Origin of the sequence: Vreelandella arcis, assembly GCF_900103865.1 — a bacterium.
GTDB classification, from domain to species: domain Bacteria; phylum Pseudomonadota; class Gammaproteobacteria; order Pseudomonadales; family Halomonadaceae; genus Vreelandella; species Vreelandella arcis.
This window is the reverse complement of the sequence record NZ_FNII01000003.1, coordinates 1-57671: the sequence shown is the minus strand read 5'-3', so window position 1 is coordinate 57671 and position 57671 is coordinate 1. Positions and strand designations below refer to the sequence as shown.

Annotated in this window: 29 protein-coding genes and 1 pseudogene (1 of these 30 running past the window's edge); 12 read left to right on the top strand and 18 right to left on the bottom strand. The window is 57.0% G+C overall.

The features are described from left to right. Positions 1-995, top strand: partial view of a cation-transporting P-type ATPase gene (locus BLR97_RS03965; RefSeq protein ID WP_089702731.1) — the 3' end only. The gene continues 1771 nt to the left of window position 1, outside the view; the window shows 995 of its 2766 coding nt (coding positions 1772-2766); its start codon lies off the left edge, out of view; its stop codon occupies positions 993-995. 7 nt (positions 996-1002) lie between these two features. Here the strand turns inward: BLR97_RS03965 and BLR97_RS03960 are convergent, their stop codons facing one another. After that, complete coding sequence (locus tag BLR97_RS03960; protein WP_089702729.1) at positions 1003-1869, bottom strand: MBL fold metallo-hydrolase; 867 nt, start codon at positions 1867-1869, stop codon at positions 1003-1005. Positions 1870-2557: 688 nt separating this feature from the next. Between BLR97_RS03960 and BLR97_RS20140 the strand changes: the two are divergent. Both BLR97_RS20140 and BLR97_RS19905 read left to right on the top strand, forming a co-directional pair. Further along, a pseudogene (locus tag BLR97_RS20140) lies at positions 2558-2773 on the top strand (cyclic nucleotide-binding domain-containing protein); the annotation flags it as partial. A 66-nt stretch (positions 2774-2839) separates the two neighbouring features. Beyond that, a complete protein-coding gene (locus tag BLR97_RS19905; protein ID WP_244511200.1) occupies positions 2840-3127 on the top strand; it encodes a helix-turn-helix domain-containing protein in 288 nt (95 codons plus the stop codon). Between the two features lie 116 nt (positions 3128-3243). Here BLR97_RS19905 and BLR97_RS03950 read toward each other — a convergent pair whose 3' ends face one another. Then, entirely contained in the window at positions 3244-3747 is a 504-nt protein-coding gene (locus BLR97_RS03950; protein WP_089702726.1) for a hypothetical protein, read from the bottom strand. Positions 3748-4286: 539 nt separating this feature from the next. Between BLR97_RS03950 and BLR97_RS03945 the strand changes: the two genes are divergently transcribed. The 3 genes from BLR97_RS03945 (at position 4287) to BLR97_RS03935 (ending at position 6903) form a co-directional block, all read left to right on the top strand. Continuing rightward, positions 4287-4649 carry a hypothetical protein gene (locus BLR97_RS03945; RefSeq protein WP_089702724.1) on the top strand — a complete coding sequence of 121 codons (363 nt, stop codon included), beginning with the start codon at positions 4287-4289 and terminating at the stop codon, positions 4647-4649. Between the two features lie 112 nt (positions 4650-4761). Next, the gene (locus BLR97_RS03940) at positions 4762-6489 is read left to right on the top strand and encodes a PHA/PHB synthase family protein (RefSeq protein ID WP_089702722.1); all 1728 of its coding nucleotides are present in this window, start codon (positions 4762-4764) and stop codon (positions 6487-6489) included. A 93-nt stretch (positions 6490-6582) separates the two neighbouring features. Then, positions 6583-6903: a TraR/DksA family transcriptional regulator gene (locus tag BLR97_RS03935; RefSeq protein WP_089702721.1), complete on the top strand. Its 321-nt coding sequence runs from the start codon at positions 6583-6585 to the stop codon at positions 6901-6903. Positions 6904-6926: 23 nt separating this feature from the next. Here the strand turns inward: BLR97_RS03935 and BLR97_RS03930 are convergent, their stop codons facing one another. From BLR97_RS03930 to BLR97_RS03920, 3 genes are all read right to left on the bottom strand, one after another. After that, the gene (locus BLR97_RS03930) at positions 6927-7616 is read right to left on the bottom strand and encodes a VIT1/CCC1 transporter family protein (protein ID WP_089702719.1); all 690 of its coding nucleotides are present in this window, start codon (positions 7614-7616) and stop codon (positions 6927-6929) included. A gap of 67 nt (positions 7617-7683) precedes the next feature. After that, complete coding sequence (locus BLR97_RS03925; protein WP_089702717.1) at positions 7684-7995, bottom strand: chaperone modulator CbpM; 312 nt, start codon at positions 7993-7995, stop codon at positions 7684-7686. 3 nt (positions 7996-7998) lie between these two features. Continuing rightward, positions 7999-8940, bottom strand: coding sequence for a DnaJ C-terminal domain-containing protein (locus BLR97_RS03920; RefSeq protein ID WP_089702715.1), 942 nt, complete (start codon positions 8938-8940; stop codon positions 7999-8001). A gap of 451 nt (positions 8941-9391) precedes the next feature. On the opposite strand from BLR97_RS03920, the gene BLR97_RS03915 reads away from it, so the two are divergent. Beyond that, entirely contained in the window at positions 9392-10282 is an 891-nt protein-coding gene (locus tag BLR97_RS03915; RefSeq protein ID WP_089702712.1) for a bile acid:sodium symporter family protein, read from the top strand. Between the two features lie 46 nt (positions 10283-10328). Here the strand turns inward: BLR97_RS03915 and BLR97_RS03910 are convergent, their stop codons facing one another. The 10 genes from BLR97_RS03910 to BLR97_RS03865 all read right to left on the bottom strand — a co-directional run bounded on the left by BLR97_RS03910 (position 10329) and on the right by BLR97_RS03865 (position 49882). Then, positions 10329-11060 (bottom strand): efflux RND transporter periplasmic adaptor subunit, encoded by a 732-nt coding sequence (locus tag BLR97_RS03910; protein WP_089703204.1) that lies wholly within the window; start codon positions 11058-11060, stop codon positions 10329-10331. A gap of 58 nt (positions 11061-11118) precedes the next feature. Further along, on the bottom strand, positions 11119-13083 hold the full coding sequence (locus BLR97_RS03905) for a preprotein translocase subunit SecA (RefSeq protein WP_089702710.1): 1965 nt from the start codon (positions 13081-13083) through the stop codon (positions 11119-11121). Positions 13084-13086: 3 nt separating this feature from the next. Continuing rightward, positions 13087-15237, bottom strand: a complete 2151-nt coding sequence (locus BLR97_RS03900; RefSeq protein ID WP_089702709.1) for an HlyD family efflux transporter periplasmic adaptor subunit — start codon at positions 15235-15237, stop codon at positions 13087-13089. A 4-nt stretch (positions 15238-15241) separates the two neighbouring features. Further along, complete coding sequence (locus tag BLR97_RS03895; RefSeq protein ID WP_089702707.1) at positions 15242-17116, bottom strand: GAF domain-containing protein; 1875 nt, start codon at positions 17114-17116, stop codon at positions 15242-15244. Continuing rightward, positions 17113-43977 (bottom strand): calcium-binding protein, encoded by a 26865-nt coding sequence (locus BLR97_RS03890; protein WP_170832974.1) that lies wholly within the window; start codon positions 43975-43977, stop codon positions 17113-17115. The genes BLR97_RS03895 and BLR97_RS03890 overlap by 4 nt, the downstream gene beginning before the upstream one ends. 55 nt (positions 43978-44032) lie before the next feature. Beyond that, entirely contained in the window at positions 44033-44875 is an 843-nt protein-coding gene (locus tag BLR97_RS03885; protein WP_089702703.1) for a SapC family protein, read from the bottom strand. A 25-nt stretch (positions 44876-44900) separates the two neighbouring features. Next, a complete protein-coding gene (locus tag BLR97_RS03880; RefSeq protein WP_089702701.1) occupies positions 44901-45848 on the bottom strand; it encodes a hypothetical protein in 948 nt (315 codons plus the stop codon). Continuing rightward, entirely contained in the window at positions 45823-47211 is a 1389-nt protein-coding gene (locus tag BLR97_RS03875) for a TolC family outer membrane protein (RefSeq protein WP_089702700.1), read from the bottom strand. The genes BLR97_RS03880 and BLR97_RS03875 overlap by 26 nt, the downstream gene beginning before the upstream one ends. Positions 47212-47634: 423 nt before the next feature. After that, entirely contained in the window at positions 47635-48459 is an 825-nt protein-coding gene (locus BLR97_RS03870; protein ID WP_422821902.1) for a helix-turn-helix domain-containing protein, read from the bottom strand. A gap of 514 nt (positions 48460-48973) precedes the next feature. After that, entirely contained in the window at positions 48974-49882 is a 909-nt protein-coding gene (locus tag BLR97_RS03865) for an MBL fold metallo-hydrolase (protein ID WP_089702696.1), read from the bottom strand. A gap of 186 nt (positions 49883-50068) precedes the next feature. Between BLR97_RS03865 and BLR97_RS03860 the strand changes: the two genes are divergently transcribed. The 5 genes from BLR97_RS03860 (at position 50069) to BLR97_RS03840 (ending at position 54666) form a co-directional block, all read left to right on the top strand. Beyond that, positions 50069-51343, top strand: coding sequence for an O-acetylhomoserine aminocarboxypropyltransferase/cysteine synthase family protein (locus BLR97_RS03860; RefSeq protein WP_089702695.1), 1275 nt, complete (start codon positions 50069-50071; stop codon positions 51341-51343). 176 nt (positions 51344-51519) lie between these two features. Then, positions 51520-52440, top strand: coding sequence for a beta-keto acid cleavage family enzyme (locus tag BLR97_RS03855; protein ID WP_089702693.1), 921 nt, complete (start codon positions 51520-51522; stop codon positions 52438-52440). Further along, positions 52437-53393, top strand: coding sequence for an L-carnitine dehydrogenase (locus tag BLR97_RS03850; RefSeq protein WP_089702691.1), 957 nt, complete (start codon positions 52437-52439; stop codon positions 53391-53393). The genes BLR97_RS03855 and BLR97_RS03850 overlap by 4 nt, the downstream gene beginning before the upstream one ends. Next, entirely contained in the window at positions 53393-53848 is a 456-nt protein-coding gene (locus BLR97_RS03845) for a thioesterase family protein (RefSeq protein ID WP_089702689.1), read from the top strand. Before BLR97_RS03850 ends, BLR97_RS03845 begins: the two co-directional genes overlap by 1 nt. After that, entirely contained in the window at positions 53848-54666 is an 819-nt protein-coding gene (locus BLR97_RS03840) for an alpha/beta hydrolase fold domain-containing protein (RefSeq protein WP_089702687.1), read from the top strand. The genes BLR97_RS03845 and BLR97_RS03840 overlap by 1 nt, the downstream gene beginning before the upstream one ends. A 7-nt stretch (positions 54667-54673) precedes the next feature. Here BLR97_RS03840 and BLR97_RS03835 read toward each other — a convergent pair whose 3' ends face one another. The 3 genes from BLR97_RS03835 to BLR97_RS19780 all read right to left on the bottom strand — a co-directional run. Further along, on the bottom strand, positions 54674-55621 hold the full coding sequence (locus tag BLR97_RS03835; RefSeq protein ID WP_089702685.1) for an ABC transporter substrate-binding protein: 948 nt from the start codon (positions 55619-55621) through the stop codon (positions 54674-54676). A gap of 117 nt (positions 55622-55738) precedes the next feature. After that, positions 55739-56698 (bottom strand): GlxA family transcriptional regulator, encoded by a 960-nt coding sequence (locus BLR97_RS03830; protein ID WP_089702683.1) that lies wholly within the window; start codon positions 56696-56698, stop codon positions 55739-55741. A gap of 757 nt (positions 56699-57455) precedes the next feature. Continuing rightward, positions 57456-57671 (bottom strand): hypothetical protein (locus tag BLR97_RS19780; protein WP_211605046.1); only part of this gene is annotated, 216 nt, incomplete at its 5' end.

Genomic DNA, 57671 nt, shown 5'->3' with positions numbered 1-57671 from the left:
CCATCAGCGGACGCGAGATCGAGGCGATGTCGGATGCCGAGCTTGAAGCCATCATTCTCGAAGTGGACGTCTTCGCGCGCGCCGCCCCAGAGCACAAACTACGCCTGGTGAAGGCGATGCAAGCGCGAGGCGGCATCTGCGCCATGACGGGCGACGGGGTCAACGACGGCCCGGCACTCAAACGCGCCGACGTCGGCGTGGCAATGGGCATCCAGGGCACCGAGGCTGCCAAGGAAGCCGCTGAGATGGTGCTGGCCGACGACAACTTCGCCACCATCGTCGGGGCCATCCGCGAGGGTCGCAAAGTTTACGATAATATCCGTAAGACCATTACCTTCCTGCTGCCGACCAACGGCGGCCAGGGCTTGGCAATCATGCTCGCCGTGCTGGCCGGCACTACCCTACCGGTGACGCCACTGCAGGCGCTTTGGGTCAACATGGTCGTGGCAGTGACACTGGGCCTGGCACTGGCCTTCGAGGGAGCCGAAAAAGACATTATGATCCGTCCGCCACGGGATCCCGACGCCTCGCTGCTTGACCTCTTCCTGCTCTGGCGGGTGGTTTTTGTCTCCCTGCTACTACTGCTGGGCGTATTTGGCATGTTCGGCTGGATACTTCACCACGGGGGCAGTGAGATGCTCGCCCGTACCGGTGCGGTCAATATGCTGGTGATGGGTAGCGCCGCCTACCTGATCAACAGTCGCTTCCTGCTACGCAGTACCCTCACCAGGGCGGGACTCTTCGGCAGCCGCCCAGTTTGGGTCTCCATCGGCACCATCGTGCTGCTGCAACTAGGCTGGACGTACCTGCCCTTTATGCAGGTGATCTTCGCCAGCGAAGGACTCACCCTCGGTCACTGGGGCGTTATCCTAATCAGTAGCTTAGCGATTTACCTAGTCGTGGAGTTGGAAAAACGTGTGCTACGTGCGCGTGGGGTGAGCGGCTACCCATCGGCAAAGCAAGGCCAAGACCAGCCCGGACTGGAGCACTCATAAACGACACTCAGAACTTGTTGATAGGTACTTTAAGATAGACTTGACCGTTATCCTCGGCTGGCGGCATGTGGCCGGCGCGCATATTAACCTGCACCGACGGCAGGATCAGCTTGGGCATGTTCAGCGTGGCGTCGCGCTCGGTGCGCAACGTCACGAATTCGTCCTCACTGACGCCCTCATGGACATGCACGTTGTTCTCACGCTGCTTAGCCACGCTGGTCTCGTGCTGGTAAGTATCGCGATCGGGTGCCTTGTAGTCATGGCAAAGGAACAAACGCGTCTCGCTTGGCAAGGCCAACACCTTTTGGATCGAGCGGTATAGGGTGCGCGCATCGCCGCCTGGGAAATCGCAGCGTGCGGTACCGTAGTCCGGCATGAACAGGGTGTCTCCCACGAAGGCGGCATCGCCGATGACGTAGGTTAGGCAGGCCGGCGTGTGCCCCGGCGTGTGCAGCACCCGCCCTTCCATACCGCCGATACTGAAGGTATTGCCCTCCTCGAAGAGCCGGTCAAACTGGCTACCATCACGAGCAAACTCGGTGCCGGCATTAAAGGCCTTGCCGAAGATCTCTTGCACCTCGATGATCTTGGCGCCGATACCCGTCTTGCCACCCAGCGTATCTTGCAGGTAGGGCGCCGCAGATAAATGGTCAGCATGCACATGGGTTTCAAGTATCCATTCCACGCTAAGCCCCTCGGCCTTGATGAAGGCAATGATCTCATCGGCAGAACGCACGTCCGTTCGCCCTGCGGCGTAGTCGAAGTCCAGAACCGAATCGAGGATCGCGCAGGCTTTGCTGTTGGGATCCTGCACTACATAGCTGAAGGTATTGGTTGGCTCATCGAAGAAGTGGGTCACAATGGGGCTGGACATGGAAATTACCTCCTTAGGGGATCTTTAGCCTTTGCCTGCATGATTTCATGGGTCTTAGCGGCCATAACACAGAGCACCATTCTGGAAAACGGTGGTATTAAGGTTTTTCATAATTTATACATCTAACATCATAACCTTATACCCATACAACGAGCATAGTTGTCTTGCCGCCTAAGGACACGAGTAAAGCAGTCCCAGTTTGATCCATATCAATCTATTTTTTTAGTCGTTGTGCAGAGACGAAAAACTTGAGGCTGCCTATGCCGGACAGGCGACCAATGGCAAGCCTTCACAGGCTGAAACAGATGGTAGCGCTTAACGGTGGCCTGCGAATTTAACAGTAGCCTGTCAAAGGTGGCGACTGTTTCATTGCGTTATCAATGATGCGGTATAGACTTATCTAAATAGCTTAAAAAATGTTAAGTAAAACAACACCGTCTGCTACCAAAACAATGACCATTTTTTTAAATAATTAGCCAATATTCAGATTGTTATAGGCATTGAAACTAGCCCCCAAGAGTTGCAGTTTTATTTTTGCAATACTTGGGCTATGGAGGAAAGCGGATATGGCTATGTCACTCACGACCGAAAATCAACAAACTCGACAAGGTAAGAAACTTCCTTTTTCGTCATTTTCGTACACCGAGGCATTGAGACGCCTTTCTAATCCCATGTTTACCTTGCGAAAAAAACTACGTTGATCAACCAAGGCGACCCTTTTGAAGGATTATATATTGTCCACTGCGGTATGTTAAAACAGAGTTACCAGCGTAGGTATGATGAACTAATTACCCATTTCTTCCTACCCGGCGATGTAATTGGGCTGGATGCCATCGGGTATAGATGCTATGCCGGCACCGTCGCCACTGTCGAGACATCCGGCTTGCGGCTAATACCATTCCGATGTATTGAAGACCTATCCAGTCCTGAAGCGAGGCTTAAAGAATTGATCTGCTGTTTGAGCGAAGCCATGCACGATGAGCACACACGATTATGGCAGATTTTAAACCAACCATCTGACGTTAAAGTGGCTGGCTTTTTTATTACTATGTCATATAAATTTCGTAATCAAGGTTGTTCTCCTCATTCTTTCCGGCTACCGATGTCAAGACAAGAAATCGCTAATTACTTATGTATGGCGTCCGAGACTGCCTGCCGAATCATCAAGCGCTTCCAGAAACAAGGTTTATTATCAGCCAGAGGGCACGAATACTGCATTCTTGATCCTGAAGGTTTAACAAGTATTGCCGAACAATGAAATGAAGACAGTGCTTGATAATGCAGATAACTTTTTGGATTTATAGGGGAAAATTCCTGCTATGGACTTCCCCCTAGCTTAGCGTTCTTATTAGTATTGATTAATTTTTTAATTTCTCATATGGCCAAGCAGGCTTCAGAAAAGCCTGTTTTCCACTGCTGTCGGCACTCTTGAAGTACGCGATACTCATTTTGTTTCTGAGTCAAAATGCTGAAAAATGGTTGATGCAGCTCTGGGGTGGCATTCGTTTCCAGAAGCCAGCCAAAAAACGTGTATGTCTCTTTCGCGGCTTCCGCCGCTAGATCTAGAAGCTGCCGCCCCATGGGTTCATCGACAACAAAAAAATGCTGTTTGTATTTACTGAAGAACGGATGAGGTTCCCGTGACGGATGCTCACTAACGCAGGCACCTAGCTCTATCCGTTTAGCGGCATCTTCCAAGCTGCAAAGGCGGTGCACACACTCCAAGGCTATCGCACTCATCAACCTGCTCACTGGTGGATCAATTGGGAGAAACCTAAGTGCCAGCCATCGGTAACGACCCAACTCAAGCGCTTCATGCGAATAAGCTAAATCAAGTTGCTCTTGTGGCAAAAGGGTAAGTTCTTTTAGTTTTTCCATGGCATGCTTACCTCGCTATCAATAAGAGGATATTAACTAGATGTTCAGTTACTATCCTAGAGCGAAATAGAGCTTTTCTTCCATGACCTCCATCAACTTTTACGCCAAAAACAAAATGAAAAACAACCTCAAAATAAGCTAAAAATATTTAGTTAAAATCCTTAGCTTTTAAGCATCACCTCTCTTCAAAAAAAGCTTTCTAAAAAACAAAAGACTCAATTAATAAAAACTTGATCTGCAGCAGATTTATATCAACGGTAATTGAAAACTACATTAAAAAAATAACTTCCATCAAACAATAAATTAGCTAACTAACAACAACCCTTAAAAACTTTTAAGCATTACAAAATGCAGCAAGACAGAACCAAATAATTGATACAAGCCCGTATTAAAGAGCCCATGCTTGCGTATTACTCAGGCCCATACAGAAGTCTTTTATCGTCACAAAATTGATGCCGATCAAATCACAGGCTTTTAAAAATCCGCAGTCAAATAGAGGACGGCTATACTGATTTACCTTCAACAGGAGGAGCCAAAAAATGACAACCCTACAGCTTCCCAAGTCCAAGTCGCCTCCGCCAGTAGCCGACGATAGCTTGCTCGATATCTGGTATCAGCCTTGGGTGGAAACCACTAACTCAGCGGTCAAGCTTCAACGCATTTGGCTAGAAACAGTCAACGACGCCTTGCGTCACGAGCTTGATTTCATTTCGACGGTGGCGCCCTTCTACATCAAGCTTACGCACTGCATGACCGGCCTCGAGGGGCCGCAAACCCCAACAACAATGGCATCTTGCTATCATAGAATTGCAGGCGACATGTCAGAGGCCACCTATAACCGTATGCGCAGGGTATCTGAACTCAGTGACGATTTTCGAGAACGCATTTGGTTCGAACTCTGAGGCCCTGAGTCGAATAACGCAATCCTTATCAACCGCGAGATAAGCGGAGCGTGATACGGGACACAGAAAAGTTATAGGATCTTTAATCTTTAAGCTTTGAGGGTTAGCGCCCATGCTGCTCGACGAAACTCAACGCGACAGCCTGGACAGGCTTGTGCGTTCCTCGCTGGCTAAGCTGACGCTGGGAATCTCTCCCGCATCGGTCATGCTGATTTACTTCGATTGGCTGTCCAGCCTGGCTCTCTCACCCGGTTCCCAGGCCCACCTAATGCAGAAAGCCGTAAAGAAGCAACTGCGTTTGGTGCAATGGACAAGCCATTCGGCCTTCAACCCCGAGGCTGCTCCCTGTATAACGCCTTTGCCTCAAGACCACCGTTTTCGAGACCCTGCTTGGCGCTACTTCCCTTACAATGTGCTTTACCAAAGTTTTCTCCTGCAACAGCAGTGGTGGTATAACGCCACCACTGGCCTGCGGGGGCTGTCGCCTCACCATGAACAGGCGCTAGAGTTTGGAGCCCGTCAGTGGCTCGATGTGTTTTCTCCCTCTAACTATGTGCTGACCAACCCCGTCGTGCTTGAGAAGACCTTGACCACCGGCGGGGCCAACTTGCTCCGGGGCATGGAGAACTGGTGGGAAGATGCTCAGAATCAATGGCTAGGCAAAAAACCGGCCTGGATCGAAGACTATGTATTGGGACGTGACGTTGCGGTCACGCCAGGCAAGGTCGTGTATCGAAACCACTTGATCGAGTTAATCCAATACGCGCCAACCACTAAAGACATCCACGCTGAGCCGTTACTAATCGTACCGGCGTGGATTATGAAGTATTACATCCTCGACCTGTCGCCAAATAATTCGCTGGTCAAATACCTGGTTGACAAGGGACATACCGTCTTCATGATCTCCTGGCGCAACCCGACGGAAGAGGATCGCGACCTTGGGATGGACGATTACCGTCGCCAAGGCATCCTGGACAGTCTCGATGTCATCAATCACCTCATCCCCAACCAGAAGGTCCATACCATCGGCTATTGCCTGGGGGGTACGCTATTGGCCATAACCGCCTCGGCCATGGCTCGCGATGGAGACGACCGGCTGGCGTCATTAACTCTTTTCGCCGCTCAGACCGATTTCCGCGAGGCTGGTGAACTGATGCTGTTCATTGACGAAAAGCAACTCGCTTTTCTAGAAGACCTTATGTGGTCCCAAGGGGTTCTGGATACCAAGCAAATGGCAGGGGCGTTCCAGATCCTACGCTCCAATGACCTGGTGTGGTCGCGAATCGTTAACGAATACTTGCTGGCTACACGACAACCCATGAATGATCTAATGGCCTGGAACGCGGACGCGACCCGCATGCCTTACCGCATGCATTCCGAATACCTACGCCAGCTCTTTTTGAACAATGATTTTGCCGAAGGCCGTTTGCGAGTGGGTGATCGTCCAGTGACTTTAAGCGATATACAGGTGCCGATCTTCTGTGTTGGCACCGAATGGGATCATGTCGCCCCCTGGCGCTCCACCTACAAGCTGCACCTACTTTCCGATGCGCCAGAAGTCACCTTCCTGCTCACCAACGGCGGCCACAACGCGGGCATCGTCAGCCCACCCGAGCATCCCCGTCGACATTACCGCATGGCAACTACGCGCGAAGGCGACCCTTACATCGATCCAGAAACCTGGTTAGAAAAAACGCCCACTCAGGCTGGCTCTTGGTGGCCCGCCTGGCAGGAATGGTTAGCGGAGCGCTCAAGGCATCAAGCCCCTGCGCCAACCATTGGCTCAACCGATTACCCACCGCTTGAGGACGCGCCGGGAAGCTATGTAAAACAAGTGTGAGCTATTGAGCTGCATCAAAAACAATGCGCCTTACATGCCACTTAATAACACTATTCTTTGATTCGAATAGACAACATAAAATGGATGACAACCATGCAAGACAGAAAAGCTACGTTGGAAAGCCTGAAGACTGAACTCCTGGCCCGCGTACAACGCTACGAAGATCATCAGCACCGTATCAACGGCGCTCTGGACAAGGATCTTGATGAGCAGGCACTAGAAGTCCACAACGACGAAGTGGTCGCCAAGCTGGAAGATGAAGCCGAGGAAGAACTGGCCCAGATCGAGCGCGCCCTGGCACGCATCGATGCTCGGGTTGGTGACCGTTGCGAGGAGTGTGGGAATACGATCACTTCCGGTCGTCTTGAAGCCTTGCCCTACACGACCCATTGCAGAGATTGCGCCGACCTCTAGAAAGCATTACTCAATTGCTTCCTTTATGCCACCACGCCGAACAAGCGGCCTATGGCGCTTGTTAAGGCCATTGCGAGCGCACCCCAGAACATCACGCGCACTGCGGCTTTTAGGATTGGTGCTCCTCCAACGCGAGCAGCAATAGCGCCCAAGAGCGCCAGAAAAAACAACGAGAACAACGCCACCAGCATGATCAAGTGTGAGTGCGGCGCCCACCAAGCGACCAACAATGGCAACAGAGCACCAATAGTAAAAGTGGAGGCCGATGAAAGTGCCGCCTGGAGTGGTTTTGCTTGGCTGTTGTCGGTTATCCCAATGTCATCTCTCGCGTGAGCGCCTAGAGCATCGTTTGTCATCAGTTGCTGGGCGACTTGACCTGCTAACTCAGCTGTTAGACCACGAGCTTCGTAGATAGCGGCAAGCTCTTCCTCCTCGTCCTTGTAACCCTCAGCCAACGATTTACGCTCGATTTCAAGATCGGCGTTTTCGGTATCGGCCTGAGAGCTTACCGAAACATACTCTCCAGCAGCCATCGACATGGCACCGGCCACCAGTCCCGCAATGCCAGCTAGCATGATATCGCTCTGGGTTGTATTGGCCGCCGCGACACCAAGAATAAGGCTGCTGGTCGAGACTATACCGTCGTTCGCCCCCAGCACTGCGGCGCGCAGCCAACCCGTCCGATGAGACCGGTGGGGCTCTATATGTGTCATGGGTTATTGTCCTCGCCGACAACCGCCATTCCCTAGGCTTGTTGGGGGCTTTATCGTGCGTGCAGTACTAGTCAGTAGCCAGTCCCGCAGCCCGCAATCGATCCCTTAGGCGCTGGTTCTCCTCGATCAAGTCCGTCGCCAGGGCGGCAAGTTCGGGCGCGGCTTCGAAGTCACGCTCCAACTGGCACATCCGTCGGGCGCGGGTCAGATCACGACTAGTGAAGCGCCAACTCGCCACATAAGGCGAACCATCGGCCAACAGGCCACTTTCAATGCGCTCGACGACCCAATCTATTTCTACCGAGCAGGCGCGCGCCAAATCCTCAAGGGTTAGAGTCGCCTCGTCGATCAGTTCGCCGCTAATGATACGCTGCGCCATGTCCTAGCCTCCCTTCCGTTGGCGCGGATCGAAAGCAAGTTCTTGCGCCATGGTTTGATACAGCTCGCGTGCCTTGTCGGTATCGGCTGGGGGCAGCACCACCTCAAGTTCCACATAAAGATCCCCCGGCTCCTGCCCTGGGATACCTCGCCCCTTCAGGCGCAATCGTCGACCCGTCTGTGACCCCGCCGGCACCTTGAGTTTCACCACCCCTGAGGGAGTCGGGGTTTCGATGCTGGCCCCAAGAGCAGCCTCCCAAGGCGTCACCGGCACCTTTTGATACACATCCCGTCCCTCGACCCGATAACGCGAATCCGATGTGAAGTGGATCTCCAAGTACAGGTCACCTGCCGGGCCACCCCCGACACCGGGACTGCCTTGTCCAGAGAGGCGAATATGTTGGCCCGCCTTAATGCCCTTGGGTATGCGTACGCTAAGCGAGTGTTCCCGGGAAATTACGCGGCCTTGCGGATCGACCTGTGGCACTTGCAGGGTAATCGTCCGGCTGGCACCGTGGAAAGCATCCGTCAGGTCGATGTTGATCTTGGCATGACGATCCTCTCCGCGCATCTGATAGCGGCGACCGCCTCCCCCTGCCCGGCCGCCTTGACCAAACAGGTTGGCAAAGAAGTCACTGAACTCACCCAGATCAGCCTCTTCGAAGCCACGACCACTGAATTCGAAGCCCGAATCCCAGTCAGGGGGTGGCTGGAAATCTTGCCCCGACCGATACTGCTGTGCAAGCTGATCATAGGCGAGACGTTTCTCTGGATCCGACAGTACCGCCTTGGCCTCATTAACCTCTTGCATACGCTGTTCGGCTTCGGGCTCCTTGCTGACATCGGGATGAAACTTACGCGCCAGCTTGCGATAGGCCTTCTTGATCTCCTCGGCCGTTGCGGTTTTCGTCACCCCGAGCACTTGGTAGTAATCCTTGAATTCCACTTATGAAAGCTCCGGCAGAGGGCAAGACCATTCAGAAGCGCGAAGACAAATGTGCCACATCTGAAAAGAACCAACGGTTTAACTCAAGTCTAGTAGAAAATAGCGGAGATGGATGGAGTGCTGGTAGTGAAGGGAAACGCTGATAAGCCAACCATCCTCAACTTCGACGACGCCCTGCTGGACATGAACAAAGAGAGTCATTTTGACCATCACAAGATCGCCTTAAAAACTTGATACGCGTCATCAAATCTCTACTTAATATGGCTTAGTTGTTATATCTACTTACGCAAGTGGCTTACTCTACCTAGAGTTTTTAACTAAAGTTACTACCTATCGTTTAGCAGATGCTATATCAATTGCGTCTTATAGGCGTTTAACAACGTTGACTGTTTGGTCTCTCACGCCTGAACGACGCTAACCCCTTGTTGAAGGCGTTTTAAAAGGAATTCGAATGTCTCCCGATTGGTTGTCGCAGGTTCTACTTCCCTGGGTATTGGCCAGCGTGATGATGGCCATGGGTCTGAATTTAGCAAACAGCGATTTTGCCCATACTTGGCGCCACCCTCGCCGTATTTTGCTCGGTGCTAGCCTACAAATTTTAGCACTGCCATTGCTGGCCTGGGGATTAGTCGTGTTACTCCCCCTTTCACCGCTCGCCGCTGCGGGGTTGCTTTTGGTCTCGCTGGTTCCCGGGGGAGCGACCTCCAATACGTTCAGTTACTTGGTGCAGGGCGATCTGGCTTTGTCCGTCAGCTTGACCTCCATCGCCGCCGTGCTGGCTCCTTTCACCCTGCCGCTGATCATGGGTTGGAACCTGGAATTTTTAAGCATCAGTAGCCCTGAACTGAGACTGCCTTACTGGCATACCGTCGGCCAGCTTCTGCTTGTCACCCTAGTACCAGTGCTCACCGGCATGCTGCTGAGGCCTTTGCTTGGTACAGCGATACTCGAATGGGTATTGCCCAAGGTCAAGGTGCTGACCGGCATAGCAATGATTGGCCTCGTGGCAGCGCTTTTTGTCAGCCATGCACAGCGCCTGCCCTCACTATTTAGCATCGAGACGCTGGCAGTGCTGCTGATGTGCGTGTTGAGCATGGCGTTGGGGCATCAGCTAGCGAAACGCTTACACCTCCCTCATGCCAGCGTTCGGGCCATCACTGTAGAAGTCGGCGTGCAAAATGCCGGCGTGGCGATGATGGTCGCTTTTACCATTCTGCAACAGCCGGGTATCGGCCTGGTACCGCTGCTTTACGGCCTATTGATGAACGTGCCGGTTTTCCTGTGGATGTTCGCCTGCCTATGGCGTGACCGTCAGTTGGCAGCCGCAACGCATATAACTTAGCAGCGGTTTGACACGATCATTATCAACGCTGGCTATCGTGGTGCGCTTAGGTGGCAAGGCGACAGTTGATACCCGCCGGGTATTCGTTATTGGGATTATCGAGGCGCAAACGAATGCCAAAGGTTCCGCTGGAAGGATCGATAACGCTATCGATGCGTTCGATTTCAGCGCTAACGGTTTTTTCGACGGGGGCCGCCAAATAAATATCGAGGGCGTCTCCGATAGCATACTGATTGAAGGCTTCCAGCGGCATAACAAGGTCGATGCGTAGCGGGTCAAGTTGAACCAGCTCGAGGATGGGGGTGTTGTCAATAAACTCGCCCTCCTCGCTTTCTAAGCTGGCGATCACACCATCGAAAGGGGCTTCTCCCACCATTTCATTAAGTTGGGCTCGGGCTTGATTGGCTTGCAGGCGGGCGAGCGAGAGTTCAGTTCTGATTTGATCCCGTTCGCTTTCACTGAGTATGCCTTTTTCGATCAGCCGTTGATTGCGTTGCAGAGTACGTAGCGCATATTGGGCGCGGGTGTTTTCGAGTTCGAGATTGGCTTCTTCCACGTCGCGCTTGAGCGTATAGAGTGTATCGCCTTCCGCCACCTTATCACCGCTGTCGATGCGGATTTCATCAATCATACCCGGAACTTCACTCGACATAGTCGCGCTGCGCCCAGGGTCAACAAGGCAACTAGTGGCGTCGATATTAGTGCCCTCCTGAGCCATTGCAAGAGTGGGCAGGCCAATAAGCGCCAGAGTAAGCAGGTGGTTTGCACGATGAAACATGGCTAATGCCCTTTTGATAGTGGTGAATTGACCCATGACACAGTCATTATTATGTGTGCTATTCGCCTCGCCCGCTGAAACCTAGCCGATCAGCTTCGTTCCAGTCGGCGTCAAGAAGTCGAGCACGTTCGCGAGCATGTCGTTTTTCGCGTTCATGCTGGGCGTGTTTCAGACGTTTATGCAAGTGGCCTAAATGACGTTGCCAACCCTGAAGCTCATCAAGTAGTGAGTTCTGATCACAAATGACCCATTCCACGCTGCCAGGGTCACCCTGGCGGGCACAACGACCGGCAATCTGACGGTCGACGCGGGAAGCATCGTGCAGCCCAGCAATAATAACGTGTAAGCCACCTGCATCACGGGCAGCAGGTTCTAGCGCAATGTCGGTACCACGGCCTGCCATACTGGTAGCGACGGTGATGGCACCACTACGGCCAGCCGCCGCGATAATATCGGCCTCTTCGGCGTCCTGTCGGGCGTTGAGCACGGCATGCTCGAGGCCACACTGGGTAAGCGCTGACGAAAGTGCCTCGGAATCGGCCAAGCTGACGGTGGCGACCAGTACCGACCGCCCCCGAGTGGTGAGTTCTTGCGCCCGCTGAGCGACCCATTCCCAACGCTGGTCGGCGTCCTTGAACGTGGTGACGCCCAGGTCGCGACGCTGCGATGGCCGGTGGGGTGGGATGCTCACCACACGCAGGCGGTAGGTTCGCCACAGTTCGCTACGCACTTCGTGGGCGGTGCCGGTCATCCCCGCCAGATGCTGATAACGCCGAAAAAAACGTTGATAGGTGAGCCTTGCCAGGGTGCGATTAGGGTCGCTCGGCTCGCACCCTTCAAGGCGTTCAATCATCTGTTGCAGCCCGCGCTCCCAACGGCGGTCGGCCAGAACGCGGCCGCTATGCTCATCAATGATTTGCACCTGGCCGTCGCGCACCAGATAGTGGCGATCGCGTTGGAATTGGTGACGGGCCACTAGGGCTTGCTGGAGCAACCATTCACGTCGAGCCCGCCCTAACCAACCACTACGTTGGCCATGCGCTTCCAAACGCTGTTCGGCCTGCTCGGCGAGCGCGCTCTTACCCGCTTCAGTCAGGTGGAGCTGGCTTTTCTCACGCACGAAGTGCTCATCTTCCTGAAACGTCCCTGCCAGTTCCAACACCTCGTCAATCAAAGCGATATCCACCGGGTCGGTGGCGTCTCGGCCAGAGAGGATTAGCGGCGTGCGGGCTTCGTCGAGCATGACACTGTCGGCTTCATCGACGATGGCGAAGTGGAGTCCTCTTAGCAATAGCCGGCGGTCATCCAGCGATCCCTTGAGCCTTGCTGCGTGGGCCAGTAATGGCGTGCGATCCTGATGAAGTTCTCGACCGTCGCGCAGGTAATCGAATACCAATTCTTTGTTGGTACAGTAGGTAATGTCGGCAGCGTAGGCGGACCGGCGCTGCGGCGGCGTCATGTCATGCACAATAGCGCCTACGCTCAGTCCCAATCGATGGTAGATGGGGTGCATGCGCTCAGCGTCGCGGCTTGCCAGGTAATCATTGACGGTGATGACGTGAACCGGCACCCCCGCGAGTGCTGCCGTGGCGGCCGGCAGCGTAGCGGTCAACGTTTTGCCTTCGCCGGTAGGCATTTCGGCGATGAGTCCTTCCAGCAGCGCCAGCCCACCCATCAGTTGCACGTCGTGGTGCGCCATCCCCAGTTCCCGCCAGGCAACTTCGCGAACCGTGGCAAACGTCTCACGGCTAAGACGCTTGGTCAGCCCGCTGGCCAACAGCCGCTGTCGCAGCGAGAGAATATGAGCATTAAGGGCGGCGTCCTCAAGACCGGCGAGAATTTCAGCATGGCGATGAATTGATGGCAGTGCAGCTTGGAGCGACCACCGCTGACAGAATCCCGGCAGGCGTAATGGCGCTCGCACCGCACGCCACAGCTTGTCCAATGCAGTGGGGGGCTCGACGTGGCGTTCGGGGCGATCGAGTGTATCCACGGGACTACGAGGGATCGATGACACCGCCATGGTTCACCTATTGAACAGGGAGAGGAAATTACGGCGAATATCACGCCACCAGCGATAGCCAATCGGTTCTGGCGAATGCGCTATGCGCACGTAAACACGACTCTCCAAAAAGAGCGGCAAGTCACTATCGATCAAGCGCTGGGCATCAAAGTCGGCCAGATAATGGCGACGAAAAGCCACCAACGGCTCTTCAGCCTCCGGATCGAGCGCAATATCCCCACCTCCTTGCTGGGTCAGGATCTCACTCGGCACTTGGTGGGTAGTACGTGGCGATATCCACTCAAGCGACGACTCAACCTTCGTGTCCTGTCCAGGCAGTCGTAGGCTAACGTTAACGGCGTCGCTGCTGACATCTTCGCGTCGATGCGCCGGCAACATGGCGCGAACACGCAGATCGCTATCGCGCACAACTACCGCGACCGGCGTGCCCCGCTGCATGAAGGCACCCACTGGCGGTCGGCCTTCTGGCATGATCAGACGACCCTCGCGCGGGCTGGTTACCAGCGTGGCCGCCGCCCTCAACCTAGCATCTGCCAAGCGTTGCTCCACCAATGCCAAGTTCTCGCGTTCCAGGGCAATATTTTGTGCTTCACGCACGCTGGCCTGAAGACGTAGCGCCGCTTCATGCCGCTGGGCTTCAAGTCCGCGAACTTGGGAGGCGAGCGCCGGCGATTCAAGTCGCATCAAGACATCACCACGCGAGACATGCTCACCATCCTCGACGAGAATCTCGGCGAGCCGACCGGTCGCACCAAGACGAACATGGGTCGGCTCACCGCTGTCCACGACCCCCTGGACGCCGGTGGCATACGGCACAGGGACTGCAAACAGCAGCAGCCCACCGATGGTGATGACGCTCAGCAGCCAAGCCCAAGCTCGCCCGCGTGAGCCTTCTAAACGGGATTCGACGGTCATGGTCTTCAGTAGTTTGAGAGTAGGCAGGATCAGCGTCATGAATACCGACCAAAGGGCAAGCAGAACGCCAATGAAGAAGTACTTGGTGGCGACGAACATAGTGATCGCCACCATGATGACCAACCGGTAACAAAACGAGGTCACCGAGTAGCAAACCAGCCATAATGCTTCACGAAGGGAGTCAGCCTGGCCAGTGACATCACGTCGCCCAAGAAAATAGCGCTTGATGGCATAACCGAGCTGCTGATTGGCACGCTGACCGAGGTTGGGGATCTCCAACCAATCAGCCAACACGTAGTAGGCGTCGAAACGCAACAGTGGATTGCCGTTGAACAGCAGTGTCGAGATCCCGGCAATCAACATGACGTTGAACATCAGCGAACGCAATACGCCCGGTTCCGCCATGGCCCACACCAACATCGCCAGCGCGGCCAGAAACAGTTCCACCAGTATACCGGCGGCCCCGACCAGCATTCGCTGGCCCTTGTCCGGGCAGGCTGCCGCCGCACTGGCATCCACATAGGGCACGGGGAAAAATACCAGCAGCATAACGCCAACCTCGTGCACCTCTCCGCCGGCGTCCTTCGTGGTCCAGGCGTGGCCAAGCTCGTGAAGGGACTTGATGAGCGGATAGACCAAGGCCATCAGCAATAGGTTATTGATGCCCAATACACGGTCGGCAAGATTATGGGTAAGTGCCTCCCAGTGAATACCGGCGATTACCAGCGCCAAGGTGATCGCCGTCAGCCAGAGCACTGCCCCGAACGGGCTGATCAATGGCTTGACCAGTGGATAGGTCGCATTGATAAAACGTTCCGGATCGAGCAGCGGAATGCGGATGCCCAACGGAGAACGAAGCATTTGCTGCCATTTGCTGCGCTGAAACTTCTGCTGACGGCGCGATAGCTCGTCGATGTCGATATCACCCTGCCCGGCTAACACGTTGGCGTTATGCAACTGACCAATGAGCCCTATCAGTTCCTGCTGGGTGGGCATAGCGTCACCCAAAGAGCGGCTGACCTGCTCCCAAATATTACCCAGGGTTTGTCTGCCATCCAGCCGTCCGATGACCTGGTAGGCTTCGGGGGTAAAGCGATGGACTTGGCCGGTGAGGGTGTCGTGGAGCACGTACCAGGGCTGCCCCCGATACTCGTGACGGTGCACGCTCGCATGCCGCCGCAACCGCAGCTTAAGATCGGTTACCCGGTGCCAGTCCTGGCTGTATAGTGCTCCGGCCATGGCGTTATCCCCACCACTTCCAGAGAGTGAGACGCAGCCAATCGACCAGTTCACGCGTCCAGATAGTGACCAGCCGCGCTTCATCCATTTCAATACGAGCAACGCCTTCCATGCCCGGCCGCAGCTCAATGGGTGATTCCGCTAGCTCGGCCTCAACGACAAACCGATTACTGCCTTCGATAACGCGGGTTTCGGGTGTAATCCGGGTAATCTCAAAGTTCAACGGTGTATCGGTCATCGCCGACAGCACCAATTCACCTTGCTGCCCTTCCCTGATGTCGTCAATCCGCGCTTCGTCGACGGCCAGCTCCAACCGGTAATTACCCTCCGGGGCCACCCGAAAAAGCTCCTCGCCTTGATCCACGGCACTCCCCAAACGTTGGGTCAGGTCACCACTGACAACGACACCATCATAGGGGGCACGCAGGTTGGCCCGGGACAACCTAGACTGGATGAGTTCCAGTTCCGCCTGGGCTTGTTCGCGCTGAGCATCAACCACATTAAGTGAGGCATTTTCACCCTCGGCACGTAATCGTTGGGCTTCGCTGGCGAGCTTGGCCAGCTCGCTCTGGGACTGCAATTGCTGGAGGCGAAGGTCGCGGGTATCCATGGTCGCCAGGATCTGGTCTTGCTCAACGCGGTCACCGGCGCGCGCGCGGGCGTCATCGATATACCCCTGAAAAGGCGTGGCAATCACCCGTTGTACGGCGCTCTTGAGTTCGGCATCAGCGGCTTCATGCTCGGTGCCCGTCGCAAAATAAGCAAATGATGCTACCCCGACCAGCACAATCGCCGCGAGCTTGTAACCAAGATGCCCCGCTCCCAGCAGCCGAGCACACTGCTCCCCCATCGACGCCACCATTTTGACCAGTAGAGCGCGGTCGTTACGCCGTTTTTCTTCCAAGGCCCGTGTACACAGCGCCATCAAGCTCTGCAGCGCGCCGATCTCCTCGTCATCGAAAGGATGTTCACGCTCAATGGTTAACGCCCCGAGCGGCTTACCGCCATCCAGGCAGGGTAATGTCAGCGCGCAGGGTACGTCGGTGATTTGGCAGAGCGAACCATGGGCGCGGTTGACCGGGGCCGACGAAGACGCCGGTATCGAGGCATCATCACCGTCATGGTCGACTGGCCAGACAACCGCCCGGCGCTGATCAAGGGCTTCGTCCATGGCCGACTCCGTCGCACGGATGCGGTTCATTTTGCGATTGAAGCGAGCACTGTGTGAAATCTGGCGCATACGCGTGCGGCTGCCCCGCCGCCAGCCCAGGCTCACCCGCTCTGCATGCAGCGTCGCTGACAGTCGCGTGGTCAATTGCATGGCGGCGGCATTAAAGCTGGGTTGCTCAAGTACCGAGGCCAGCAGGGTGAGATGTTCACCAAGACGTGATTGCTGAGAAAGCGTCGATGCATAGTGTCGGGCGAGAATATCCCGCTCCAGCCCGGCAACGGCATCTTCTAATTGCTGCATCAATGGCACCAAATCTGCCTGATTCGGTGCCTCATCCACAGCCCCTTTTCGCACGACACGCAGCGCTACCGCCCCGACGAGAGCATCTTCCGGACGCTGAGAGAGATCGCGCACTGGATAGCCGAGCGACATCCCGCCAGCATCCAGCGCGCTAACAAGGCCTCGACCGGCTTCTCGCACCTGATCGGCGATATCCAGCAGCACGACCCCATCGGCATTCGCCGGCCATAGCGCCACCGGCAGCCAGCTTGGCGAATGGTGCCAAAGCACGATCCCCTCGGCGATCTGCACATTGGCGTGTGAAGACATCAGCCGTTCGCCATGGCGTGCCAGCCAGACCTGGATATCGACGCTATCAGAAGCGGCGGTATCGGCCGAGGAATCAACGCTTCTGGACGAAGACGTCATTGTGTCTCCTTGTCATCTTCTCCCTCACTCAGACGTTGCCAGTCGCGGGCCGCACATTCACGGCGCAGTGCATTGAGTCGCGAAGCATTGTACGACTGACCCGACGTACCGGCCTTGGCGACAGCCCAACCCGTGGTAGCGGTCAGCGCGGCCAGAAGCTCGTCGGGAACTTCCAGCCCACTCTGCTCGATGAGTTCCACCTGAGCCTCAGCGGCTTCAATGGACTCATCGCTAGCTCCCTCATCCTCTACCGCTTCTTCGCCATTGGCCGCCGGAGCGGTCTCTACCGGTTGCGATTCGACATCACCGGTCGCCGGTGGATTTTGCTGAAGCATTCTTTCAGCCTCGCCTCCACTTGAGACATTGGCGGCCACCTGCGAAGCGATGCTGCCCCGCAAGGAGCTTCCTTCACGTTGCTGCCACTCGCTGATCAAGCGCTCCATGCGTTCGATGGCGGCATTGCCGGTCGTCGCATTACCGCCGTCGCCGCCACGGAAGCTCATGTCGACGGTTTCTCCATCCTCAAGCAGCAGCCAGGCACGGCTGTCATCGCCGCTATCACCCGGCTCGCTCGCACTGACATCGGATCGGCTGTATAGGCTCTGCTGGGCGTGGCGCAACAGGTCGAGACGGCCCTGCGCCAGCGTGACTAGCGAGATGACCTGCTCACTTTCGCTCGAGCCAGAAAGCGCAATGCGGAAGCGGCCGTAGTCGCCGACCACCGAATCCTCTGCAAACGAAGCCGAGAAGCCATCACCGCCGGCCCCGCCGATGGCAATATCGCCGTCCGGGCCGGTGTAGATCTCATCGTTGCCGCCTTGACCGATGTTGGTCGCTTCTACCGTGAGTAGTGCTGGTTCACGGGTCACCCGGCCGAAATCACCCAACAGGATGTCCTCGCCGGCTCCCCCATAGAGCTGATCACCCGCGGCGCCGCCGAATAGGATATCGCGATCACGCCCACCAAACAGCTGATCCGAACCACCCAGCGATGGATCACCGGTCTCGGCCACCACATAGCGGCCTGCCGCATTGCTTAAGATACGCCCGTCATCGCCGATGGCGATGGACTCACCGCCAGCGTTACGGGTTATATCTCCGCCCATGCCGGCAATCACCTGATCATTGCCTGAACCGGTGACGATGACATCACCAGCACCGGTGGATGACGAGGTATCGCGGCTTTCGACCAGAGAACGAACCCCAGCGGCAGCCTTGATTCGGCCGTTGTCGCCCAACACGGTATTGTCGCCGCCGGACAGAGTGATGGCATCACTGCCATATCCGCCGATTACCCAGTCGTCGCCACTGCCACTATTGATAGTGTCATTGCCCCCGGTGGCAAACGTATGGGATACGAGGCTTACGATTCGACTTTGTCCATCGAACACCATCTCGGCATGATCACCAGCCAATAGATCTCGGCCATTGCCGCTGATAATCCGGTCGTCACCCTCGCCAGCGATGATACGGTTATTACCGTTACCAACGGTGATGCGATCTGCTCCGCCGGCTCCAGATTGCTCAGAGAGTATGCGCTGTTGCGTGCCGTCGGAACGCCATTCAAGACGACCCACATCGCCTAGAATCACACTGCCCTGATCACCGCCTTGCAGGGTGTCTGCACCGCCACCGAGCACCGCCCGGATCAGCCCCGCATTGACCGTGACATTGTCATCACCGCCGATATCGTTAGCGGTGCTGGCCGCAAGTATCAGAACACCTTGCTCAGTCCATTCCAGCTCGACGTTGTCGCCGAATAAGGCGTGGGAGCTGGTCTCTGCCGCATCCTCAATCGTCAGGTCGTCATCACCGACACCGCCGATCCAGGTCACGCTACCGGCATTGACCGTGACGCTGTCGTCACCGCCAATATCGGTGGCAATGCTGGCCGCGCGGGTCAGTACACCCTCGTCGGTCCAATTCAACTGAACGTTATCGCCGAACAGTTCATGGGTGCTGGACTGCGCGGCATCCTCAATCGTCAGGTCGTCATTGCCAGCACCGCCGATCCAGATCACGTCGCCAGCATTGACCGTAGCGCTGTCGTTACCGCCGTTCTGTGGTGCGATGCTGTTGGCTTGAATCAAGACGCCATCGGCATTCCAGCGCAGTTCAGCGTGATCGCCCAACAGCGTCGAGCTGATAGCGCCTGGCCCAGTGCTGAGCTGGTCGTCGCCTTCACCGCCTACCAAACGGTTGCGGCCATCACCGCCATTAAGCGCATCACCGGCGCCAGACGCGATGGTTAGCGAATCGAGCCTACGGAGTACGCCATCGGTGTAATGCAATGCCGCATAGTCGCCGACCAACGTATCGTTACCGCTCTGCGCGCTGGCGCTCAGCGTTCCACCATGTAGCAGATCACCGCCGCCACCGCCCAGCAGCACGTCGTCGCCCTGGCCGCCAGCCAGCGTGTCGCTGCCATCGTGGCCTTCGTCACGCACGGTAATGCGATCCAGGTCAGCAAAGGCGTTGGCGCTGGCGAAGTGAACATCGCCCTGATCGCCGATCAGCACATCATTGCCCAGGCCACCTTCGAGCGTATCCGCAGCCGAGCCGCCAATCAGGATGTTGTGACCATCGGCCACCGAGAGATGGTTGTCGCCGAGGGAGTCGGGATCGGTGGAGCGCACCGCGATGACTCGCTGGCTGTTCATCAGCCGCAGGCCGTCGACGCCATCACCACCTTCCAGTTCGATCTCGCCATGATCGCCAAGCAGAATGTCATTCCCGCTGCCGCCGATCAGGCGATCATCGCCGGTGACCAGACGATCACCGGTAGGCACATCGACATCCTCGGTGGCGTTATACAGGCTGAGCACTTGATCAACCGTTTGGCGCTCGGCGACCTGGTCGATGCGGATATCCATAGCGATATCCAGGCTGCCGTCACCGTAAAGGTGATTGTTGCCGCCGGCACTGGCATCGAGAATGTCATCACCACCACCGCCGAACAGCTGGTCGTTACCGGTGCCGCCGATCAGCGTATCGTTACCCTGACCGCCCACCAGTACCACCCCGCCGGTGGCGTCTGAGGTATCCAAGGTATTGTTGCCATAGACATTGAAACGCTGCGCGTCGTCGGTCAGGCCGTTGCCAACGGCCTTATAGGGCCCGCCGTTGCGTGCCGTGTCACCGAAGATGACCAATGGCATTTGCGCTTGGTAACCGCCTTTTACGGTGATGGTATCGCCGCCGCGTTCGCCATCCACGAAGCGGTTGCCACCCCCGTGGATAACGGTCAGCGGCATCTCGCGAAGAATGCTAAAGGTGCCGTCGCTCAGCCCCGATTCGCTGGGCGTCATCGCTAACCGCAGGCCCTTATCATCCTGAGTAAAGCCTTGGATGACATGGCGTTCACCGTTGATGCGGATGGCATCGCCACGGCGGAAGCCATCCTCGTACCAGTCACCACCATCCTGACGCTCGAGGAGGGTGCTCTCGCCATTCTCGCTGCTTATCACCTTGATCTCGCCATTGAACTTGATGGGATCGGCATCAACCTCTACCTGGTCGTTACCGCTTCCCAAACGCAGCTCGACGACCTCGAAGCCGTGATACTCAATACCGCGCGGTGTTTTGACCGTGTCGTTATAGCCGTCACTCTGTTCCAGAATACCTTCGCCCATTCCCAGCCCGGTGATGCGCTCGGCCGTCAGCTTGCCTTGCAGATCAGCGACACTCGCATCAGCGGCGAGGATAAGTTCGTCGGTATCGGTCATCGCGACATCACCGGCGTTCGCACGGGACGGATCCTCACTGAGCTCACCCGTGTCTTCATTGGGCAGCATAATGGCATCTTCCAGCGAACGGTCGGTATCGCTGACACCGCCTTCGATAATCAGTGGCCCCTGGAGGCGATCCAGCACATGCCCTTGTGCCTTAAAGGACTTGTCGTTTTCGCTCCCCTCGGCGGGCACATAATGGGGGTCGAAAGCCACCTCAATGCTGACCTCGTCGTCCCAATTGTCTGCCGTAAAGGTAACGGATGGCACGGCGACCTTCGTCAACGTCAGTGGATCAGTGCCGAGATCCTTGTGATCGGCGGTCAGGTGAAGTTCGTTGCCCTCATCGGAGAGGTGGTTGACCTTGAGCTGACCGTCGATGCCTTGCAGCGACAGCTGCATGCCGACCCGTACGCCCAGATCACGCCAGTTGTCATCGCCTTCCAGCACCAAACGCGCACCTGCGTCTTCGGGATCAAGCACGCTAACGTTCCAACTGCCTTCGGCCACTGTGCGCAGATCAATACGATCGTCATTCAGATCGAAGTCACTGAAACCATCGCTGTTGAGATCGACCGTGACATCATCGCCAGGTGCCTGGGTCAGGCGCAGCGTGTAAGTGTCGGTGCTACCGTCGACCCCCACCCGGGTGTCATCGCCGGTCTCCTGCACCACCACGCCGGCACTGTCGTTGTCATAGACGCTGACGCGGACATTACCCGGCTGGCTGTCGGCATACACTGAATCGCTCTGATCCGAGCTGATCGTAAACTCGATGCGGGTATCCAGCCGGTTTTCGACGGCGCTGTCGTTTTTGGCGCTCACCACGACGCTCTGTTGCTCGTCCCAGTTGTCCGCATTGAAGGTCAGCGTATTTTGGTTGACATCAAGTTGCTCATCATCGAAATCAAGCGTCACCGTCACCGTTTCGCCCTCTTCCGGCGGCGTGGTCAACGAGAACTCGAAGCTGTCGACCTGCTGGGTCGCGTCGTCGCCTTCGATCACAGTGAGGTTATCGCCTGCGTAATCGATGAAGAGATCCCCCTGATCACTGTCGTAGACGGTAATCATGGCGTTGGCGATGGGCTGTGTTTCGACATCAGCCAGCGCGTCAGGAATGTCTTGACCGCCCGGCATGACGACATTGGCCATGTGGCTGATGGTGATGTCGCGGGTGCCCTCGACCACACCATCTTCGGGGGCCTGCACATAAATCGCCTGCGCGGCCGTCCAGCCAGTGTCCTTGTCGAAGACGAAGTCAAGCGTCTGGGCGCGACGATAGTCGCCATCTTCGTTGGTAGCGATATTGACCGTTTCCGGGTTATTGCCGTCACGCGCTGCCCGGGTACGATCCTGGCTCGACGACAGCGCCGCTGAAACGGTCAAACTGATCATGGCGCCGTCAGTAATATCCATATCATCGCTAAGCGCCAGATCGATCAGGTACTGGCCGATCTCACCGCCTTCCAGGATAGCCGTCCCGCCGCTCTGATCGATCGATACCGCCCCTCTGGAGCCGTCCGTTACCGTTACCGACGTACCGTCTGCCAGCAGATTGTTGTAGGCTTCGTCGCCACTCACGACACCATGGCTGATCAGGCTGCTACGCCCTTCGGCGTCAGCCGACACGACCCGCCCGGTGACATCGCCACCCAGGCGGAAGCTGTCGCTACCCAGACCACCGACCAGTCTCGTGGTGACATCGAAGGCCGTCGACAGCACATAGAAAGTGTCGTCACCTTCCAGCGCATCGACATTGACCTCCTGGATACTATCGAAGCCGATATTAAGGCCCGCGCCGAAAACGCCTTTCTCGGTCACCACAAAGTTGTCGGCTGCTTCGGTGCCCAGCACGGTCAGGGTGTTGTAACCGCTACCGCCATCGATATCCACCGGGGCGTTGATGTTGTACTCGATATGGTCGTCATCACCACCACCACGAACTTGGATGTCGTCCTCGATAAGGAAGGCGCGCACCACGAAGTTATCGTTGCCGGCTTCGCCTTCCATGCGCAGCAGACCCTTGTTGCTGTATACCGTGAACTCATCCTCGCCGTCACCGCCGTAAATCACCATCGATTCGCGGTTACCGGTGCTGAGGAAGCCCTGGGTGGTTAGCGTGGTCGCGATTTCATCGCCCTCACGTACCCCGGAGTTTTGATACACACCATCGACGAGCTCATCGGGATCACTGGGGTCTTCGGCAAAGACCTGCCCGACTTGGAAGCGATCGTTGCCGTCGCCGCCGTCAAGGGTCATCAAGGTCGAGGTATCGTCGACGATAAAGGCGTCGTCACCAGCATGGCCATTGATGCGCACACGGCCGTTGAGGCTGTCGTCGTAATCAATTCGCTCGACAGCGTCGCCTTCCACACCGTCTTCAGCGTTACCGGCCATACGCGCGATGAAGTTCTGGCGAATCAGGAACAAATCGCCGAGACCACCATCTTTTTCTCCGTTGTAGCCGCGCCCTTCAATGGTCAGATCGTCGACGCCGTTATTGACGGCACCGCTGTCACTCACCGTGATGCGGTAGTTACCGTTATCGCCAGTGCCGGCTTGATCGCGGGTAATAATACGGACTCTGTCGGTATCAGCCCCGCCATCGATCGTCAAGCGCGCGTCGCGGTCATTGAGCTCGACGACCTCGATATAGTCCTCGCCGGCATTGCCTTTAACGAGCATCTCGCCAAGCAGTTTATTGTCGCCGGCGGGCCGGAAGACCAGATCATCGTCCCCGCTATTGCCCTCGACCACGGTCATGCCAGCATCAAGCGTACCGGTCACCGCGAGTGAATCATTGCCGCTGCCCAGAGCAATATTGATGCTAGCCGCGTTGAGCGAGCCGGTGATGTCGACATCATCGTTGCCGCTGTCAAGGCGGATGTCGATGCTATCCGCGTCGAGCGAGCCGGTGATATCGACCTCGTCGTTGCCTGCCCCCAGCTCACCCGTGATGGAGTGGGTGTCCGACAGCGTTCCATTAACGACCAGGGTGTCGTCACCTTGCCCGGCCTCCAGTCCGATATCATCGGCGTCGAAACGGCCACCGAGGGTCAGCACGTTGTCGCCATCACCGGCGTGAAGGCGGATTTTTTCAGCGCTGATGTGCGTGCCGTCTTGCACCTCGACGTCGTGGCGCTTGTCACTCAGCGTGATATCGAACGCGTTACCCGCCGTCAGCGTGCCGCGCAGGATAGTGTTGGCAATAACATCATCAAGGTTCGACTCGTCGCCCACCGAGGAGGCAAGTTCGACCTCCATGAGAATGTCGCGACCGGCCTCAATGGTTACATCGTGACCGTTAATGATCACGCCATCGGCGGCCAGAATCGCCACGTCGTCGGCCGCTTTCACCGTTACGCCGTCAGTGAAGGTCACGGTGTCGCCATTGTCTTGGCTGTCGTGGGTATTTTCCCGGGCCCGCAGTGTGACGCTGGAGTCGGACGTGATATCGCTATCGACGATCAACGGGCTATGGGTGGTCAACTCGATATCCCCAGCGGCCTTCAGGCCGCTGCCCATAACGTGCATCTCACCGGTGTTATCGAGGAACACACTGCCTGCGGTGGAACGACCCTCCAACGCGCCGATCTTCGCGGTAATCACGTCGTTGCGCTCGCCAATGTTGTTTTTGGCAATAAGGTGGACGTTTGCCGACAGCAGGTTGAAGTCCTCGTCGGCGTCAAGCGCATTACGAATCGCGCCCAGCGCCGTGATAAAGGCCAGGTTGTTGCCGCTAGCGGTGCCCCCGCCCGCCGAGACGGTGCCCAAGCCCAGCGAGTCGCTCTTCTCGGTAAGATACAGCGAGTCATTGCTGTCGATGTCCAGGCGGCCACGGGTATCGGTGATCAAGTCCTGCTCAATGCTACCCACACCGCCCACGGTGGTGACCAGTAACAGGTCGGAAGCCGACACGTTGGGCGCCAATGAAGTGGCATCGCCGTTGGTGCTGAGAATCGATGACAGCGCCGCCAGGCGAACGTCACCGTCCGCCTGGACGTGCCCTACCTTGAGATCCGTGTCCGGCGAGTCGAGGCTGATATCGCCGTTGGCGGTAGCGTCTAGCTGGTCGCGGGCTTCAACCTCAAGGGCATCGCCTGCAGCCAGGTCACCGATGCCACCCGCCGCCGTCAGCGAGATGGAGTCGGCCAGCACCTTGAGCAGATCGTGGGAGAGACCATCGAGGATATCGCCAGCGGAATCGAGCACCACGTCACCGGCTTCCGAATACAGGGACGCCACCGTGATATCACGCCCGTCGGCGGTATTCAGATAGATGCTGTCAAAGGCACGGGCCGTCACCAGGCCGTCGCCATCGTCACCCAGGCGCAGCTCGATCGGGTTGTCCTGCATGCCGATGCCGCCCGTGGCTGCCTCGAGAATGGCGTCCGATGCCTCGATGACCGCCCCATCGGCGACGATGCTGCCGCCCACTTTGATGCGCAGGTCATCACCAGCACGGATATGGCTCAATACCAGGTCTCCTTCCGAGCCCAGGTACAGGGCCCGGTCGGCGTCCACGCTAATGCCGGACGACACATCACGCTGGGCCACATTCACATCATCGCGCTGATCGATAACGATATGCGTGAGCTCGACATCGTCGCTAGCGCCCATGGGATCCTGCAGCACCTTGCCGATCTGAATAGACTGCTGCGTTTCGGCCTGCACATCGGCCTCGGTGGACATCACCAGTTTATTGCCGTCAATCGACTTAACGGTCAGGTAACGACCATTCTCGGTGTAGTTGAGCGTTTCTGCGCCGTTGAGATACAGCGTATCGCCCTCGGCGAAGCCACTGTCAGTCAAATCACTTTCATCGCTGAAGATGGCCGTCAGGTGCTTACTGCCGTCAGACTGGCTTGCGACCTGGAAATCCACATCGGCCTCGACCAGCCCACCTTGGATATAGGTGATGTCGTTGCGTTCCGCAGCAGAAAGCTTCGCCCGCTGTTCGTTGTTGAGGCCCTGGAAGGCTTTCTCGCCGCCATCCATGGCAATCACTTCGTAACCATCCACGGAGCCAACGCTGCCCGCATGGGTGACGATGTTGATCGCCCCACCAACGTCGATATTGGGCTCCTCGATCTCCACCTGGGTATCGGTGGTCTCCTTGAGCAGTCCCTCGCCCACCAGGCTCAGCAACTGTTCCTCAGTCCAAACCTTGATGTCGGCCTTCAATGCGTCCTTCTCGGCCTGACTAACGCTAACATTATGATCAGAGAGATAAACATCTGTCTCATCAGCATAACTACTGTGCAGCTCATGGAAGCGTTCAGTCCGGGTCGTTTCAATCGCGTCTATTTCATCATTGCTAGCCCCTTGATTAAGCAATGCCTGGCGCTTCTCGTCATCGAAACGGAGTTCGACATCCGCGTCGTAGTCGACCCAGCGACGGTACGTCACCTCGTCATTGTTAGACAGTGATAGCGCCGAACGCTTGATCACGTAGCCATCACTGTCGATAAGTGGGCGAAGGACATCCGCCAATGCTGCGTCAACCCCATCCAGATCCAGGGCACTTGCCTTCTTCAAGTCATCGCGTTCCAATCCCTCGTAATTTGCTGTATCGGTATACAGACGATGCTCGGCGCCCTGATCACCTTCGGGGGTCAGATCGACTGCCCGAACGATCTCACCGTCCTGATCGACTTCGACGAGAACCGAGTACTCTCCCACTTCGCGGAGTTGGTACTGCTTGCCGTGTTCTATGTCCCCAAGATGATCATCGGAAAGACCCAGACGCTCCTGCCAGTAGCCGTGATACTCACCGCTACGACGGTTCTCAAGACGATCAATGGCTTCATTCTCACGATTGTCAGTGGTCAGCGACAGCGCCGACCAGACGCCATTCCTGAGTTCGTCGTAGGTTCGTTCGTCCCGCTCGGCGGTGGCGTTAACATCCAGCAGATCGCCCGTATTCACGTGTATCGTGACATCCGTAGCGGTCTTGATGCTGTCGACGCGCAAGTCACCATCGACCTCTTCGATAAAGATATCGCCGCCACCTTCGCCGTTATCGATAACCAGCACGTCGTTGGCGCGCTGCAGCTCGGTGGCATCGACGTCACGAGCGCTGGTATCCAGGCGCAGGCGCAGATTCTCGCTGCCGATATCACGGGTGGCGCTGAGGGTAATCGCCTGACCGCTAATGTGGGTGGTGTTGCCATTTTGCCCCTGCAGGGATCCACTAACCGTGATGTCAACATCCCCGCTGCTGGCCTTGACCTGGTCTAGCGTCAGCGACCCGGTGCTGTTGAGCAGAATATCCCCTTCGTCGCTTACGGCCTGCAGGGCACCGCTGAACCCAGTGCCTTGCGCCGGGTCGTGCAACTCAACGGTGATGGGTGAGGCGTCACCGGAGGGAACGTGACCGATACCGTCGCCGGCGTCCAGCGTGATGTCCGCTCCGCTTACCGAGGGTGTATCGTCGGCACCGTTGATGATGCGCCCATCGCTTGTCAGGCTGACGCTGCCATTCGCTCCCGCCATCACGTCGCCATCCAGGACGATGTCGCCGACGGAATCGACTTTGATACGACCCTGTTCATCGCCAAAGAAGCTGATACCCACGGCGTTATCCGCCGCGATGTCATGGCTATAGCGAACCGACTCGATGTTTCGGCGGGTCAACGTCACCTCGTAGGTCTTGGTGCCGTACCAGGTCGAGCTCACTTCCTTAAGCCCCGACGTGTAGTAATAGCCTTCATCGACGTACTCGTCGTCGCTCAGTTTGATGGCGTCGTCTTCGCCCTCGGCGCCGACATAGCGAACACCATCACCCGGTTTGTCAGGGAAATTCTGTCTATTCGTCGAAGCGCTGTCGAACACATAGTCATTCTTGCTGCCATCACCCTGATAGATATAGCCCTTGTCGCTATCGCCTTCTGGAAGCATTTGCTTCTCGAGGATTTGGGTAGACTCGCCGTAGTCATCGGGGGGGTCTTTTGCCAAGACATCGCTGTCTAACCATTCCGAGGTTCTGAGGGTGTAGGTCTTGCGGGACTCATCGACCTGCATGACCTCAAAGGCATAGCGAGTATTCGCTTTGGGCAGGAAGTTGAGATCCATGTCCAGCATCTCAGCAAGGGTGTGGGTCGACTCGTCACCATCCTGATCCAGCAGGAAGGTACCGTTCGCCTGCCGAGAGACATGCACTTCGCTGATAATGTCACCCGAATCACGCTCGCGATCAATCAGCGTGAGGTTGCCATCCCCCTGTTTCTCGACGTTGAGGTCGCCCAGCGAGAGCGCGTAGTCGGTCTGGTTGTCAACGTCGATCGACCCATAGCCGGCCATCACCTCGATTTGCCCCGCCCCCGTATTGATCAGGCGACCATCGATGGTGACATTGCCCCCGCCCACCACCGCATCGGTGAGCTCGATCTGCATGGTTTCGGGATTAAAGCCGATATCCACGCCGCTGCGCCGAGAGGCGTCTACCAGCCGGAAAGCACTGCTTTCACCCCGCGCCAGGTTGCGGCGGATAATGTCGGCATCGTCGTGGGTAATGTCGATATCGAATTCGTCAACACCGCTCTTGATTTTGCCATTGAGGTTGATCAGATCGGCTTCGATATTGATGTTGCGCGCCACGGTGAGCTGGCCGCGAGTGTTGTCTTTCAAGGCCGCAAACATATCGTCTGTGCGGTCATTAGCTTTGATGCGCTCGTTGATCTTTTCTAAAAAGCCCGTCATCCAATCGGGCATCCATTCCTCAATATCGATGATTTCAACGCCGGCATTGGCCGTCCACCCCTGGGTGAATGCCTTGATGGTTTTGTAGGGCTGCTCGCCCAGGGTGGCACGACTGACACCGCTGATATTGATGCTGTCATCGGCCGCCAAATCAAGGGAACCCAGTACCATGGAGGCGCCGTCACCATCGAGGATCGACTCGGCGTCATTGTTCAGCTCGAAATCCTTACCGGCCAGAATCAGGGCATCGGCCAACGGCGCATAGATATTGCCCTGGACCTTGATGCTGGACAGGGTGGCGTCACGGTCGAATTTGCTGGTAACCAGCTCGAAGTTTTCACCAACCCCCAGCGCCTCGCGAATCTGAGCGCCGTACGCCTCGCTTGGCACGTTGGCATAAGTGTTGACGATGGTAACCGTCGGCGTAGGCGCTGATGCCGGGTCGCCCTGGTAATCCAGATCCAGCGTTTGCTCGGGCAGCTCGACGTTATCGTTATTGGCGTCGGCGATGGTGTCATTGTCGACCATTTCCACGCCGTTGAAGTAAAGCCCACCCAGGGTTTCAGGGATGGTGATGTCGTTGACCACGATCCAGCCCGGTGTTTTGTTGACCACCGTGACGTTAGAACCTTTGGGCGATGTGAGTTTGCCCTCCCCGACCAGGCGGTCGGCCCGCACGTCAATGCGCCCGGCGGTGGCGTCGATATCGTCGAGGACGATTTCGATGATCTCGGGATTTTTCAGGACGGTTTCCCCGTCGACCTCCTCGAACCAACCCTTGTCGATGAGTTTCTGCTCGATGCGCTCAACCTCGGCGCGGAACGCATTGACCACCTTAGCGGAACCAACGCCCAGGTAGGTTTCCAGCCGTTCGCGGGCCTCTTTGAGGTCATCGAACAGGTTGGTTTCGACACCTCCGGGGCGCAGGCTAAAGCCGATGTCGTCAAAACCGTTCACGGCCTTGAACAGCTCATCCAAGGTGAGCGTGTCATTCTCAATATCGGCCAGTGAAACGTCGTCGGCAAAACCAATCACCAATCGCTGATTGCGATCAAGCCCGGTTTCCAACTCGCCGTGAATGGTCACGGTGCCGTTGGCAACCGCTTCTGACGTGCCGCCGGTATTCTCGGTGCCACCCCCGCCCAGGAGGGCATCGATCGCCCCCACGGCGGCATTCACCCAGTTGACCGCCTTGGCCCGGGCCAGCATGGCGGCGCCGTCATAATCCTCCGCCAGCAGATTGATATCGCCCCGGGTTCGCACCTCAGACCCGGCCCCCACGGTAATCTCGTTGCTGCGCAGCAGGTCACTGGTGGCATTGACATCATCAATCGGCAGCGCACTGGCCGAGAAGGTGTCGACCGTGGCCACCACGCGGTAGGCGTCGCTGATCTGGTCGCTGTTGCGCCCGGCCATCAGCCAGGCGGTGTCCAGCGCCGTGACGCTCGACCCGTCGAGCTGCACCAGGTTGCGCGGTGAAATGCTCACCGTCGAAGTGCCGACGCTGACCGAGACCCCGGCATAGGAATCGATGTAGATGACCGCTGCCAGGTTGGCCGTGGTATTGGCCGCCAGGAAAAGGTCGCCCTGGGCGGTAACCGTGCTGTTGTCGTTAAGCAGCACGGTGGCCTTGACGTTATCGGCATCGATCTCGGTGGACATGCCACCGCCGGTGAGCAGGCCACCGGCAATCAGGCTGCCCTGGTCGCGCACGTCGATGCTGTTGACGGCGCGCAGGTGAATATCGCCGCTGCCGATGTCCTTCCATGCGTTAAGGCTAGCCCCGTTGCCCACCTCGACTCGGGTATCGGTTTCAACCGTCATCAGCGTGCCGGCACCACCACCGGCGGCGAGGCCGTAGACCTCGCCATCGCTGTTGTAGTCACCGGCGCCTGCTACCGCTGTTTTGAGCACGTTGGCGGTGGCTTTAGCGCTGATCTCACCCGCCAACAGGCTTGCGTTATCGCCGATTAACACCTGGGTGTCCGGTGCCAGGTGATAATCCGCATTGGCACCGGCGCCGGCGATTACCCCGCCGGCAACGGCGCGCAGGGTGCCGTCGACGTCCAGCGTCTGGGTTGCCGCCAGGGAGAGCGTGGCGTCGCTGTCAAACACCTTGACGCTGGCCCCAGTGCCAACCTTGGTGTGCACGCTCCCTTGGCTAACGATATCCACTTCCACCCCGGCGCCAGCGCCCAAGCCACCGGCAATCGCTTCGGTGTGCAGGCGGGTGACCTGCTCGGTCAACGCAAGCACAGAGACTGGAGAACCGACGCTGTCATCAGCCGCATCGGCACCATTGACCTCGACCACGGCACCCGCATCGATGCGCGCCTCGGTGGTAGTGCGCTGATCAAGGCTGGCCAGCGCCATACCCACGACGACACCGCCGCCGGCATAACTGCCCAGGTCGCCCACCAGGCGGCTCTCCTGGCGGGCTTCGACGCCAAGCTGTACCGTCGGCGCCGGCAGGTCGTCGAGGGTCAGTGAATCAGCCGGGTTCTCGGGCTCATTCACGTCATCCCAGAGATCGTCATCGGCATAGATATAATCTTCGCTGAGCTGTTCCTTCAGCGCTTTCAGGCGCTGCTGCTGATAAGCCGGCAGGGCCATCAGCGTGACCGAGGCAGAGGCCCCGATGGAGGCAATGGCACGCGTCGTATCCGTGAGGTTCAGGAAGGAGGCATCCACGCCCAGCACGGCACCGCTGACACCGGTGGCTTCAGCGTTTACCGTATCGCCGCCATCAGGCCGCCTCAGCGCCGCTTCAACCCGCAGCTGTTCGGCGGTCAGCGAAAGCCCCTCAGCGCTGCCATCCGGCGTACCCAGCCAGGCCTCGATATCGCTATCCAGGGTGATATAGGAGCCGGAAACCCCAACGGCACCACCCCCGCCGGAGACGCCAATGACCTCGGCGTTGATGTCCGGGGTCTGATAGGCTTCGATGGCCACGCGGCCAGCCAGGGTACTGGTGTCCTCGGCCAGGTAAGCGGTAACGGCATTCTCCAGGGTGATTTGCAATTCGATGCCGGCACCGGCGGCCACACCCACACCCACGGCCACTGTCTTGACATCGATATTATCGTTGGAGGTTGCCGACACCGTGATGTCATCGATAATCGACGACAACTCGCCGGGCGTACCGGCGCTTCCCATATCACCGATATTACCCAGAACGGCATTCTCACCAATGTAGGCCTGGGTGCCACCGGTTATCTCGACGATACTCACGGAGATACCCGCAGCGATGCTGCCAATGGCCCCGCCCGCCACTTCAAGCGTGTAGTTACGCTCGGCATGGGCGGTGATCTCCAAACGGCTCGCTTGGGACACCGTCACGCCATCTTCCAGGTAGGCAAGTTGCTGGGTGTCATCGAATAGCGTTGCGCTTTGCCCGGCGATACTAGCGCCTAGGCTGAAGGTACCGCCATAAGCCCCTTGATCGACGTTGCCGGTAAACTCACTGGCCACCGACACCTCGTCGCCAGCTATCTCGGAACCCCGGCCGATGGTCGCAGAGACCGCCGTGGAGTTGTCGAACACGGAAATCGACGCGCCGACGGCTGCCACCCCAATATCGACGCTACCCGCACCGGTAATGATGCCGGTATCCAGAATATCGTCGGCGTCGATGGTAATATCGCCATCTGCCTCCAGGGTGACGTTTCGCCCAACCGTTGCGGCGGCATCGCCGATGGTTTGGCCTGCCTCGGCCTCTCCGGCATCCGGCAACTCAGGCGCCACTTCCAAGTCAGTCAGTGCCTGATTGGTGGCATCACGGCTGCCCTGTGAGCCTGCATCGGATTTTTCGATTTCCGTATCATATTCGCCCTCTTCGTAATCATCATCCGGTTCGACCTCATCGGCAAACTTATAACTACTGGCATTGCCAAAGGTGTCGCCGATGAGCTCACCGACGTCTCCGAACTCGCTGCGGCTGCTTTCCCTGAGCCCTTGACCGAGGCTAAGTACCGAGACGGAACCACTGAAAGAGCCTCCCATCGACAGCGCAAACGCCATGACATTCGAGGTGAGATCGCGCTTGATATCCGCTTCCACAGTGATATCACCGCCTGCGTTGACCGTGGTGTTGTCACCCAGGGTGGCATGCGCGGTTTCCCGCAGCACCATGACATCCACCGAGGCCCCGGCACCCGCCATGCCGACCGTCAAAGAGCCAATGAAATGCTCACCCGGGTTATCCCAGGGGTTCACCTGGGTAAACGTTGTCGCCGTGACATCGACGTTATTACCCGCCTGGAGCACACTAGTCTGGAGAACATCGCCGTTATCATCGGTCAGATCCCCCACATAGCTTTCTGCTTTGGCATTGGCCACCATAACGGACACAGTGCCCGCCACAGAAACAGCCCCAAACAACGCACCGGTCGCGGCGGTGATCCGGCTGATCGTATGTTGGTCGGCATCGATCAGGATGTCACCGTCCGCGATGAGTTGGCTGCCCAGCACATCGGTCTTGGTGACCGGGTTGAGCAACCCCACCACCAGTGACGCCCCGGCGGCGACCCCACCCGCGGATCCCGTACCGACGATAAACCGTAGGTTGGAGGTGTTGGCGGCTTGAACCGTGATGTTGTCTGCCTTGATATACGCTGATTCAATGCGCGTCTTGGTCGTCAAGCTGGCGTCGATAGCACTGGCGGACCCCGCTGCCGCAACCCCGCCTGAAGCGATGCCAACCACGGTACTCATCTGGTATAGGTCGCTTTCTGCGTGAACCAGGACATCGCCGTCGGCATGGATATCCGGGTCAGCCTGGTCGCCGCTACCCAACACAACGGCAGAGGTGGCGTGTGACAAGAGAGAGGTGTCGACCGACCCTTGGGCCACAAAGAGGCCTCCCGTAACGGCGCCGCCGCCACTATCGCCTTCCGCCACGTGCAGGGCTCTGACGATGACGTCTCCCTCACTGCGGAGGCGGGCATCACCGATCACCGCCCGGGTAAGGCCGCTGACCCCATCCGTTGTCAGGTTGGCAGACACTGCAACACCACCACCGCCAGCGGCAATGGTATAGCTGGTTAAGCGCGCCCGGCTGGTGGCCAGAACCGCCACACCGGCGGCGGTTTGGGTGGTGAAATTATCGCCGTTCCACCCATCTCTGACCGCGAGAGGCTGGTGGCCCCCGGCATAGATGCGGATACCGCCGCCTTCACCGTCGCTATCATGATCTCCCACCCAGGCACGCGTGTTGGTGCCCATCAGGTCGACCCCAACGGCGGCACCGGCAGACACCAGCCCGCCTGAAATCGTGCCGGTCACGACGATATTACGATCGCTGCTATCGGCATGAATCAGTACGTTGTCATAGGCCTGGATGTCCGCTTCGCCGTCCTGGGCCGTTTGACTGCGGCCCTCGGCGAAGGCATTAACATTATTGTTGATCAACGCCGAGCCGGAATTGCCCGCGCCGCTGAAGAAGGTGCCATAGCTGGCCCCGGCGACCAGGTTCATGTTAATCGACGACGAGTCAGCGTCGATGATCACGCTGCCCTGCTCGGCGATCAACTGGGCGTTGGTCGAGCTCGCCTCAATGGTATTGGCGATATCGTTGTGCGCCACCGTGACCCCCACGCTACCGCCATAGACGGCCACCGAGAGCTGCGCGGAGGCTGAAATAATCGAGCTGGTGTCCTGAGCATGGATGCGTATATCACCCACGGTGGCCGTGAGGACAGAATCGCTAACGCTAGCTTCCACGTCCTTGCGGGTAAAGTTAAGCGATGTGGAGCCCACTATGCTCGCATAGACGGATACCGACGCCCCCACCGTATAGGCGCTGATCGCCGAATTGGATGACGCATTAACCCCAATGCTCTCGGCCAGAATGCTGGCGTTTTCCTCAACACGCGCGCTGACCACGTTGGTGGCATCCGGGCCGCTACTGCCGGGATTGCCGCCTATGTAGTTGTAGGCCATGTAACCTGCGGCTGATACAGAGCCGGAAGCAGCGGCGGTCACTGTGAAGGCATTCATGCCCAGGTTATCGGCAGCGGAAATCGTCACATCCCCCTGCTCTGCGTTGAGGGTTGCCCCTTGCACCACCGCTTCGGCGGTGCTGCGCATCCAGTTGAGCGACATCGCTCCGGCAATCGCCACGGTGCCCGACGCCGCACCGCTGACGGCGACGGTGAATATCTGATCGCCCGCCTCGGTGGGGGTAGGCAGATCCGGCGCATCGCTGGTATCGATGCCGGCGTCAGCGAGCGCCTCCTTATCGAGCGCGTCGGCCGGCGTTTTGCCGGTTTCCTCGTCGTCAGCCTGCTTGATATTATCCTCGCTAAGCCCTCCATAGACGCCTTCGGTGACCTTGCGCAGCTTGGCGTCGACGTCAATGTCACCGTCGAGCGCCGTCAGGGTCGTCGTATCGCCCAGCACCTGCGCCTGTACCGTCGAGTTGAAGTCCGTGGTGGCCGAGGCACCGGCAAGCCCCACCGTGCCGGCACCACTGGCCGCACCCGCGACGTTGACGGCAATCGGTGCCAGCCCAGCGATAACCTTGATGCTTTGCCCCTCGACCGATGCCCCGTTACTGATTTGCGCGTTGACCTGGTGCTTGACGAAGTTGATGCCGATCGAGCCAGAGAGCGCCACGGTGCCACCGGCCGCACCGCCTGCGGTGAAGTTCAGCAGCATGCTTTTGGCTTGGGCATCCACCAGGATGTTACCTTCAGCGTTCAAGGTGGCGTCATCGACCACGGCGGCCACTTCGCCGATCGTAAATTCGGGCTGATCTTCCTCCGGTGTATCGACCATGAACAGGTCTTGTGAGGTATCGGTGCCCTCATCGGACTCGGACTGAATGCTGCGAGAAGGGTTGCTGGGGTCGCCGCCAATATAGTTGAAAGAAATCGCCGCCCCGCCAGCCACGGTTCCCGCCCCGGCGATACCAAAGGCAAAGTTGAGCAGCGCCGAATTATCGTTGGCTCTCACCTTGATCTGGTTACCGGCGTCGATTTGGCTACCCCCGGAGACCTCGGCGCGCACGGAGTTGCGCAGCCAGTTGAGGCCCACGGCACCGGCGCCCGCCGCCGTACCACCTCCGGCACCGGCGAAACTGATGTTGATAACACCCGCCGACATGTCAAGATCATCGGTGTCACGAGACGCCAGCCCGGCCTCGCCTGCATCGACATCTTCGTCGCCTTCGTCGGCGCTGCCAGTGCCGTAAGTGGCCAGATCGACATCCACGCCAACCGCGGCCAGGTCGAACTTGCTGCGATTCTTGTCATCCGCCAAACCGGCCAGAACACTTACGTTATTGGCCGCGTCCAGCACCGCATCGTTGACACGCGACACAATGGCATTGTCCAACTGGGTCGTGCTGGCGGAAACGCCGCCGGCCACGGTACCGGCACCAGCCGCCCCTAGGGCCACTACCACCACCCGATTGTTGTCCTGGGCCTGAACGGTAATGTCGTCACCGCTATCAATGACAGCCCCGTCTTTGACCTCCGCCAGGGTCTGGCCAGCGATGGTGTTTACCGTAATAGCCCCCGCCAAACCGACCTTACCGGCGGCGGCGCCGCCAAACGCCACGGACACCAAGAGGGTGTCTGCAGCTGAATCTACCAGCACGTCACCTTGGGCATCGATAACGCCACCGCTGATACGCGCCACCTGGTTATTGGTGACGAAGTTGACGCCGACACTACCGGCGAGCGCCACTTTACCCGCCCCGGCGGCTGCCCCGGCAATCGAGATGAGCTGGGTGGTATCGTTGGCGATGACCCCTACATTGCCTGAGATGTCGTCCAACCGCGTATTGATGGTTTCGGCTTTGAGATTCTTGTCGATCAGGTTCGCGGCGATACTGCCGGCCCCAGCCACCTTCTTGCTGGCGCCGATGCCGATGGCAAGTGTGCGGATCAGACCGGTACTGGTGGCCGAGACAGTGACATCGTTAGCCTCTGCCAGTCGGCTATCTTGCAACACGGCCTGGGTAATATGACTGCGATTATCCCACGGTTGGCCGATGGCGTTGGCGGCGATGGCGCCGCCCAAGCCAGCGGTGCCCCCCGCCCCAACGGCACCGGACAGCGACCAGATGCTGGCCCGGTCGTTGGCGGCAACCGATACATCGCCCCTATTGCCATCAGCGTCTTGGGTCAGTGCCAGATAGGTGTCTTTGACCTTGGCCTCGGTCGCGTTGGCCACGATGTTGACCCCAATGGTACCGGCAAGCCCCGCGCCCTTGCTGCCATAGGCCACGCCCGCCGAGCCGACCAAAGAGACCACTAGGGAATCGCTATCGGCCGCCACCTGAAGCCCCTCAACGGTCATGTCCGGGGTTTCGCCGCCAGACCAATCGCTACCCAGGGATTCGGCCGTGGCCTTGATATCATGATCGATGAAGGAAACGGCCGCGGCACCCCCTACGCCCGCCTGGCCACCGGCGGAGACCGCCCCCGCCACCAGGAGGTTGTTGGCCGCATCGCGGGCATTAATGCTGAGCTCACCCAGAGTTCCTTCATTGATGGTCATCATGCGCGCATTGACGCTGCGCAAGGATACCAGGGCGCTGGCCGACCCAGAGACGCCCGTGCCTTTTTTACTGGTCGATACCGCCATCGCTGCCGCCGATACCACACTCCAGCCAGAACGCTCGGCGTCGATGGCCAACGCACCAGTGTTCAACGACCCCACGTTTTCGACGATGGCTTGGGTATCACCTTCCTGGACGACAACGGCGGCGGCACCGGCAATCGCCACGCTCTTGCTATCCTTGCCCTTAGAGAGCGCCCCACCGCCAGCCAACACTCCTAGGTGGGTATCGTCATTGGCGGCAACCGTCATGTCGCCCTCAACGCTAATCGCATCGTAACCACGCACAGTCGCTGAAGTGTTGTCATTACCAATATGCACAATGGCCGACCCGGCCAGGCTGACGCCACTTTTACTCTGGCCTCCGCCACCACTCTTTCCGAGCTTGCCATTGAGTTGGGCGAGGACGTCGTCGTACTTGGCTTGGTTATTGGGCAATTTACCGGGATCGTCGCCCGAGCTACCGCCGGACCCAGACTCGCTGGATTTGCCACCGGCACTCGCGCCAGCAATCGCCAGATCGATGACCACGCCGCCGTTGTGAGCGCTTACTAAGGTATCGCCATCCACCACAATCGAGCCGCTACGACCGTCGTCGCTGCCGAGTAGCGCGTGGGTGTCGCGGTCGAGTACCGTCACCCCGACCGACGCGCCGATGCCCACGCCGCCCCCTTTGGCAATGCCACCCACCAGGTTGATCAAGTAGCTATCGTCGTTGGCAGCGACCCGCAAGGCGTTGTCGGTGTTGCCATCCACACTGCCATCGCCAATATGCAGAGAGACATCGTTGCCGATGGTGGCGTAGGTTTGGTTCTGGACAACGTTCGCCACGGCCGAGGCGTTGAAACCCACCTTCCCAGCCTTGCCGCCAGACGCACCAATGCCCAGTGCGAGGCTGCCGTTATCGGCGGTGACATCCAGGCTATCGGCGACGAGGTCGACCCCGGATTCAATAATCGCGTTGGACTGGCTTTCCAGCACGTTCGCGGTCAGCGCCGCCCCAATCGCACCACCGTCGGCCTTACTGCCAAGCCCGGGTTTCTTGACGAGCGCATCTTTCCACTTCTTGCTGAATTCGCCAGCTCCGCCAAGCCCCGGAAGCTTGAGGTTGCCAACCGCGGTAAAGAGATCATTCACGCTACGCGAGGTAACGGAGACATCCTGGCCATCCTGAGGCTCGACATCGTTAACGTTGACGCCCGAGCCCAGGTTCACCGTAGCTCCCTCGCGGATGCGCGCTTCGCTGTCCTGGTTGAGCAGGAACACATTGGCCGCCGCGGCAATCGCCAGTTTTTTGCCCGACGCCGTCGCCTGTGTCCAGCTGTCAAAGCTGCTGTTAAGGCCGAAATTACTGGTCAGATAGCCGGTGATGGTACCGGTCAATTTCTGGATTTGCTGCTCAAGCGGAGTGCCTAGTTTTTCCCAGCGGTCGTCGTCACCAAAATCCTCTTCGCCTAAGGCGATATCGGTAGTGTTATCACCCTTGAACTTATAAACGTTACCCGCTTGGCCGCCAGCACTATGATCTTTGTCCACCAGGACGGTGTCATCCTTGTCGACCGATGTATCGCCATCGGCGGTACTCAGGTGATCGACCGTCTCCTCTTCATCGGCGAAGAAGTCTTTAATGGACGTATAAAGATTGGCGCCGAAGACGCTGTTAAGATCCACTTCATTGAGGCTTTCAGCATTGGCCGAAATCGCCTGGTCAGCGTTAAGATCGACGTTCCCCATAACATTGGCATGCGCATGGTTGTCGAGATAGGCGACACTGAGCGCCCCGGATACCGCCACCTTGGCGTCTTCATCGGGCTTATCTTTGTCGTCTTTCTTGTCTTCGGCTTTTGTCTTCGTGTCGCCCTCGGCGGAGGCGCTGGTATCACTGCCGCTGAGCAATGTCGACTTGATTTTATCCAGCGGGCCTTTCGATTTCTTCTTACCGGCCGAGTCGTCCTTGGCTGCAGACCCCGACGCGTTGACGCTCGGGCGGTGGCTACTCACGGCATCGACCTGAATATCGCCCCCCGCATCGACGGTTGTGCGCTGGCTGTCGTCATCTGACCCAATCCGCGCATCGGCATGATTGATATCCACGGACACCGCAATACCGGCGGCGATATCGACGGTTTCGCCGTCTTCGCCGCTGGAAAATTTCTTGGCTATCTTGTCGACCTTGAGCTTCTCGCCCACCTTGCCTGCCCAGCCGCCTATTTTTTCCTTGATGGGATCCATCAAGGTGTCCGTGACCTTTTCGCCGGGCGCTCCCTTGGCTTTTTTGTAACTTTTTTCCAGCCCTGCGACCACACCGTTTGGCCCGCTCGGCGATGTGCCCGCACTGGCGGATACGCCATTCGAGGTCTTGGGAATATACTTAAAGTAGGTGCCGGAGATGCCTTCCTTACGGGTCTCGGCATTGACGTTCACATCGCCACGCGCCTGGATATTACCCGCCAGTTGCGCCTCCGTGGTGCCATTTTCGACGTTGACGGCGACCGCAATGCCGACCTTGCCTTTTTTGGACGCGGACGTGGCCGAGGTGTTATTGCGATCCACCGTCCGGGCATCGACGACAATGTTGCCCGCCGCCTGCATGCGCGCTGCGTCTCGCACCATGGCCCGGGATTCGGTGATCAACACGCTGACCGCTGCCGAGCCGGCAAACCCGCCTTTGCCATCCGGCGCGGCAGAAACGGCTTGCGTTGTATCCACCCTCGAATTAATGGTGATATCGCCCGACGTGCTTGAGTCAGCATAATCGCCCGCTTTCAGATCACCGCTGATATCGATATTGGAACGCGCGATAATAGTACTGACGGAGACGCCAATACCAATGGCTTTATCCGGTGATACCGACGAGGAGAGTTCGATCTCGCCGTCGATATCGATGTCTTGCGAGGCATCGAGAAGCGCATCGCTACCAATCGTGATGTTGGTATCGGCAATCAGGGTCGAAATGCTGCCAAAAAATGACAGACCTTCAACAAAACTCAGGGCTTTGTTCAGGCCGTAATCCAGTACGACATTGCCCGTATTCGCCTCGTACAGCGACCGGTCGGGATTGACAACGCGGGCATCGATCGTGATGTCCTGAGCGTGTAGCTCGGCATCGCCGATATTAACCGACAAATCGAAGTAACCGACATCGACAAAGCCATTGGCGGGCGTGCCGTTGAAAAACCCGGTGGGTTGGGCATGCAGCTCAATATCACCGCTGCCCGCATTGATCATTGAGCCGCCATCACTGCCGCCATCAATATTGATGTCACTTGCCATCACGACGATATCGCCGCCGTTGGACGTAATGCGGGTATTATTCAGTATATTGACGCCGTAGGCATCGAGCGTGATCGTATTACCGCTAGTGCTAAGCTCGGTACCGTCCAGCGTCAGCGTGCCGGTGGCTTTTAGGGTAATGTCGTGATCAATACCGGTTTTGGTCACCTGCACCGTCACGTCATCCGACCAGCCATAAACCAAGTCGACCTTGCCACTATTGAAATTGACGGTCTCAAAGGCGTCCAGATCAGTGACCGTACCATCGTCAACCGGGGAGCTCATGGCCGTCACCCGGTTATTGCCATTATTGCTGGCGTTGACCGTGACCGCATCGGCAGGCAGCTCATCAACATTGATGTCGAAATTCGTCGCTGCCGTATCAGACCCCGTCAAGGTGCCCGCCGACGACGTCGCCAAACGCAACGCCTCGCCTTTGAAACCACTGGCATCCACGTCCGCATTGTCGGCCGTCTCGGCAACGGTCAAGTCCGCCACCTCGATGCCGCTGTAGGTGGCGACCGGGCTGTCGGTGTCATCAGGGTTGAACGCCAGTTCACCATTACCCAGCGTCGTATCGCCATCGTGGGTGACGATCAGGGTGTCGCTGCCGTCTCCCCCGCTGATATCGTGTTCAGCGGCTCCGCCGAGCTCGAACCGGTCGTCACCCCCGCTGCCGGTGAGCGTGTAGGTGCCGCTACCCAGCATCTGCATGTCGATGCCGCCCGTCTGGAAGGCGTTGCTCTGCCAGGTGCCGTTATCCAGCGACATACCCAGAGCATCGGCCAGCGTCTCCACGGCCGAGCCGGTGGGGAGTGTGACCCCCAGGCTTCCTTCGCCGTTGGTGGTGTCCTCGACAATCCAGCGGCCTTGGGCACCTTCAATGCGCGATTCGACTCCCTCAATCGCGTTGAAGATATCGACCAGGTCACCCAGCGTCCGCGCGCCATCAAGCGCCACCGTGGTTTCCTGCCCATTGCTCAGTTGGATATCCAAAGACAAGGCGCCCTGAAGCTCGCCATTCTCATCGTCGATGGTCTGGCCATCGTCTTCGGCGGAGAACACCGCCTCGAAGTCATCAGACGACAGGATATCAGCCAGCGCCGTGGTGCCGTCCACGCCGGTATAGCCGCTGGCGTCGACCTCGATATCGCCGCTGTGGCTTTCATCGGCCATCACGATAACGCTATCGATTGCTGTGTAGGTTGAGAGCGTCTCGTTACTGTCTTCGTCCTCCAGTGTGAAAGACTCGCCGTCGAGGGTGACGCCTGCGATGCTATCCGAGAGGTTCAGGCGCAGCGTATCTTCGCCGGTACCACCGGTGATCGTATTCTCACCACCACCGGCTACCAGGGTGTTATCCCCGGCGTTGGCATTGAAGGTGGTCTCCCCTTGGCCGCCAATCAGGGTATCGTCACCGCTGCCACCCTCAAGATAAACACTGCCCTCATAGTCGCTGGCATCCAGGGTGGCACTGCCGGCATCGCTCTGAAGAATGGCGTTGCTGAAGGTATCGGTGAGGGTGTCGGTGCCTACGCTTCGCGCAACATTGCGGTTGGCTTTCACCACCGCACTGTTTCCGGCGGCGATGCCGACAGCGGCGACGCCCAGCAGCGCCAGGTCAGCCTCTTCTTCAGCGAACTTGCCAACGAAGCTCACGGTCCAGTCGACCGCTTGATGATTGCCATCATCATCCTCAATGAAAGATCGCGACACCTGGACGTTGCCATCGCCAATGCCGGTAATGCTCTCAATGGCCCGCTGGATTTCCAGCGCCTCGGCGTTGGCCGTCAACTCGATCTGGCTGACGTCGCCATCAAAATAGAAGCTGAGGGCTTTATCAAGCTCGCCATCCCAAGAGAGGGTCTGCTCTTCCAACTGGTCGGCATGGACAAGCTGGTTATTATCGAGATCAACAAACCCGTCACCGATCCCCATGACGGTATCGTCACCGCCACCACCGGTGAGGGTGTTATTGCCGGCATTGCCGAACAGGACATCATCGCCGCCGTTGCCCTCCAGGGTATCGTTGCCGACCCCGCCATCGAGGAGGTCATTGCCGCTACCACCGATCAACGTATCGTCGCCACCACGCCCTTCCAGACGCACATCGCCCGAGAAGTCGCTGGCATCGAGGGTATTATCGCTATCGCCGCCAATCAGCGTGGCCATCTCGATGCCGTCGAAGGTGTAGGCCGCTGACGCGGTGCCGAAGGACAGCTCACTGTCGTCAAGCGTCATATCGAGATCGGCTTGCACTTTGATCTTGTCGCCGTCACCGCTATTGCCGTTGCCTTGTATTTGGCCGCTGCCGTTGGACGCCAGCACGAAGAGATCGTCCTGGTCGGAGCCAATGGCGTTTACGTCCTGACCGCGTAGCTGGAAGGTGACTCCACCCATTTTATAGTCGGAAGCATCGAGGGTCTGCCCCGAAGAACCGGACGCACCCAGAATGATCTCGCTGGGTTGCGCGTTAAATGACATGCTATTGCCGTCGTCACCGATCGTGAGCGTGGCCTTGCCGTTTTCACTGCTGAGCGTTAAATCACCGCTGTCCCGATCGATCAAGTAAGTATCGTCGGCGTCTTGGCCAGTTACGAAGGTGTCCTGGCCGCCAACTGAGATCAGCAGGTTGGAACCGGCGCCCCCATTGATCTCATTGTCTAGATGGTTACCTATAAGAATATCGTCGCCCGCGGAGCCGATGAGATCCCGGAAGCCGCTAATGCTAGTAAAGCCGCTGGCGTCACCCTCTTTTAAGTCAACGGTCGCGTCGTCGGTGTACGCTTCATAGCTGAGCGTGGCGCTATTGCTGCCAAACAGCTTGTCGATGCCTTCCAGCGTCACGCTGGCAATCGAGACGTTTTCCCGGTCGTTGACCCGCCAGATATCCAGGCTCTCATCGAGCTGGCTATATAACGCTTGGTCGTCACCCGCCGAGGCATCGATTGATTCGACCCCCTTGAAGGTGATCTTACCTTTATTATCCTTTGTACCGTTGTGGCCGTTACCCTCGCCGTCGATGGTCCACGACGCCCCATCCGCATCGCCAACCACTCGATCCTGAAAATCCTCGCCGTCACCAGCGGTGAAATCGACGAACAGCCCCCCGCTGTTCGCCGTTTCCAGGGTGTCGTTGCCATCGCCCGCATCGAAGGTGATCAGAAGCCCATCGAAGCTGCTGCCATTGTCCGCATAATCGAACACCGACTGATCGAACGATAAGCTATCGCCTTCGTCGCTGCCGGTAATCTGGATATCGCCACCATCAACATCGTTAGCGGCTCGATTTTTCAGATCCTCGAGTTTTGCTTCGCCCATGACCTGAGCGCCGCCATCGTCGCCCTCACCATTGCGATCGACGACCTGAATCATCTTCTCGTTATTTTCCTCAACGATGCGCACCTGCATATCCGCGGCACTGCCTGCGGCAACACTCAATGGATCTGCTGAGAGCAGCATGCGTGGTTCAAGCCCTTCGAAGCGAAACGCCGAGCGTTCCGCCATGGCGCGCGCGGGCTGCTTATGGCGCCGAGACACCTGAGCGATGAGTTTCGAGAGCGGCTTCCGGAGGGGGCGGAATGGGCGACTCATGGTGAACTCCTGATCGATGAGAAAGACAGTGGCAAGAGGTGGTGATAACCGAACGTTAATGAAGCAACGTGTTGCTATCCTGATCGGTTGACGACGCGTCGCTAGCCGGTGCCGCCTGGTCAGCGGCAGTGTCCTCGTCGGTAGCCGGATCCGGTTTAGCTTGGGAATCAAGGGCATTACCGCCTCGTGCCAAGCGGGCCAGGCGATTGAAATTGCGCATCGATTGCAGGTGAATGTGCATCAATTCCAGCTCGTCGTTGCCCATCAATTCCTGCAACTGATCAGCTGACAGCTCTTTCAACTTCTGACGATTGATCGACTTAAATCCGGTCAAGGTACGGCGGCCGCCTTCCGGCAAGCGAACCTGTGCTTCGACCGCTTCGAGCAGATCCAGCTCGACCAGGCGACGACAGAAGGTGCGCGTGCGCTGGAAATGCGCCTGATAGTCCTGAAGGAAAGACAGCACCCTGGATAGGTACTGGGTCTGTTCGCCGTCGGCGTCAAACAGGCGTTCACCGCGTCCTTCGCTATTGATGCCCTCGTAATCTTCATCGATACACAGCGTGAAGGTCTTACCATCCTCAGAGGAGGCAAACACGAAGGGATAGCGACGGAAGAAAGCTGGTACATACTCACCTTGCCAGCGGTTGTCATCGTCGACCATCAGATTGACATCGCGCTCTATACCCAGCACGGCAACAGGCAGCACGCCATCGTCGGTATCGGTGAACACGATCGGCAGATCACTGGCCGCCGCCGGAAATTCTGCTGCCATGAGAGGCACTGAGTTGACTTCTTTGGCAAACACGAAGTCTTTGCCCGCTTTTAGATAAAGCTCGCCGTGCTTGTCACGGGTGATGGGCTGAACGTTACGGTAAATCAATAGTTGCGTCGCCATGGTCATTTCTCCATGTGGTGATGTGTTAGGCGGTGGGGGTTGACTGCTCCCGAGCACGCCTGGGGCTGCCCGGAATACGGTCGCTTTGGTTTAGCGTGTCAATCTTATGGGGATGGTGTCGTTTTGCGCCGTGGTAGCAGGTAACGAAAGGCTGACCAGCCTCGTTTCGACCAAACGAAATGTTGCTGAGCACTTCGTTACCATGTCCGGCTATCCAGTCGATCAACGTCTCGCGCGGCGCGGACTGCCAATCGCGCGCGAGTGAAAACATCGTGCCGGCGATCGTGCCCAATGGCAGCAATGCGCGATTCACATGCAGGTTCAAGGAATCACGGCCAGTGGGCCGACCATTTTGGGTTTCTTCGATGCGCACGGTCAGCGGTGGCCATGGTTCTTGTTGCAGGGCAAAACTGACCTGCAACTGTTCAAGCACATCATGTAGCGGGTTCGTCGTCGCTGCGGCCAATTCCTGCTCTATGGCGCGGCGCGCATCGCTTGCCGTGGTCAACAGCACATAGTCTGAACGAGCCACTGGCTCGTTCGCCCGCCACTTCCAGGCCCGGTACAGCACGAACCGTTTTTCCCTGGAGGGCGTGTCGGGGCGCTTGTCTTCCCAGTAGATTTTACAGCGATCCCCCTCAACCCCCAGGTGCAGATATGTCGGACGCGATGGCGGCGGGTCTGCCACGTCATGCCGGTTGAGCGGCGCCAGGCTTTCTGCAATGTACTCGCCGGCCATGCCAAGGTCAGCGAGCAGCCGTTCAAGCGCCGGAGACAACACATCAGACGGTGCGGTCTCAAGGGGCACCATAAACAGGCAGCGTTGGCTCGACCAGCGCCCGGGGAGGCATTTCACTGACCGCTCACTCAGATACGGCAGCTCCAAGGACTCGAGTAGCCCCTGGATGGCGTCGGTCGCCTGGTTACCAACCTTGTATTGGCCGGCATCAGCGCTGAACAACGGTGAGGACATCGACGTCGTCTCCCATCATCGCGTCAACCTGCGACAGATCATCCACATTGATGACACCGGCCGCGTGCTTAAGGCTGAGAATGCTCATCAGGTAGTCGTAGCGGGCACTGGCCAATTCACTACGCGCATAAAACAGATCGCGTTCGGCATCCAACAGATCAAGCACGGGCGTGGTACCGGCTTCCACGCCCACTTCGCGGGATTCCACCACCCGCTTGCTGGCCTCCAGCGATTTCTCTAACGCGCGCTCACGCGACATTGCCGTCAAAATGCCCTGGTAGCCGCTGCGCACTTCACGACTCAGCTCGCGATTGACTCGCTCAAGCCGCGATTCGCTGGCATTGATCAAGCTTTCACTTTCACGTACTTCTGAAGAGGTGCGTCCGCCGCTATAGACCGGGACGTTGAGGGTCACAGCAATATCCTGTGACTCGACTTCACTACCGCCACCGAAGAGAGATCCCTCGGTCTCCTCGCTCTCGTAATTAATACTGAGATCAAGCGTGGGAAAATGGCCGCCTCGGCTCTCTTTCAGCTCCTGGGATGCAACCTCTGTACTCAGCATGGCAGCTTTCAGGCGAGGGCTACGCTCTCGGGCCAGCTGCTCCCAGGCCTCCAACGCATCAGGATTGGGACGTTCCAGTTCCAGTCCATCCGTGACGGGTTGCAATGTACGGGGACGGTTTCCGGTAATCTCAGCCAAGCTTTCCAGCGCATCACGTAGCTCGTTGGCAACTTCAATCTCGCGCGCATTAACTTGCTGGAAGCGAGCCTCAGCATCGAGAAGCTCAACTTCTCGAACCAAGCCATCGCTGAAACGTGCCCTGATCTCTTCGAGGTTGGTCTGAACCGCCTCCTGCTCTGATTCCAAGTAGGTGAGGGTTTCGTAAAGCGAGAGCGCATCGAAGTAGCGCTCAGCGACGCGTAAGAACATGTCCTGGCGAACAACTTCGAGCTCAGACGCCGCCTGTTTGATTTCTGTTTTGGCTTTGCCGAACGCCGCCCAGCGGGAATAGTCGTAAATCGACTGCTCGATGGAAGCACCGTAACGGGTACTTGGGTATGCGGTACTGCCGCTTTCGTACTCTTCGTTATCGGAACTGACAATATCCTGACTGGTTTCCGTTTGAGACGCCGTTAAGCTGACCTGCGGCAGAAGGGCTGAGCGCGCCTGGTAGTAGCGCTCGTCGGTTGCCTCTTTGCCGTAGAACTCTTCCTGATAGCGAGGATCGTTATCCTTTGCCATCTCGTAGACGTCCAGCAAACCGGCACTCAAAGCTGGCGTGCTGCTCAATCCAAAGACAGCGCCTAAGCAAGCTGGTAGCACTCTGGAACGCTTCCAGTTGAGGATTCTATCGAGCATTGGTTTTTCCCGGTTTTGTCGATTCGATGAATAGCGCGTCGCAACTGATTTTTTACTCATCGTGCATCCCCAGTGTCAGGCCAGATTAGAAAGCACCCCACTCAGATGCTCGATGAAGCCAACATGCGCTTACATGAATTTTTTAGTCAAAACGCTAGCAATAATTACATTTAGAAACAAACAGGAACCAGTCAATTTCATTAGCGTTCTATTAACACGTATCTGATACATAGTGCCGTCAAAAAGAAGCGCTTACTCATACGTTAAGGTGACACGATGTAACACAGTCATTTTTTAACAGTTGGAGGAATATCCTCCAACCGTCAAAGTCAGATTTGAGATACAGAGGCAAATCAGGAGGGAAAAAAGAGACGTAGGGTCAAATGCTCATCAAGCAGAGTGCTGTTTTAGGGGGCCTAGGTTTTAACGACCAAGTTGGCGCAACCAGCGGCTCAGACAAGGCGACGCATCGTTATCATCTTGCATTGCCCACCGCTGTGCGGTATGTCGCACCTCGCCAGGAAGTAGCAGGAAGGTCTTCTTGAAGCGTCTGGAAAAATGCGCCTGGCTAGTGAAGCCATAGTGTTCGGCGATCTCGCCTATGGTGCGGTGCTCGCGAGGATCTTCGAGGCATCGGCGAACACGCGCCATACGGCGATATTGAATATAGCGCACAACACCGCCCTCAATACTGAACAAGCGATATAGATTGGCTCGCGACAGGCCCGCTTTGAGGCACAGCCATTCCGGTGTCAGTTGCGACGACGCCAATGAGTTTTCAATCAGCCGTTTGACACGCTCTCTGACCAGGACATCCAGTTCAGAGCCGACACTTTGCTGAGCTTCAACGTCATGAAACGCGCAGGCCAAAATCATGTTACTGGTGATGTCAGCGATATCGGAGGCCTCACGACACTCGACCTCCGGCAGACGATGCAGTAGTGCTTCCAGATAGTCGGCAAGAAAGGCCCCACGGCTTGGTGATAAAACCCTTCCGTGTGCCGCATTGAGGAAAGCGGGGTGACTATCGAAATGGTAACGCGGCACCATGACATTAATAATGTCGGTATCGTTGGAGCGCGTGTCTATCGGGCGCGCAAGATCAATGATGGAAACACACCCAGGCGATACACGGGTCGCTTCACCGTCAAGGTCGCCCTTATAGCCTCCTGAACGATGCACTTGCACGAGTATGTGGTCGACCCGCTCGGAGGGATGCGCCTGATGAAAGCATTGTGATCGGGTCATAACATTGCCGACCATTATATCGTGCAACTGGTATGCATCGACGCGTGATCGAAAGGATTGGGTATCGCTTTTATTTAATGGTTCGGCATCGAACACCGGTGCAATAATCGATCGCCATGCATCGAAACGATCCTGCGGTTCGATGTAATCGCTATCAAAGCATGTCGATGGTATTCGGTTCCCGAAGCTCATGGGGCAAGGCCGCCTATATTGATTGCAATATCACAGGTTATTTTTCACATCCTATATTGCAAAAAAAGTACTATGCGGTCGTTCATGGAATCAACTGCCTTATTAAACGTTTAAAACAGTACCCAGCGGCTCATTCGGCTTCGAAGGCACTGTCATCGCGACGTGCCCATTGGTTTCAACCCGATAGTCATCGACGTTACGAAAGTGCTCGGTACCCAGCACGCGGCCCCAGCGAGAGAACCACGCCGCTGATAATGCCGACCTCAACACTATAAGGCTGCGTTTGCATGGTCATGCCCTTCTTAAAAACGTAGTGGATAGATTAATCCCAAGCGGCACCGTCTAAGGCATCCAGCGGTATTTTCAGATAGCGCTTACCGTTGGCTTCCGGCTCAGGCAGTCGCCCGCCCCGTGTGTTGACCTGCAGGGCGTGCAGAATCAGCTTGGGCATGGGCAGTTCGCTATCGCGCTTGTGGCGCAGGGCGATGTAATCCGTTTCGCTCATGCTCACTAAGTGCGGGTTACGTTCACACTGCTCGGCGACCGTGCTTTCCCACTGCGGCTGGCGGCCATCAGGCATATAATCGTGACCGGTGAACAGTCGGGTGTTAGCGGGCAGCGCCAGAATTTGCTGAATAGAATGCCACAGCGTCTTGGCATCGCCACCGGGGAAATCCGCCCGGGCAGTGCCGAAGTCTGGCTGGAACAAGGTGTCGTGCACAAAGGCCGTATCGCCAATCACGTAGGTAATAGAAGCCAGCGTATGGCCGGGCGAGTAAAGTACGCGAGCGTTTAGCTCACCAACCTTAAAAGTATCACCTTCGCTAAACAGCGTATCCCACTGTTTTCCATCGGCTGGCATTTCCGGCCAGTGATAAATCTCCTTCCACAGCGCCTGCACTTTAGTGACGTACTGACCAATAGCCGTGGGTGCACCAGTTTTCTCTTTTAAATAGTGTGCTGCAGAAAAGTGATCCGCGTGAGGATGGGTATCGAGAATCCACGCCACCGATAAACCCTCTCTATCTATATAGGCCAGCAACTCATCCGCGCAATGGGTCGCTGTCGCGCCGGACTTCTCGTCGAAATCCAGCACGGGGTCGATAATCGCGCACTGTTGGGTAGCAGGGTCGATCACCACGTACTGGATGCTAAAGGTACGCGGGTCAAAAAAACCGGCGACATCCGGTGTTCCAGCGTGGGTGTGCTTTGAGAGCGCAAAGGTATTCATGCGTTTTCCTCCAAGGACAATATGCTAAATAACGAATAACGATAGCTCATATAGTTATAACACGCGAGCCGTGTGGCATGCATAGAGGAAATTGATGCATGGCGCGGCCTCCGACTAAACGACATTGGCTGACGCGAGTGGACTTCTCTAAGATCAAAACCACCCTTTCTTTTGCGAGCCACTTTTATGAAACCTGAAACCATCGCCCTTCACCATGGCTATACGCCGGATTCACAAAACGCCGTCGCGGTGCCGATCCATCAGACCACCTCGTTTTCCTTTGACAATGCGCAGCACGCAGCAGATCTGTTTGATCTAAAAGTGGAAGGCAATATCTATTCGCGAATCATGAACCCGACCTGCGCCGTGCTGGAGCAACGGGTGGCCGCGCTTGAAGGCGGCATTGCGGGCCTAGCGCTAGCGTCGGGGATGGCGGCGATCACCTACGCCATTCAAACCATCGCCGAAGCGGGCGATAACATTGTTTCCATTAGCGAGCTGTATGGCGGCACTTACAACCTGTTTGCGCACACCCTGCCCCGCCAGGGAGTTCAGGTGCGCTTCGTCGATAAAGACGATATTGCGGGCATTGAAGCGCTGATTGATGAGCGCACTAAAGCAGTGTTCTGCGAAAGCATCGGCAATCCCTCTGGCGGGGTCGTCGACCTGCGTGCACTTGCCGATGCCGCCCACCGTCACGGGGTGCCGGTGATGGTAGATAACACCACCGCCACGCCGTTTTTATGTCGTCCGATTGAGCACGGGGCGGATATTGTCATCCATTCGGCGACCAAGTATATCGGTGGCCATGGCACCACGGTGGGCGGTGTGATTGTGGATTCCGGTAAGTTCCCCTGGGCTGAGCATGCCAGCCGGTTCCCGCTGCTGAACGAGCCGGATGTTTCCTATCACGGCGTTAGCTATACCCGCGATGTGGGCGATGCGGCCTTTATTACCCGTGCCCGCGTGGTGCCGTTGCGAAATATGGGGGCGGCGCTATCTGCCCAGGCGGCCTGGAATCTGCTACAGGGGCTGGAAACGCTATCACTGCGGATTGAACGTATCTGCGCTAACGCGCTGGCGGTGGCGAAGCACCTGGAAGGCCATCCCCAAGTGGCGTGGGTACACTATGCGGGGCTGGAGAATCACCCAGACCATGCACTCACGCAGCGCTATATGGAGAGCCATGCTTCGGGCATTCTTAGCTTTGGTATTAAGGGCGGCCAAGCCGCTGGCGAGCGCTTTTATGATGCGCTGTCGCTCATTCTGCGGTTGGTGAATATCGGCGATGCCAAGAGCTGCTCCTCCATTCCGGCGTCCACCACGCACCGCCAATTGAACGAACATGAGCTAAAAACGGCGGGCGTTACCCCGGATATGGTGCGCCTGTCGATTGGCATCGAGCATATCGACGATTTGCTGGCAGATATCGATCAGGCGCTAGCGACCTCTCAAGCATAGCGGCGCGTACTAGCCCAGCTGGCGGTTAACCGACCAGCTTAAGTGCCAATAACAAAAGCACCAAATAAAAAAACACGGCGCTTTATGTTTATTTGACGTCGCATAAAGACAATAACAACCTTGGCGTAGCGCCATACTGGTGGCCGTTTTCCTGAACCCATGTCAAGGAGCGGCCCATGAACCGCAACGTTATTCTTACCTGCGCCGTCACCGGCGCAGGCGACACAACGGGCAAGAACCCGAATGTCCCAGTCACGCCCGAACAGATCGCCAATGACTGCATAGCAGCAGCGAAAGCCGGTGCCAGCATAGCCCATATCCATGTGCGTGACCCTGAAACAGGCGGCATCAGTCACTCAGTGGAGCACTTCCGTGAAGTCATGACACGCGTGCGTGATTCAGGCGTGGATATCGTGATGAACATTACCGCAGGCGGCGGCGGCGATTGGATCCCTGATGCGCAGGATCCTACCCGAGGCGGCCCGGGGACGGATATGCAAACGCCCGCCGAGCGACACGCGCCCGTCGACGCGTTATTGCCCGAGCTATGCACGCTCGACTGCGGCAGCCTTAACTTTAGCGACATGGTGTATATCAACTCGGCAGATTGGTTACGCGAGCATGCACGGCTGGTTCAAGCGGCAGGCGTCAAACCCGAACTCGAATGCTTTGACCTGGGGCATGTTTGGTTTGCCCGCCAGTTGCAGCAAGAAGGCCTCATTGATGGCGACCCACTCTACCAACTCTGCTTAGGGATACCCTGGGGCGCCGAAGCCGATACCGAATCCATGCTGGCCATGCGCAATAAGTTACCGGAAAACGCGCATTGGGCGGCCTTCGGTATCGGCCGTCAGCAAATGCCCATGGTTGCCCAAGCCGTGCTGTTAGGTGGCCACGCCCGCGTCGGCCTTGAAGACAATCTGTATCTTAAAAAAGGCGTACTAGCGACCAATGGTCAGTTAGTCGAGAAAGCCGCCGCCGTGATCGACAACCTGGGTGCCAGGGTTATGTCTCCCGCCGAGACACGTGCGCACCTATCCCTGCGCGATCCACACACCTTATCGGATCATAAAAGTGCTAAAGGAGGTGATGCATGAGCCGCCAACTTACCGTGATAGGCACCGGCGTCATTGGCAATGGCTGGATTGCTCGCGCCTTGGCACAGGGTTGGGATGTGGTTGCCTTCGACCCAGACCCCAAAGCACCCGCGCGTACCCGCAGCTTTATTGAAAATGCCTGGTCATCCTTACAACAGCTTGGTCTGGCAGACAGCGCCAGCCAAACACGCCTAAGGTTCGTCGATAACATAGAAAAGGCGGTGATCGGTGCTGACTTAATTCAGGAAAACGTACCTGAACGGCTTGAGCTCAAGCGCGAAATGCTTGCAACGCTGGATGCTGCTGCAGAAGCGCACGTCATCATTGGCTCATCCACGTCGGGCTTTAAACCCAGCGACTTACAGAGAGACTGCAAAAACGCACCAGGGCGCGTTATCGTGGCCCACCCCTTCAACCCCGTCTATTTACTGCCGTTAGTCGAGCTCGTCGGCGGCGACGCCACCCGAACAAACCACACTGACATTGCCCAGGTACTCTATAAAGACCTCGCCATGCGCCCCTTGCTGGTGCGTAAAGAGATCGAAGGTCACTTGGCCGATCGCCTGATGGAAGCGCTCTGGCGTGAAGCGTTACATCTAGTCAATGACGGCGTTGCCACCACCGAAGAAATCGATGCCGCCGTGGTGTATGGCTGTGGTCTACGCTGGCCACTGATGGGCACATTTTTAACGTTCCATTTAGCGGGGGGCGAACAAGGGATGCGCCACATGCTGGAACAGTTTGGCCCGGCGCTAAAGCTACCCTGGACCAAACTTGAAGCGCCCGAACTCACCGACGAGCTGATTGACCGCGTGGTCGAGGGATGTGAGCACCAGGCGGCTGGCCGCCCCGTTGCCGAGCTTGACCGGCGCCGCGATGATTTTCTAGTTGAACTACTCGGCTTGGTGCAGAAATATTGGCCTGAAGCAGAAGGCTTAAAGGGACGTATCTAATGATGCTACTGGAAACACACGTCGCGCCTGAATGGGTGGACTATAACGGCCACATGAACGATGCCGAATACGCCAGAGTGTTTTCATTAGCGGTAGATGCCTTAATGGTGCGTCTTGGCCTTGATGACGCTGGCCGACAACAGCACAACTACACGCTGTATACGCTAGAAACGCATCTGTGCTATCGCCAAGAAGTCCACGAAGGCCAGGCATTACGTGTGTCTGTAACGCTGTTAGACCACGATGCTAAGCGCCTACACCCGTTTTTTGAGTTACTCGACCAGCAGGGCCACCTGCTGGCGACGAGTGAACAAATGTTGATGGGTATCGACCAGACCAACGGTCGATCCGGGCCATTTCCAGCGCCGGTGGCAGAGGCCATTTCCACCCTCCCCCAAGCAGCGCCGGATGCCTGGCCAAAGCAAGCTGGCCGCCCCATTGGTATACGCCGCTAGTGGATATCAACGCTTTTATCGCCCGCTTTGAGGCGGGCTTAGCCAGTATCGAAAACATCCCTTTGGCATCAGCACGCACTCGCTATGACCGACTATGCCAAGGGTTTGCACCGCCCACCCCGGCAGGGATGAAGGTCTGTGACGAGAAGCTAGAGAGCGTTACCGTCAGACACTTTATCCCAACGTATACGCTGCCTGGCTACGTGCTGTTCATTCACGGGGGTGGCTTTACGATGGGATCTGTCGAAAGCCATCACGGCATTGCTGCGAGTTTGGCGCAGCAGCTAAAACGGCGCGTTGTCAGCATCAACTATCGCTTGGCACCTGAGGCGAGCTACCGTGGCATGCTGGCGGATTGCCTAAACGTCGCTAACACGATGAAACCGCTCGCGGTGGTAGGCGACAGCGCCGGAGGGCGTTTAGCGATGGATCTAGCGCCGCTACTTAACCATACAGTGCTCTTGGGCTTGATTTACCCACCGGTTAACGGCCTCAACGAGCAGACCCTGGGTGCCGATGCGCCACTGCTTAGCCGCGAAGATGTCATGGCTCTGAGCCCCCTTTGCCCGCAACTCAGCGCACAGCTGTGCACGCCGCCACCAGCAGCGAAAATAGAAGTGCTCGCTGTTGAGTATGATCCGCTAACATTGCCACTTGAGGAAGCCGTTGCCCGCTGGCACGGTAAGGACACTCAGGTAGGTTATCGTTGTGCAAAGACGATGGTTCATGCCGCTTTGCATGCCCACGCACACCTGCCTGAAATGCAAAACGCCTGGCAGGATTTCTGCCAGGCGCTCAATAAACGACTAATGTCGTAAATGCTGATTATTGGTAAGTTGCCCGCACTGCCTCTATAGCTGGCTTGCCATCTTTAGCAGAAACGCCATCCAACCACGTCTCGACAGTGTCCAAGTTCGTGCTAATCCACTCAGACGCTACCTCATCCGCTGGGCGATCATCGTAGCTATAGTTATGCACCCATTCGTTTTGATCCTCAATATCAACGACGTACTGTGAGAGGAAACGGTGCAACTGGGGATCTTCTTCGGCCATATTGGACGGTACGATGGTCCAAACAGTGCTTTCAATCTCGGCGATACCCGCCTCATCAGCGTCTTCCAGATAGGCCATATCAAAGCTGACGTTCATCCAGTGAGGCTCCCAGCCAACAAAGGTGACCCACTCTTCGTTAGCCATTTTCTGTTCTGCCTGCGCTAGCATGGCAGCGGTGGAGCTTTCTCTCAGCGTCCAGTCTCCCAGGCCCACAATATCATTATCAATTGCCGCCAGAATGGCCGTGTTAATCCCGGTGCCCGCCTCGATGCCCTGAATTTCACCATCGAAACGGTCACGATAGGCGTCCAGGTCGGCCACCGACGTTACACCGGCATCGTAAACATACTGAGGTACGGCCAGGCCAGAGTTCGCCCCCTGGATATTGGAGACCAGTTTCTCAACTTTATTATCGGCTACCAGCGGTTCCACCATATCGGTTTGTACCGGATACCAGCCGCCTAAATAAACATCGACATCGTTACGCGTTAAACCTTCAAGAATGACGCTAACCGCCAAATCACGCTGGCGTGTTTCGTAGCCCATCGACTCCATCAACTGCGCCGCCACCTCGGACTTCACGGTTACACCCGGCCAGGGCGGAACGCCAAAACTAACCTCATCAAGTTCAGCGGCGGCAGGCCCAGCGACGGAAAACGCTGCAAGTCCGACGGCGCTAAGTGCGTAAATACCCTTATAACCTTTAATTGCGGTCTTCATTATAGTGTCCTCTTTAGGCGATATACCCAGCTAGTGTGCCTGCTAGGCCGCATTAGAAACGACACCAAGCGACATTGCTTGCGCATAAAGCGACAGTCCTGCCATTCATACGCTAGCCTAGCGCCGCTCTTCCATCGGTGAGTGACCAAAGTTTGCGCGGAACGCCCGGGCAAAGCTAGAGCTAGAGGTAAAGCCGCAGGCCACTCCAACGGCAAGCACGCTCATCTCGGTTTCAGTCAACAACCGTTTGGCGCGATCTAGCCGAAGCTGCTGATACCACTGCTGCGGAGATACCCCCAAGTGCTGCTCAAAAAGGCGCTGCAACTGGCGAGGCGACACCCCGCTTCGCTGGGCAATGTCGGCTAACGCAAGTGGCTCTTCCAAATGCCGCTCCATTAGTGCAACGGCCTCGACTAAACGCCGGTTATGGGTACCTAACCGCTGAGCTAACGACATACGCTGCTGATCACTGCGGCTGCGTAAACGCTCATGGATGAGCTGCTCAGATACATCAACCGCCAGCTTTGTGCCATGCCGCCTAGCGATCACTTCTAAGGCCATGTCCATGGCCGCAGCACCGCCCGCACAGGAAAAACGTCGCTCCCCAAGCTCAAATAACTCATCGGTGGTTTCAATGGTTGGAAAACGCTCACGAAACACCGGCAAGCTCTCCCAGTGCAAGGTGATACGCTCTCCTTTTAACAAATTGGCTGCTGCCAATATAAAACCGCCGGTGTCCAGCCCTCCAAGGGCGCAACCGGCTTGATCAAGGCGATGCAGCCATGCAACGAGTGCTCGGCTTAAATGATCCTCAGGCTCAAAACCACTGCACACAGCGAGCGATGGCAGATCATGACCGTCGCCCATCGACTGATCGACTAATAACGTCATGCCATTGCTTGCCGTGACGGGTTCACCATCGCTACTAAACAGCGTCCACTCGAATAACGTCTGGCCGCTGATGCGATTGGCGATTCGTAACGGTTCCACTGCCGAAAAGAACGCCATCATTGAAAAGCGCGGTAACAATAAAAACCCCACGCGCTCGGGCAGTGAACCAGCGTAGTGCAGGCGCAAGATGCCCCCTTGAGTTCAGTGATTTATGCTGCGGTTGTTAGGGCCTGGCGCATATAAAGAGCCTCCAGGCGCGATTTAAGAAGCCTACGGCCGAAACTTGGATAACAATAAGCTTTGAACCAAAAAACTGCCAAACGAGAAGCTGTGAAAGCATTCTGCTATGTAAATTAATGAAGTCAATAAAAAATGCAAGCCTCAAACCGTACTCAGAGCTATTGGTTTTGAAGTTACGCTTAAGTTTTTATTTAGCAGTTGTTTATTTAGCGACCAAGCGACTCCTAAAAAAGTGACTGGAATATTGGCGATAATTTCGATGCAATAGATAGCCCTGACCAGGCAGATGCTATCTTACCGACGTAAAGCGATGAGACTTTTAGCTTATTAGCTAATTAAATTCGCATTAAAAATGGAATAAATTTTAATTACCACCGCCCTTTCAATAAGATACTCCACTTTGTCATTAACTACTAAGATATTCATTTCAGAACTTATAACCTAATACTATGCGCCTCGGCGGCACGTCCAAAAAACGTGGGCTAGCATAGCTAATTTAGCTTTTTAAATATTACTTAAAAGTTACCAGCGGCCGGTCAAAAACATGCAATAAAAGCAACGCTATTAAACTTTACATTTCTTTTTCAAGCTGTCTGGGGTTGGCCCGGCGCCTGCCGACTCAAGGCGTTCAATATATCTTCCGGCAAATAACACAGGATCAGAGAATACGGTTTTGTGTGCGACAGCGAACAGAGGGGAAGCTTTACATCACATATCCTGAGTTTGCAGATGCAAGGGAACTGCTTATAAACGAAGTTGCCACGCGCGTCGCACGAACTGCGACGCCATCATAACACGAACCTTCTCGCCACATATTAAAGATGAGCCTGGGATATTCATGAGGGAGTGCTGAAAACGAAGATAGCGAATGGTAAACTCCAATAGAATCATACAGTTCCTGCAAGAACACGATTCCAAG

What these genes read in the sequence shown, in the direction of transcription:
- BLR97_RS03960 (WP_089702729.1), bottom strand. Translation starts at nt 1,869, where the DNA reads ATGTCCAGCCCCATTGTGACCCACTTCTTCGATGAGCCAACCAATACC.
- BLR97_RS19905 (WP_244511200.1), top strand. Translation starts at nt 2,840, where the DNA reads ATGCACGATGAGCACACACGATTATGGCAGATTTTAAACCAACCATCT.
- BLR97_RS03950 (WP_089702726.1), bottom strand. Translation starts at nt 3,747, where the DNA reads ATGGAAAAACTAAAAGAACTTACCCTTTTGCCACAAGAGCAACTTGAT.
- BLR97_RS03945 (WP_089702724.1), top strand. Translation starts at nt 4,287, where the DNA reads ATGACAACCCTACAGCTTCCCAAGTCCAAGTCGCCTCCGCCAGTAGCC.
- BLR97_RS03940 (WP_089702722.1), top strand. Translation starts at nt 4,762, where the DNA reads ATGCTGCTCGACGAAACTCAACGCGACAGCCTGGACAGGCTTGTGCGT.
- BLR97_RS03935 (WP_089702721.1), top strand. Translation starts at nt 6,583, where the DNA reads ATGCAAGACAGAAAAGCTACGTTGGAAAGCCTGAAGACTGAACTCCTG.
- BLR97_RS03930 (WP_089702719.1), bottom strand. Translation starts at nt 7,616, where the DNA reads ATGACACATATAGAGCCCCACCGGTCTCATCGGACGGGTTGGCTGCGC.
- BLR97_RS03925 (WP_089702717.1), bottom strand. Translation starts at nt 7,995, where the DNA reads ATGGCGCAGCGTATCATTAGCGGCGAACTGATCGACGAGGCGACTCTA.
- BLR97_RS03915 (WP_089702712.1), top strand. Translation starts at nt 9,392, where the DNA reads ATGTCTCCCGATTGGTTGTCGCAGGTTCTACTTCCCTGGGTATTGGCC.
- BLR97_RS03910 (WP_089703204.1), bottom strand. Translation starts at nt 11,060, where the DNA reads ATGTTTCATCGTGCAAACCACCTGCTTACTCTGGCGCTTATTGGCCTG.
- BLR97_RS03905 (WP_089702710.1), bottom strand. Translation starts at nt 13,083, where the DNA reads ATGGCGGTGTCATCGATCCCTCGTAGTCCCGTGGATACACTCGATCGC.
- BLR97_RS03900 (WP_089702709.1), bottom strand. Translation starts at nt 15,237, where the DNA reads ATGGCCGGAGCACTATACAGCCAGGACTGGCACCGGGTAACCGATCTT.
- BLR97_RS03895 (WP_089702707.1), bottom strand. Translation starts at nt 17,116, where the DNA reads ATGACGTCTTCGTCCAGAAGCGTTGATTCCTCGGCCGATACCGCCGCT.
- BLR97_RS03890 (WP_170832974.1), bottom strand. Translation starts at nt 43,977, where the DNA reads ATGAGTCGCCCATTCCGCCCCCTCCGGAAGCCGCTCTCGAAACTCATC.
- BLR97_RS03885 (WP_089702703.1), bottom strand. Translation starts at nt 44,875, where the DNA reads ATGGCGACGCAACTATTGATTTACCGTAACGTTCAGCCCATCACCCGT.
- BLR97_RS03880 (WP_089702701.1), bottom strand. Translation starts at nt 45,848, where the DNA reads ATGTCCTCACCGTTGTTCAGCGCTGATGCCGGCCAATACAAGGTTGGT.
- BLR97_RS03875 (WP_089702700.1), bottom strand. Translation starts at nt 47,211, where the DNA reads ATGCTCGATAGAATCCTCAACTGGAAGCGTTCCAGAGTGCTACCAGCT.
- BLR97_RS03870 (WP_422821902.1), bottom strand. Translation starts at nt 48,459, where the DNA reads ATGACCCGATCACAATGCTTTCATCAGGCGCATCCCTCCGAGCGGGTC.
- BLR97_RS03865 (WP_089702696.1), bottom strand. Translation starts at nt 49,882, where the DNA reads ATGAATACCTTTGCGCTCTCAAAGCACACCCACGCTGGAACACCGGAT.
- BLR97_RS03860 (WP_089702695.1), top strand. Translation starts at nt 50,069, where the DNA reads ATGAAACCTGAAACCATCGCCCTTCACCATGGCTATACGCCGGATTCA.
- BLR97_RS03855 (WP_089702693.1), top strand. Translation starts at nt 51,520, where the DNA reads ATGAACCGCAACGTTATTCTTACCTGCGCCGTCACCGGCGCAGGCGAC.
- BLR97_RS03850 (WP_089702691.1), top strand. Translation starts at nt 52,437, where the DNA reads ATGAGCCGCCAACTTACCGTGATAGGCACCGGCGTCATTGGCAATGGC.
- BLR97_RS03845 (WP_089702689.1), top strand. Translation starts at nt 53,393, where the DNA reads ATGATGCTACTGGAAACACACGTCGCGCCTGAATGGGTGGACTATAAC.
- BLR97_RS03835 (WP_089702685.1), bottom strand. Translation starts at nt 55,621, where the DNA reads ATGAAGACCGCAATTAAAGGTTATAAGGGTATTTACGCACTTAGCGCC.